The organism is Flavobacterium arcticum, from assembly GCF_003344925.1.
Taxonomy (GTDB): domain Bacteria; phylum Bacteroidota; class Bacteroidia; order Flavobacteriales; family Flavobacteriaceae; genus Flavobacterium; species Flavobacterium arcticum.
This window is the reverse complement of the sequence record NZ_CP031188.1, coordinates 2,597,058-2,654,728: the sequence shown is the minus strand read 5'-3', so window position 1 is coordinate 2,654,728 and position 57,671 is coordinate 2,597,058. Positions and strand designations below refer to the sequence as shown.

Sequence of the window (57,671 nt, the reverse complement as noted above, 5' to 3'; positions counted from 1 at the left end):
CCTTTTTCATCATAAGTATAAGTATAGGTTCTATTATCTACAGGTACTTGGCTACTGTCTATTACAGTTAGGTTTGTTAAATTACTCTTTTCGTCATAGGTGTAATTTATCTTCATATAGAGCTGATTGTTTTTTTCTATATGTCGAGATGTTTTATTACCGTTATTATCATACTGATAACGCTCAACAGTTTCAGTACTATCAAAGTTATCAACAGTTACTTTCATTTCAAGATCACCTTTTGTATTATAGCTCATTTTTTCTGAATATTCTGTTTCTCCATTTCCATTCGTAAGTTCTTTAGCTATAAGATTATCACCATCGTATTCATATTTTGTACTATAAATTATATTAGAGTCTTTATCATATCTTATTTCTGATTCTTTTTTGTTTTTGTCGTTGTATGTATATACATTTTTTATTTGGACAAATTCAGTACCCAAATAAAGATTCTCATCAGTAATGTTACCATTTTTGTCATATACATAAACTACTCTATCTATAGGGTTGTCTTGCAGGTTATATGTTATTTTCTCTACTAGTTTTCCTTTTTCATATTTCATTGTTTTACGGTCAATCTGGCTATTATCAGGGTTTTTTCGATTAATAGCTGTATTATGTTGCCCTGTTTCATCCCAAGAAAATTCTGTTTTAATTCCAGGGGCGTTATTCACATACTGTATTTGTTGTAATTTTTGTTCTTTACCATTGTAGGTAATTTGTTCATACGGACCACCTTTGTTATTTGATTTTTTTTCTAGTATCAGCATACCTTCTTCATTAAACTGAAGTTCTGTATTATGCCCAGTAGAGTTTTCATGTTTCGTCTTCCCTAATTCTAGGCTGCTATTCATTACTTCATTCGATTTTATCGAAATAGATTTAACATTGCCTTCTAGCTTATAAAAAGCCCAGTCTGTAGTAGTTCTATCGAGTGGTTTAACCTCTTTGTCATTACAAGCAGTTAGTAATAATACTATTGCTGCAAACGGATATATGTATTTCATTTTAAGTTATAGTTAAGTATTCCAAAAATCTGCTTTTTTTTTCAAACGGACAACACTATATAAAAGAAAATCCGCCTTATAAGCGGATTATTCTTTATACCAAGATATATTTTTATTTAGCTATTGCAGCATCATATTTTTTGGCAACAACATCCCAGTTTATTACATTATAAAATGCTTCAATATAATCGGGTCTTTTATTTTGATAGTTTAAGTAATAAGCATGTTCCCATACATCTAATGCAAGTACAGGCTTACCTGCAATACCTACATTTGGCATTAATGGATTATCTTGGTTAGGTGTATCGCCTATTATAAGTTTTCCTGTCTTATCGACAACAAGCCATGCCCAACCCGAACCGAATTGTTTTGCAGCGGCATCAGAAAATTGATTTTTAAAATTTTCAAATGACCCAAAATCTTTAGTTATTGCTTCTGCAAGAGTACCTTTTGGCTCGCCACCACCATTAGGACTCATAACTTCCCAAAACAGGGTATGGTTATAATAACCACCACCATTGTTTCTTACATTGGTGTTCTTCATATCAAGACCAGCTAATAGCTCTTCTATGGTTTTATTTTCTAGATCAGTACCTTTTATAGCTTTATTTAGCTTGTTAGTATAACCTAAGTAGTGTTTAGAGTAGTGTAGCTCCATGGTTTTTGCATCAACATGTGGTGTAAGCGCATCATAAGCATAACCTAATTTAGCTACTTGAAAAGGACCATCTTCAGTCTTTACGTCATCTGGGTTACCCATTACAGGAGCTTCTTCTTGCAGAGCTTCTGGTACTTCTACAACCTCTGTTAAATTATTTTTTTCTTTACATGATTGTAATGATACTATTACTACTAGTGCCGAAATGAAAATTTTTATCTTTTTCATAATTATCTTTTATTTTAGTACCGAGTTAATAATTTCGATATATAATTTCTTTGCTTCATCTGCCGATAAGTGCTTTACCTGCATCCAAGCATTCATTTTAAAACCATCTCTTAGGTCAAAAGTTTGAAATTGTCTTATCTGTTCTTTTCCTTTTGTTGCCTGCTTATAATAAGCATATATTCTTAACATAACATCGGGCGGTAATGCCTCTGTCATGTTAGATGCTTTTTCATAAGCTTCTAGAAAAAGGGTATCGAGATCCTTTTCCTGCATCTATTCTTTTATTGCGATTATTGTTTTTCCTCCTATAGCTTTATCGTTTAAATTTACTTTTATCTCTGTACCGAGAGGCAAAAATAAATCTACACGCGAACCAAATTTTATAAATCCAGCATCAGTTCCTTGTACTACTTCCATGCCTTCTTTGGCATAGTTTACAATACGTCTTGCTAATGCACCTGCTATTTGACGGTATAGTATTTCGCCAAAAAAGTGATTTTCTATTACCACTGTAGTACGCTCGTTTTCTTCACTTGCCTTTGGGTGCCAAGCTACTAGATATTTACCAGGGTGATATTTACTAAATTTTATAAGTCCACTAAGTGCATATCGTGTTACGTGTACATTAATAGGTGACATAAATATAGATACCTGTAATCTTTTATCTTTAAAGTATTCAGGCTCATAAACTTCTTCTATTACCACAACTTTACCATCTACAGGAGCTATTATATGATGGTCGGCTATTGTTACCACGCGTTTAGGATTTCTAAAAAACTGTAATACTAGTATTAGGAATACAAATGCAGCAACTTGTATGGTCTTTAAAAGCCATAGATTTTCGATATACATATCTGCCGTAATAACGGCTACTAAAGTTACTAGTAGAGTAACAATAATAATTTTGGCTCCTTCTTTATGAAACATAATTTATAATTTGATAATACAAAAATAAGAAAGGTATAGCAAATATGATGCTATCCAATCGGTCTAATATTCCGCCATGTCCAGGCATTATGTTGCCGCTATCTTTTACACCAGCAACTCTTTTAAAATGTGATTCTACTAAATCGCCCAAACTACCAAAAACAACTAGTATTACTGCAGTTCCTATCCATACCATAGGTGATAGAAATAGATAATACTGACTAATGATGTAGCTTGCAATAACGGTGAATACTAACCCACCAGCAAAGCCTTCGATGGTTTTTTTAGGCGAAATACGTTCATATAGTTTATGTTTACCTAATGATTTGCCTACAATATAAGCAAAAGTATCATTAGTCCACATTAAAATAAACATTCCTACTATTATATAAGGGTTATACTCTCCTTCGATGAAAGGTAGTTTTATAATGAGTAAAAAAGGTATAATTACATAGCCTGTAACAACTACAAGTTTACCAATTTTGTCGCGCTGTACAGGAACACCTTTTTTAAAAAGAGCAATAAGTAATGGTATTACCACAAATATAGATGCTACATTAAGTAATATATTATTTGTTGGGTTATTGTTAATAAAGTAACCGAAAATTATAAACCCTACTATAGCCATGCACATGGGTATAATAACATTTAGCTTTACTAAACGACAAAATTCTATTATAGCTATGATTAAGAAGATGCCAAATAGTATTTCAAAACTAATAGGCGAGTAAAGGGTAGCTGCTAAAAGCAGTATAATATATATAATGCCCGAAAGCGCTCTTATTATGCTTTCATTCATATTATAGGTCTTCTAGCAATAAAAGGTAAAGATTTTTTGCAGAACTGCCATAGTGTAGGAAATCTTCGTCTTTTACTTTTTCAAAATATTTAATAGTGGTAATGTTAGTAGGGTATTCTTTATTATACTTGTGTTTTATTACCCTAAGTCCATCACTTTTAGTTGTTACAATTTGACTTGTGGTTGCAAATATTACAATATTTGCGGGTAACTCATTGGGCTTGTTTTGTTTTATTTGATTGGATGATAAAAGTATCGAACCTTCATCTGCCACAAGGTTTTCACATCCTGCGAGTATAAATTTAGGATTATTAGGCTTGTTATGCACTAGTTTGTTTTCGTCTAAAAGACTGCATAACTTTGGCTCGTAACATAAAGCTTCACATTCAAACCAATCGTTTTCTTCAAGAATGTTTAAAAACTGTTCATGTACTTCTGTTAAGTTATCACAATAAAGAAATTTACCCCCGTTTTTCTTGAAGTTAGACATAAACATCTCATCAGTAGGTGTTTGCTCTTCAGGGAGAAAAGGACTTGACTCCAAATTTTTTTCTTCATTTGTTACATCACTCGCGCCGCCAAAAATTTTTTTGAAAAGACTCATATAGTATTAAATTCCCTTATTTTATATAGAAGTAACCCAAAGATAAAAAAATCTTAATTCAATTATAGAATTGAATTAAGATTTTTGTAAATATTTATATTATAGTAAGGCTTATGCTTCTGTAATTACCTCTGCTTCGGTACTATCGCTATCAAAAGGACGTTTGCCAAAAATATCTTCAAGATCATCTTTAAAGATAACTTCTTTTTCTATCAATATATCAGCAAGTTTAACAAGCTTATCTTTGTTATCTCCTAATATATCAATTGCTCTTTTGTACTGAGATTCTATAAGTATTGATATCTCTTCATCTATAGTTCTTGCTGTTTCTTCAGAGTAAGGTTTAGAGAAGTTGTACTCATTTTGTCCGCTAGAATCGTAATATGTTATATTACCTAGCTTATCATTAAGTCCATATATAGTAACCATAGCACGTGCTTGTTTGGTTACTTTCTCTAAGTCGCTTAATGCTCCTGTAGATATTTTATCAAAAATAACTTTTTCAGCAGCACGTCCGCCCATAGTGGCACACATTTCATCCAACATTTGTTCAGGGCGCACAATAAGGCGCTCTTCTGGTAAATACCATGCGGCACCAAGGCTTTGCCCACGTGGTACAATGGTTACTTTAACTAAAGGGTGAGCATGCTCTAACATCCAGCTAATAGTAGCATGACCTGCTTCGTGTATTGCAATGGCTCTTTTTTCTTCTTTAGTTATAATTTTATTTTTCTTTTCAAGACCACCCACGATTCTATCTACAGCATCAAGAAAATCTTGTTTATCTACCGATTTTTTGTCTTTTCTCGCTGCTATAAGTGCAGCTTCGTTACAAACATTTGCTATATCTGCACCCGAAAATCCTGGGGTTTGCTTTGCTAAGAAATCAGTATCAAGTTCTTCTGATTTTTTAAGCGGCTTAAGGTGTACTTCAAAAATTTCTTTTCGTTCTCTGATATCTGGTAAGTCAACATAAATTTGTCGGTCAAAACGACCTGCACGCATTAACGCTTTATCCAATACATCTGCACGGTTAGTAGCTGCTAATACTATTACGTTAGTATTAGTACCAAAACCATCCATTTCTGTAAGTAGTTGATTTAAGGTGTTTTCACGTTCATCATTAGAGCCTGAGAAGTTACTTTTACCTCTGGCACGACCTACAGCATCTATTTCATCTATAAATATGATAGCAGGCGATTTTTCTTTAGCTTGTTTAAACAAGTCACGAACTCTAGATGCTCCTACACCTACAAACATCTCTACAAAGTCAGATCCTGAAAGTGAGAAGAAAGGCACTTTAGCTTCGCCTGCTACTGCTTTAGCAAGTAGGGTTTTACCTGTTCCTGGAGGTCCTACAAGTAGTGCTCCTTTAGGTATTTTACCACCTATGTTAGTATATTTTTCAGGGTTTCTTAAAAATTCTACTATTTCTTGTATCTCTTCTTTAGCGCCTTCAAGCCCAGCTACATCTTTAAAAGTAACTTTAATATCGTTTTTCTCGTCAAACAGCTTCGCTTTCGATTTCCCGATATTAAATATCTGTCCGCCGCCGCCAGCACCACCGCCCGACATACGACGCATCATAAATATCCATAATGCTACAAGTATAAGTATAGGAAGTAGGGTTAGTAAAAGATCGCCCCACATACTCTCTGGTTCGGGGTTATATTCATTTATTTTACCTGCTTGTAAAGCTTCATCTAGCTTTTTTTGAAAAAGCTCAGAGTTACCTATTTCAAGTGTGTAATGAGGACCTGCATTAGGCTTATCAAAAATATCTTTGCTTACTTCTTCGTGCTCTTTTTTAGTTATAGCGTCTTCTTTAAGATATACTTTGGCAGTAGATTTATTAAAAACTACTTTGTTTACTTCATTGTCATCCACAAATTTATAGAATTTAGACAATGATATAGGCTTAGGATCATTCCACGTAGAATCGCCTCCAAAGAAATTTATTGCAAGAAATGCGACTAATATACCTCCATAAATTAGCCAAGGATTTATACGTGTTTTACTCGGTTTATTATCTTTTGACATGAATTATTGTATAGCTTGTTAGTAGTTGTTTCCTATAGATGTGATTTTTGCATCACCCCACAGGCTTTCTATATTGTAGTATTCTCTTATATGCTTTTGGAAAACGTGTACCACAATGTTCACATAGTCCATAAGCACCCATTCGCCATTGTCTGTACCTTCTACATGCCAAGGCTTATCTTTTAACTCTTTTGAAACTGTTTTTTGAATAGAGTGAACAATAGCATTCACTTGCGTGTTAGAAGTACCGTTACAGATTACAAAATAATCGCAAACAGTGTTGTCGATAGCTCTTAAATCTAGAATATCAATATCATTTCCTTTAACTTCTTCTATACCTTTGATGATGTTCGCTAATAAATCATCATTACTTATGTTTTTTTTCGCCATTTAAAATTTATATATATAACGCAAAGTTATCATTTTTTGTACTTACTTTTGAACCTTAATACAAGATTAACGGGTTATTCCTTATTATTTTTAATGAATATAATCAAACTCAGTGCCATTAACTCTACTAATGACTATTTAAAAGAGTTATCGTCAACAAGGCACGTAGAAAATTTTACTATTGCAGTAGCAGAACATCAAACACAGGGCAGAGGGCAAATGGGCACTCAGTGGGAAACGCAACAGGGTAAAAACTTAACGTTTAGTGTATTGGTTAAAGATTTACTACTCGAAATTAATGCTATTTTTTACCTAAACGCAGCAGTAGCTGTTAGTGTAATAGATGCTCTAGAAATGTTTAACATATCAGGGTTATCAATAAAATGGCCTAACGACATTTTGGCAGGGAATAAAAAACTTGGCGGCATACTTATAGAAAACAACATTAGGAGCAATGGCGAAATACACTCGGTGGTAGGCATAGGTATTAATGTTAATCAAACTGATTTTGAGGGTTTGCCAAAAGCAACATCGTTAGCCTTGGTTGCCGAAAGAGAATTTGATAAAAATGCTGTAATGGTAGCTATTGCCGAAAATTTGAAGCGAAACTTATCTTTATTATTACATAAAGATGCAGATGCTCTTTGGGATAAATATTTACAACAACTGTATAAAAAAAATATCCCCATGCCTTTTGAAAAAGAAGGCATGAGGTTTATGGGTATCATAAAAGGAGTATCTAAAAACGGAAGCTTAGAGGTACAACTAGAAGATGATAATATTGTTTTTTATAAAGTTAAAGAAGTACAATTGTTATATTAGTTTATAGTCTTATTCCGTTATCATCTTCTTCAAACTCATTAATAAGAAAATCAATAACAAGTTCTACAGTATCACCATTATTATTTACCCCCCAGTATGCAGGGTAGTAGCCATCGCCCCATCCAGAGGCAAACATTATAGCATTATCATCAGAATCTTTATTAGGTCGGTGGTCGTTCCAGTCGCCTAATTCTCTAGAAAATTCATTTTTGCCAGAGTATTCGCGAAACTCGTCCGAAAGCACAACATCATAATAGTTTGCTATAGGGTCTTTTTCTTGTAACGCTTCTATTTTTGTTATAAGGGCTGCATTTGTTTTTTCATCAAGAAAACACGCTAATCCCGACTCGACAGGGAAACCATAAAACTCATCTTCTCCAAGCTCTTGCATTTCTTCGCCTGTAATATCGTCAGTAAGTGCTAATATCCATTTAGTTGCTGTTTCAGGTCTAAATTTTATTTTAGCATAAGCTACCCTGTGGTGCATTGTGTCAATTTTTGACATATAAATATGCACAGGATATTTATCAGGTTCTACTGTGCGGGCAAAAGGTCGTTGTTCTACTGTAAAAAAAGGATCGGCAACAATAATTTTACCTGTAGGAAGGTTTACATCGCCTATATGTATTTCTACAAGCTCTGGATCATTTATTTCATCTTCAAGCTCATAGTTAATTTCGTAATCGTTTATGTTTTTCATAACCATTGATTTATTAGGGGAGTTTATAGTGTTTTTTATATATGCCAAGTTACAAAATGTTTAACTGGAAAATAAAATTTATGGATTATAAAAAGTATGTTTTTACTATTTATCTTTACTATAAGTAGGTTCAACACTTACGGGTATTTTCAGTAAAGGGCTTAGTGTAGGAATTATTTTGCGCATCGTTGCTATGTCATTACCTGTAGGGTCTATAAAATACCAGTTTACACCATTATCCATGGATACGGCTATAAGTACAGCATTCGCAGTAACTGTACCGCCATCTACTTTCATTTCAATCATTTGGGGTAGGGTGCATTGCAACTGTCCTTCATATTGTATTATTTCTGAAGGGACACCGTAGCTGATATCCTCAAAGCTTACTCCATCTTCTTTTATTAAATCAAAACTACGTGCAATTTCGCTTATCATTTTCTCTTCTCCCCCCATCATGGTAACAATTGTAGGATGTGTAAATTTTGCAAAAACAGCATACTCTGCGGCTACAAATGCTTTTCCCATTTTGTCTGCTTCTGTAAGTATTACAGTATCAATATTGTCATTTTCAGACTGGGCTTGTATAGTAGTTACAGAAAGTAGGAATGTAAATAATAAGAGTATTTTTTTCATAGTGTAGAGAATTTGCCTAAAAATAACAAAAAAGCCTTTAAGTATGCACTTAAAGGCTTTTAAAATATAATTAACTGCTTTTTAAAGCTTATGCATGTTTTTTGCTAAAGTTTCTATAAACTTACTTATAGGTCCTTTTACCATCATAGCCATCATAGCATTAAATTCGCCTTCAAATAATAGTTGTACTTCGCTAGATGTGTCTGACACAGTATTTATATTGCCAGTAAGTGTAAATGGCAATTTGTCACTAGCAGCTCCTAAAACTAATTTATTAGGAGGTGTTTTTTCTTTCATTTTTAGTTTTATCTCTGGCATACCTTTAAGTCCGAAAATAAAAGAATCATCACCTGTTACTTCAAATTTTGCAATGTTTTCAGGCATTAGCTTTTCAAAATTCTTTACATTAGATAATGATTCGAATATGTATTGTGCCGATTTTTCAACCGTTACTTTTGGGCTTTGTAAATTCATAATATGTTGTATTAATTATTTTGTATAAATCAGGGCTTATTTTTGTCCCCATTCTGAAGGGTTTTTACGCCATTCTTTTAGTGTTTCGTGTTCCTCTTCGGTAATATATTCTTTTGTTACGGCAAGTTGTAACAGTGTGTCATAATTGCCTAAAGTGTTTAATGTAATTCCTGCATTTTTAAAATTCTCTGTGGAAACATCAAAATCATAAGTAAATATAGCAACCATACCTTGCACGTTAGCTCCGGCAGCTTTAAGTGCTTCTACAGCTTGCAGACTGCTATTACCTGTACTTATTAAGTCTTCTACAACTACTACGTTTTGACCTTCTTGTAAATAACCTTCTATTTGGTTTTGGCGACCATGTTTTTTAGCCTCAGGACGTACATATACAAATGGTAGTCCCATAAAATCTGCAACTAGCATACCTATTCCTATAGCACCAGTAGCTACGCCTGCTATAACATCGGGTTTTCCGTATACTTGTTCTATATTACGAGAAAATTCTTCGCGAATGTAGTTTCTTACTTCTGGAAATGAAAGTGTTATCCTATTGTCGCAATAAATAGGCGATTTCCATCCGGAAGCCCATGTAAAAGGATTTTTTGGATTTAATTTAATTGCGTTTATTTGTAAAAGCAATTCGGCTGTTTTTTCGGCGGTAGTTGTGTTAAAAATCATATTGCAAATGTATAAAGTTTTTGTAAACGATAAACCGCTTTTTCTAACAAATAAAGTAGAAAAGGAAACTGATTTCCAAATTTTTTTATTGGAAAGTGTAGATATAGAACAGCTTATCGTAAAAATGTTTAATAATAAAGTAAATAAAGCTTTATTATACTATCCTGACGAAAAAGCAATACTTAAAAAACTAAAAGAGAAATTACCTGTTGCAAAAGCAGGTGGTGGTTTAGTATATAATGATAATGGCGAGGTACTTTTTATTTTTAGAAACGGTAAATGGGACTTACCCAAAGGTGGTACCGAGCGTGGCGAAGAGATGGAAGAAACGGCGATGCGCGAAGTAGAGGAGGAGACAGGGGTTAAAAACCTGAAAATTGTAAAGAAACTACAAAAAACGTATCACGTTTTTAAACGTAACGGGCAATATAAGCTAAAAATAACTTACTGGTACGAAATGAAAACTTCTTATTCTGGAAAACTACAAGGGCAGCTAGAAGAGGGTATAGAAAAAGTAGCTTGGTTAAAACCCGAAGAAATAAAAGAAGTACTTACCAACTCTTACGAAAACATAAAGCTACTTTTTAAAGAGGATACCGCTACCATAATTAAATAACTATTTTACCCTTACAGAATCAGGAACAAGGATAGTATAATCGCCACCATTACGCAATACATCGCGCACTATACTCGAGCTGATATAAGAAGTTCTTGCAGCTGTAAGTAGGAATACTGTTTCTATTTTAGATAGTTCCCTGTTGGTATGTGCTATGGCTTTTTCAAATTCAAAGTCGGCAGGATTACGCAATCCTCGTAGTATAAAATCGGCTCCTACTTTACGGCAAAGATCTATAGTAAGTCCTTTATAGGTTATAACTTCTACTTTTGGCTCGTCTTTAAAGGCTTCTTCTATAAAATGCTTTCGTTCCTTTATAGGGAACATATATTTTTTATCGGCATTAACACCAATAGCTACAATTACTTTATCAAAAAGACTTATTCCTCTATTTATAATATCGTAATGCCCAAGGGTAATAGGGTCGAATGATCCGGGAAATACAGCTATTTTCATAATGGTAATGTTTATTTGATTTTAAAGCTCTTAATGTGTGATGTGTATATAAATTATTCTTGCTTTTTTAAGGCTTGCTCTATGGCGTTACCAAAAAGCTCTGGCAATGTTATACCTCCGGCGCGTGCTTGTTGCGGTAGTATACTTTCGGTAGTAAGTCCTGGTACAGTGTTAAGCTCTAAAAGGTGAGGTTCATTATTTACTATAATAAATTCACTACGCGAAAAGCCTTCCATTTTTAGTACTTCATAAATACGTTTAGCAATATCGGCTATTTTTTTAGTCATTTTATCTGATATGCGTGCAGGCGTAATTTCTTGCGATTTACCAAGGTATTTAGCATCATAATCAAAAAACTCATTTTCCGATACAATTTCAGTCATTGGCAATACAGTAACTTTTTCTTTATAATTTATAACACCTACAGATATTTCTTTACCATCAAGAAAACTTTCTATTAATATCTCGCTGTCTTCTTTAAAAGCTTTTTCTATAGCAGGCATAAACTCATCGTTAGTTTTTACTTTAGAGATACCAAAACTAGAGCCCGATTTATTAGGTTTTACAAAACAGGGTAAGCCAACCTTATCTAGTATGGCCGCCTGATTAATATCGTCGCCTAAATTTATATAATGTGATATGGCTGTTTTTACACCATAAGGTTTTAATACTGACAGTAAGTCACGCTTGTTAAATGTTAATGCAGCCTGATAATAATCGCATGAGGTTTGAGGTATACCTAATAGATTAAAATAAGCCTGAATAAGTCCGTCTTCACCTGGTGTGCCATGTATGGCATTAAAAACGACATCAAACTTTATTATAGTCCCATCATTGTTTACCGAAAAGTCGTGTTTGTTTATGGGGTATTCATTTTCATCATCATCTACCATTACCCATTTATCTTTTAAGATATGTACCTTGTATGGATAATATTTCGACTTATCTAAGTTGTCGTACACTACATTTCCGCTTAATAAGGATATTTCGTATTCACTGGAATATCCGCCCATTATGATGGCAACATTTTTCATTGGCTGTCGTTACAATTATAATATTTAGTAACACAAAAATATCATTATTTATTCAAAGTTATAAGTTTGGTATTATTTATATCTTTGTCAAAACTGACATTACATGAGTCTTAAAAATTTTGTGACTAGCAAAACGTTTGCTATGCAGCTTGCCATAGCATTGGTTATTATTATTATAACAGTATATGTAGCCCTAAAATGGCTAGATAATACTACTAATCACGGGCAGGAAATACCTGTGCCGAATCTAACAAAAATGTCGGTAGCAAAGGCAGAACAGTCACTCGAAACAATAAATTTACAGTATGTAGTGCTTGATACTATGGATTATGATAAAGAATATCCGCCTTATAGCGTAGTACAGCAAGACCCATTACCTAATGTAAATGTAAAAGAAAATAGAAAAATATACCTTAAACTAAATGCAGGGGGGTATAATGACATCCGTTTGCCAGACTTAATACAAAAAACATATAGACAAGCTATACCTAACCTACAGGCAGCAGGCTTGCAGGAAGGTAAAAAGACATATAAACCATATCTTGCGAAAGATGTTGTACTCGAAATGTGGCAGAATGGCAAAAAGCTTAAAGCAGGCGATATGGTAAAAAAAGCCTCTAAGATAGATTTTGTACTTGGCGACGGAAAAACAGGTTATAATGAAGAGTCTGATTCCGAAGACTCTACTATTGATAAAGACGAAGAAGATACAGGCGTTAATGCAGCATACGAAGCAGGAAATAAAAAATAATAATGAGCAACCCCGATATAGAACAAGACTTACAAGAAGAAGAATTATACGAACATCATCGTTTTGAAGCAGGTAAAGGGCAATCGCCTTTGCGTGTAGATAAATTTTTGATGAACTTGGTAGAAAATGCTACCCGTAATAAAATACAACAGGCTGCCGCAGCAGGAAACATTTATGTAAATGATGTTCCTGTAAAATCTAACCACAAGGTTAGGGCTAGTGATGTAGTACGTGTATTATTATCACATCCACCATATGAGCATTTATTAGAGGGAGAGAACATTCCTATTGATATAGTGTATGAAGACGACCAGTTACTTGTTATAAACAAAGAGCCAGGTATGGTAGTACACCCAGGACATGGTAACTATTCGGGTACATTGGTTAATGCACTAGCTTATCATTTTGATAATCTTCCGCTTAATAGTAGCGAAAGACCAGGACTGGTACACCGAATTGATAAAGACACTTCGGGACTTTTGGTGGTAGCCAAAACCGAACAAGCTATGGCATACCTTACCAAACAATTTGCCAACAAAACATCTGAAAGGGAATATGTAGCACTAGTTTGGGGTGATGTTAAAGAAGAAGAGGGTACTATAGAAGGACATATAGGGCGACACCCTAAAGACAGGATGCAAAATACGGTATATGCTGATGGTAGCGAAGGTAAACCCGCTGTAACACACTATAAAGTGATAGAGCGTTTAGGCTATGTTACACTTGTTTCTTGTAAACTAGAAACAGGACGTACCCACCAGATACGAGTGCATATGAAATATATAGGACATACGCTTTTTAACGATGCACGCTATGGAGGCGACAGGATACTAAAAGGAACGACTTTTACCAAGTACAAACAGTTTATAGACAATTGCTTTAAAACATTGCCAAGACAGGCACTACATGCCAAAACACTAGGTTTTGAACATCCTGTTACCAAAGAATTTATGCGATTTGATACCGAACTACCACAAGATATGGTAGAGTGTATTGAGAAATGGAGGGTTTATTCGCAGTCAAAAGACTTGGAGGTAGAGGAGTAGTTTTAAAAAGAATATCCATATAATAAAAGCCTGCCTTACGAAAGTAAGGCAGGCTTTTAAATACATAAAATAATTTATTTATGCTTTTGCAAACTGTAATTCGATATTCAGTTTTACATCTTCGCCTACCAGTACACCACCGCTTTCTAATGCAGCATTCCAAGTAAGCCCAAACTCTTTACGGTTTATTTTTCCCGTTGCCGACATCCCTGCTTTTACATTACCCCAAGGGTCTTTTGCTGTACCACCAAACTCTACATCAAGTGTTACAGGTTTTGTTGTACCACTAATAGTAAGGTTGCCAGTAAGGGTATAATTATCCCCACTTTTTTGTGTAAAAGCTGTTGAGGTAAATATTATTTTAGGGTGTTGCTCTGCATTAAAAAAGTCACCACTTTTCAGGTGGTTGTCTCTGTCAGTGTTTCCTGTATCTACAGAGTCAATATCTGCACTAAAATCAAATTGAGCATTTTTAAAATCTTCACCTTCTGTTGTTACTGAAGCGTCAAATTTTGTGAAATTACCTGATAGGTTAGTAAACATCATGTGTTTTACTTTAAAACCAATTTCTGAATGTGTTGGGTCTACTACCCATTTTGTTGTACTCATTTTTTTGTTTATTTATGATTAATAGTTATTTAAGAATTAAGAAAGTTATTATAGCCTACTTACTTATAATTTAAAATTGTCGCAATGCCATAGGCACTTCCATCAATAGTATTTCTGCATCCTCAAAGTTGGCTTTTAGTGTTATAGTATCAGTATCCCAAATGCCAAGCCCGTCACGACGGTTTAATGCAATATCGCCAATAGTAAAGTCGCCTTCTAGTACAAAAGCATATACACCATTACCTTCTTTTTTTATTTTATATTCGGTTGCTACATCTTTATCAAATTTCCCCATATAGAACCATGCATCTTGGTGTATCCATACTCCCTCATCGTCAGGGTTAGGCGACAGTATTTGTTGCAGCTTGTTGTGTCTTTCACTTTCGTTAAGTGTTATTTGATCATAACGTGGTGCTACATTACGTTTGTTAGGGAATACCCATATTTGTAAAAACTTGGTTAGTTTGTCACTGTTACGGTTGTATTCACTATGCTGAATACCGGTACCCGCACTCATAACCTGTATATCACCTTTTTTTATTACAGTATTAGTATCCATATTATCTTTATGTTCTAAATCGCCTTCTAGCGGTATAGAGATAATTTCCATATTGTCATGCGGGTGTGTGCCAAAACCCATTCCGGCATCTACACGGTCATCATTCAATACCCTAAGTACACCAAAGTGCATTCTGTCAGGGTTATGATAGTTGGCAAAACTAAAGGTGTGATGAGAGTCTAGCCATCCGTGATTAGCATGACCTCTTGTTCCTGCTTTGTGCAAAACTGTATTTTCCATAATTAAAGATTTAGTGTTAGGTAAATGGTTATAGCCAATGGGTTCGAGAGGTTGTATCTCGTCGATATTGTTCTTGAGGGCATTGCCCACCGCCGCCGAGGTTATAAACATTCCCGTTCCCATAAGTCCTTTTTTTATAAAATCTTTTCTGTCCATGATGATGGTTGTTTAAGATTACAGTACAAATTTCGCACTTATAAAAAAGCTGTACATTGAACTAGGACAAGAAATCAGTTTGCAGATAGTAATGTTTGGTTTGAAAACACTACCAAACCGAAGGTATAATATAACTAAAAGACTATGCGTTAACCTTTTGCTAATTTTGTACGTACTTTACTTAAAAACTCAGCAGAGATGCCCAAGTAAGAGGCAATGTAGTGTTGTGCTACACGTTGTGGCAGGGTAGGGTAGTGTTCTAAAAATTCAAGGTATTTTTGGGTAGCCGATTTTGCTATGGTATTAAAAAGCCTATTTTGAGTAACTGCTAAATGGCGATGTAATAAGATGCGGAAAGCACGTTCAAAACGTGGTGCTTTTGCAAAAAGTTCTTCTTTAGTTTCGGGAGTAAAAACAAGAAACTCGCAATCTTCAAGTGTTTCTATAAAAATGGCACTAGGTTCGTTTTCATATATACTAAATGATATATCGCTCATCCAAGCATTTTCTATGGCAAATTGTAGTATTACTTCAAATCCGTTTTCATCTATATAATATTTTCTTACACAGCCTTTTATTACAAAGGCTTCAAAGTTGCATATTTCGCCTTCGTGTAGCATTATGGTTTTTTTGGGTACTGTTTTATATTCTAGTAACGCATTTAATAAATCGAGTTCTTCTTTGGTAAAAGAAACATAGCGACTTATACTCTCGTTAATTTGCGAATACATATCCATAATGGGAAGTTTTGTAACAAATATACCAAAATACAGATAATAATAAAGCACCCTATTGGGTGCTTTGTGCTAGTAACTTTCCTGTATGTTATCAGCTTTCGTTGATAGGTTCCCAAAGCTCTATTTTGTTGCCTTCAGGGTCATATATCCATGCAAATTTCCCGTACGATTCATTAATTCGTTTTTCATCGACTTTTACGCCATCTGTAATTAGTTTTTCCATTAATCCGTCAAGGTCTTCTACCCGAAAGTTTACCATAAACTGCTGATTGCTGCCAAAATAATCAGTGTCTTCTTTAAAAGGAGAGAATACTGTTGCTCCTGCTTCCTGATCCCATATATATCCGCTTTGAGAGGAGTTGATGCCTAAATGTTTTTCATACCATTGCGCCAATGCAACGTTATCTTTAGAACGGAAAAAAAATCCGCCAATACCTGTTACTTTTCCCATAATTATGCTATTTGTGGTGCTTTTGTTTTACGTTTTAATATAGCGGCTGCTATTAATGCTATTAGTATTCCTACGGGTAAAATTTCTATGTAGGTATATAAGCCTGCTAATAATGGATTGTTATCGTACAATTCTTTATATCCTTGTACAGTAACCATTTCTTGGGCTATTTCCTCTGGAGATAATCCTTTAGCTACTAAACCTGCCTGATGCATTTCGGCATATTTACCCCAAAAATTGTCTAAAATGAAATAGTATTCTATTAACCAAACTCCAACATATATAGTAGATGCAATAAGGCTAATGTATAAGCCTATCTGAAAGGCTTTACCAAAGGATACTATACCTTCATTATACTTATCTCTATAATTTTTTATTGCTACAAAGATTAGTGAAAAGGCTAATATCATAGAGGCAAACCCGTAAATCATGCCCTTCTCCATGTCTATTGCATCAGGATATATTGTACTGATGACAAAACCAATAATACTTATAAACCCTGCAATGACACCAAATGTCCATACATTTTTTTTCATACTCTTTTTTGTTTTATGTTTGTTTGGCAAAGTTGTATAAAACCTGTTTTTTATCACTCATACTTTTGGGTGATTTCTTGTTATATAAGGCTTTATAGTACTTTTGTATTAGGCTATAAGTTGTAATTGTCTTGCTTTCTCTACTGCCTGTGTACGACGTTTTACCTCTAGTTTTTCATATACTCTAGAGGAGTGTGTCTTTACGGTATTAAGCGATACAAAAAGTTTATCAGCAATTTCTGCATTACTCATGCCTTGCGCCATCAACTCTAGTACATCCATTTCGCGTTGGCTAAGGTTCGTTTCTTGTAATGCTTGTTTATTTCTAATAAATTCTTTTTGATGTTGTATGTATATTGTTTTTTCTACTACAACAACTTCTTTTTTAGGCGTAGCTATTTTAAGAGCAATCCATATACCAAGAAGTGTAAATATAAGTGCTATGGCTCCAAAATAAATATCTTGTGCATTACTAAGTATTAAAAAACGAAGTTCCAGCCAGCGCAGCAAAAAAAGCAGCAACGCAAGGCTGGAACCATATAATAATATTCGTTTGTTTTTTACAATTGCCTTTAGCATTTATATACTATTTTAAGACAAAGATAAATTATTTTTGCTCTTTGAGCCCTAATGCCTGTCGTAACAATTGCTCAAAAGTCTGTTCATTAGGAAAAGGCATCTCGGCATTTACTATGTTACCGTCGGGATCTATTAGTATAAATCTTGGTATGCTCACGGCATTATAATTTTTACTGAATTCCTTTTTGTCGTTAATATGTAATTGTAATACAGATTTGGATTTAGATTTTGCTTCTATGTACCAATCATCCATTCTATCATCTGTACTTGCTGCTACAAACTGTATATTTTCTTTTTTATACTTTAAAGCTAACTTTTCAAAGTATGGCGATTGATACCTGCATGGTCCGCACCATGTTGCCCACACATCTATAACAACAAATTTTCCTTGCAGGTCGGCAAGATTAACAGGTTCATTATCTATAGTAATAGCATCAAATAAAGGTGCTTGTTTTCCTTTTGCCAACTTCTCTATTATTTGTTTTTTATACAGTATAATATCTGTATATCGGTTGTTCGAAAAGTTATCAGCATACAATACTGCAAGGCTGTCACGTTCTTTTTTGTCCGATGCATCTTCCATACTTTGTTTAAGTTGTTTAAAAAGCATCTTATCTTTAAATGAACCTTTACCTAGTTTAGCTATTGCGCGTAGCGATTTAGTGTTTTGGCTCACATCTTCGGTGTCATCAGCAGTAATTTGAGAAGATACATAGTCAAAGTAATCTTCATTACTCAAAAGTCCTTCATCATTTAGCGGAACAACTTTTTTCATTTCGGCTATTTCAGGTGTCTCTTTTGTTTCTTCGTTAGGGTATAATGCAGTACGTTTTTTTAGAAAATCGTTCCACATATTAAGGTAGCTAATGGTAAGTAGCTTTTTGTTTTTCTGTTTAAAATCGTCATGCGGAACATAGTTGTCTACTGTTTTAAACTTGTCAGACTCTGCCATCGCTTCTTTCCATCCGCTTACCAGTTCCTTTATTATAAAATCTGGCTTATCAAGATAAATGTTTTTACTTATGTAATAGCTCACACTGCTCCAACCTGATTGGCTATCTTTTTTATAACGGTTTTCGGCAAGGCGTGTACCTGTTACGGTTATTTTAGTAGTTTGCTTACGTTTTTTAAGATCTATAAAAGTACTGTCATTAGCAGCCATAGTAATAATTATCGTACCAAGGTTACCAAGAGCAACCTGATAATCATCTAAGGGTATATCTTTAGAAATCACATAATGAAATTTATTATCTTTTACTGATATCTCGGCAATGGTATCGTTAATAAAGGCATCCATCATGTAAAGTTTATTAATTGGCATGTCAGAGTCTATTGTACCAGTTATAACTGTTCTGTTATGAAGCTTCATTACATTAGGTGCAAGAGTGTAATATAATAACCCGCCAAAAACAACAAGAACAGCAACCAACATGGCAATGCGTTTGCCTGTACCGAAAGCCAGTTTAAGCTTTTTGTGTTTATACCACTTGAAGCCTATATATAATGCAATTACAGCGCAAATACAACTTACAGCAGCCGAGTAGGTAAACCAATACCCAAGGTCGCTACCTTTTTTATAAGTCGCTATTTTGCCTAATAGCTCTATAGGGTACCAGTCAGGTACTACATTAAATGCGGTTAAGAAAAGGTATGCCAAAAGCAGAAAGAAACCCACAAGTATAGACCATATAAAGCTTGGCAATAAAACTGAAATGATGTATTGTAGTGCCGTAAAAAATAACCCTGCTATAAATAACCTTGAAGCTATAAGTAATACAGAACCTAAATCGAAAGATAGCGATGCGTTTTCGGGTACTTCAAGAATAAAACTTGCTATATATCCAAAAAGGTAGCAACCTGCTATAAGCGAAAAAATACTGATGAGGTTAGCAATAAGTGTTACTGAGAACTTTGAAAAGAATATAGACGTTTTCTTTATCGGTTGGGTTTCCATAAGTTGCCAACCGCCATTTTTATGGTCGAGCTGTGTTATCCTACTAACGGTTATAATAATCATTAGCGGGAAAAAGAAGGTAGCAAAAGGGTCAAGACAACCTTCTATATATTCGGTAAAATAGTTATAAGGTAGCTTGTTTTGGTTAGGAGTATCTTGTATTAACTTTACAATTGTCCAGATTATGGGCGAGATAACTCCTAATATACCAGCGACTACATAGAGCCCTGTACCTTTTTTCTTTATATGTTCTGCTTTTAGAGCAGTAGTAAAATTTTGCATTGCGATTTGTTTAGTTGGTAATTTATTTTTGTCGGATAAGGGTCATAAACCATTCTTCGAGCCCGTTAAGTACTTTTAGTTCATACAGTTCAGCACCTCGATTTATAAGCTCTTTAGTAAAAGCAGGAATTTTCTCGCGATCACTTAACTCTATACTAAGTTGTGCATTGCTCTCTAATGTTACCGAAGGATATTCTTCTAAAAGCTTTTCATGCCATTGCGAAGCATCTTTAAGTGTAAGCTGTATTTTACAAGTCCCTGATTGTTCTGAAAGTTCTTGTATAGTGCCTTCAAAACGTAACTTACCGTTACTGATAATGCCCACATGGGTACACATTTTTTCTATTTCTGCCAATAGGTGGCTCGACACAAAAATTGTAATACCTTGTTCCTTATTCAGTTTTACTAATAACTGCCTGATGTCGCGCATACCGTTAGGGTCAAGCCCGTTTACAGGCTCATCGAGCAGTAATAATTTAGGCTCACTTAATAACGCCATAGCAATGGCAAGCCTCTGTTTCATACCTAGTGAGTATTGTTTTACTTTACGTTTAGCATCGCGAGTAAGATCTACTAGTTCTAATACTTCGGTAATTCTGCTTTCGGGTACATTACGTAGTTCGGCAAGATATTTAAGGTTATTATATCCGCTAAGGTGCAGGTACAGCGCAGGGCTTTCTACTAGTGCACCAATATTCTCAAATACCTGTGGTAGTTGTGTTTTTAAGGGTTTACCAAAAAGAGAAATAGCCTCTTCTTGCTCGGGTAGTATGCCTGTAAGCAATCGCATGGTAGTCGATTTTCCTGCTCCGTTAGGACCTAAAAAACCATAAATAGCTCCTTTAGGTATGTTTAATGAAATACCGTCAAGTACTTTTTTATGTTTTGAAAATCGGAAGTTTAGTGATTTAGTCTGGATGATATAGTCCGTCATTGGTTATGGTTAGTTGGTTAAATTGCTAATATATGAAATTACTTATTACAGTTGTAATAGTGGTATTTGGTTAGTACTTTTGGGTATATAAACTCGAAAGAATGAAAATTGTTATATCACCTGCAAAATCGCTAGATTTTGAAACCAAGCTGCCTACTCGTAAACATACTGAGCCTGCTTTTATAGAACAATCGGAAATAATACAAGAAACCTTAAAAGAAAAATCTCCTGCTGATTTGATGAAGTTAATGAGCATATCAGACAAGTTAGCAGACCTGAACTGGAAGCGTAACCAAGAGTGGAAAACGCCTTTTACTACCAAAAATGCCCGCCCAGCTATATATGCTTTTAATGGTGATGTATATACAGGACTGGATGCTTATACTATTCCTACCAACAAATTAAATAAGTTACAAGATACACTTCGCATACTATCAGGGTTATATGGGGTATTAAAGCCGCTTGACTTGATACAGCCTTATCGTCTTGAAATGGGTACGAAGTTAGAAGTAGAAGAGGAGAAAAACTTATATCACTTTTGGAAAAAAACAATTACCGATGCGCTTAATGAGGAACTGAAAGATGATGAATTATTTATTAACCTTGCCAGTAAAGAGTATTTTGATGCTGTAGATACTAAGGCATTAAAAGTGCCTGTTATTACTCCTGAGTTTAAAGATTATAAAGATGGCAAGTTGAAAATGATAAGCTTTTTTGCCAAGAAGGCTAGGGGTATGATGGTACGGTATATTATTGATAAAAATATACGGTCTTTAAGTGGCTTGAAAGGTTTTGATTATGATGGTTATAGTTATGATGATAAACTATCAAAAGGGAATAAACTGGTGTTCACGAGATAATGAAATTTAAAATTTTTAAATAATAAATTTCAAACAAACAAGCCTGCTTTTAGCAGGCTTGTTTGTTTATTTGAGATTACCTTTTAGTTTCTTCATAAAGTCGCTAAAGGCAGGTTTCATATCTTCGAATAAAGGATTTTCTTTATTGCGAAGCATTACTTCGCTAAACATTTTTAAGCCAAGAGCAAACTCAATGGCTTGGCTTTTATCATCAAATAAATCACGTTCTTTTACCTTTTCTATGATGTTGAATAAATTATCATGATTGTCAAAAATCACTGATACTGGTTCATGCAGTTCACTATCTTTTGGGTTACTTATATGTTCTAGTGTTACTTTGTAATGGTTATATTTTGGGTTCATTATATTTTAATTTTCTAAGATAAAAAAGAGTTGTAATAGCTTATAAGTAAAATCTATAGTAGTATCTCTTTTTATTGTTTGTTAGTGTATTGAGTTACTTTTGTTAAAGTATCAGTTTATGATAAAATCCAGTTTTTAATGAGTAGTTTTCCTTGTGGTGTTAGCACTGATTCAGGGTGAAACTGCACTCCTTTTACATCAAATAATGTATGGCGTAATGACATAATGTTACCCTTCCCGTCTAGCGATGTGGCTTCTAGCACAGCGGGCAAATCGGCAAGATTTACACTCCATGAGTGGTAACGTCCCACTTCTATTTCTTTCGGCATTCCTTCAAACATAATTTCATTATCTACTACAATAGTAATCTTGGTAGCTACCCCATGATATACTTCGGGTAGGTTTATGATCGACCCGCCAAACACTTCGGCAATGGCTTGCTGTCCTAAACATATGCCTAATATACTTTTGGTTCTGGCATAAGTACCTATAACTTTTTTTAATAAACCAGCTTCATCTGGTACACCTGGTCCAGGAGAAAGGAGTATTTTATCATAGTCGGCAACCTCATCAATGTCCAGTTCATCATTGCGTATTATGGTTACTTCGCAATCTAGTTCTACTAAGTAGTGCACAAGATTATACGTGAAACTATCGTAGTTATCGATGACAAGAATTTTTTTCATAATAGATGTAGAATAGTTACAAATGTAAAAAAACATTTTACCTCTACTGAGATTTATTACTGCTTAATAAAATACCCTCTACCGATGAGGTAGAGGGTATATTGAGATGTGAGTTATATCTGAAAATTAAAACTGTAGGTTTACAGTAAGTTCAAAATCGTCATATATCACTTTGTCACCTAGACCATCAAAAATACTACCTGAGTTGTACTCTATACCATACTTAGTTCTGTCTACTTTAAATTCAGTAGTAGCAGAGTTTTTAGCTACAGTAAGGTCAAAAGTTACGGGTTTTGTAATTCCTTTTATAGTAAGGTTTGCAATAACTGCATATTTGTTACCCCCTGTTGCTTTAACTGATGTAAAAACAAGTGTAGCTTCTTTGTGTGCATCTGTACCAAAAAAGTCGGTAGCTTTAAGGTGACCTTCAAGTTTTTCTTTTCCTTCACCTGCTTTAAGATCTGTTACTTCAATAGATGTCATATCTACAGTAAAGCTACCACCTGTAAGTTTACCGCTTTTAAAGTTAAGTACACCTTCTTTAAAGCTGATAACACCACTGTGTTCACCTGTTACTTTTTTACCTACCCATTCTACTTGGCTTTTAGAAGTGTTTATCTTCTTGTCTTGAGCTTTAGTAGTAATTGTACCTAAAGTTAGTACTAGCGCAATTGCAATTGTTTTTAGATTTTTCATTTTTCTTAATTATTAAAAGTTTGGTTATATATTAAATTGTTACAAATAATTCGTTTTCAGATTTTCTCACTTTTTTCATGTGCTGGAAAATATCATCTTCATGACGGTAACCTACAGTGGCTACTACGGCTGCATTAAGCCCCATTTCGTCAAGACCTAATATTTTATTAAACTCAGCTTTATCAAAACCTTCCATTGGGGTAGCATCTATTTTTAATACTGCAGCAGCTATAATAAGCGAATTCATGGCTAAATAAGCTTGTTTTGCTGTCCAGAATTTTTTATTGGCATCATCTAAAGCTCCAATAAAATTTTCCATCGAGTTTACAAACGGAGCTATATCTTGTTTTGTAATGCCTCTTGTTGCTATAATATTGTCAGTATAAGCATCTATATGTTTTTGTCCCACATTTACTTCATTAGCAAATACAAACAGGTGAGATGCATCAGTTACACCACCTTGATTATAAGCTACAGGTTTTAGTTTTTGGCGTACTTCTGGATCGTTTATAATAAATATCTTATAAGGCTGTATCCCCATAGAAGATACACTCAGTCTTACTGCTTCTTTAAGTGTTTTAAGATCTTCATTAGATACTTTTTTTTCGGTATCATATTTTTTTGTTGCATAGCGCCAGTTAAGATTTTCTATGTAGTTATTCATTTTTTATGTTTACTTTAAATTAATTCTCCTCTGTATTTTTCTAATAAGTTATTTAGTTGTTCTAGCTCTTCATTATTCAAGTTTTTTGAATAACTTATTTCATGTTTAAGTACTTTTGGGTCTAGCTCTTTTAGTAATGCCAGTCCTTTTTCGGTAATAGTAATGTCCATTTTTCGGCGGTTTTCACTACATACCTCGCGAGTTACAAGCTCCTTGTTTAGCAGTTTATCTACAAGCCGTGTTGTGTTGCTAGTAGGGGCTATCATTCTTTCTTGTATAACACACATATTAGCTGGTTTCCCTTTTTGTCCTCTTAGTATACGCAGTACATTAAACTGCTCTGGAGAAATCTCATAAGCTTTAAGTATCTCATTAAAACTATCGGCAACCATATTTTGTGTGTACATTATATTCAATATTGTCCTTTTGCCTATAGGTAAGGGAGTTACTGATTTTATTACATCTTCTATCTTCATAATTACATCTGCAAAATTTGTAGGTACAAATGTAATATCTTTAATTATTGTATATACAAATGTTAGGTTAAAAAAGTGTTAAACTTATTAAAACCATATTTTTTACCTTATTTTTAACCTGTTCTAAATTAAAAGGTAATGAAGGTTATATATAGTAAAATAGCAGTTTTTATAGCATTATTAGTAATGGTATCGTGTAAAAATGGAAATAATACAACAGTAGAGGAAGCGCCTGCGCCAAACCCTGTAAAAGTATATTCGGCTGATGATATTAGTGTTAAAGCTTATGAATATGATGGTTTAAAGTATTTTCTTAACAGGGATAATGATACAACATATGTGGTCAATTTTTGGGCTACTTGGTGTTTGCCTTGTGTAGAGGAGTTACCGCACTTTGAAAAACTGAATGCTGAATACAAAGATGAAAAAGTAAAGGTATTACTAGTAAGTCTTGATATGCGAAAAATGATAGAAAGTAAACTAATACCTTTTTTAAAAGAAAAAGAACTTAAAAGTGATGTAATTATCATGACAGATCCTGACTCTAACTCATGGATACCTAAAATAGATTCTACATGGAGTGGTGCTATACCTGCCACCATTATATATAATAAAGATAAACGTAAGTTTTATGAGCAATCATTTACTTATGAGGAGTTAGAAACAGAATTATTGAGCATTAAATAATAATAAATAGTAGTTTAAATTTTAAATAAAAAAGCAGAATATGAAAACAATTAAATTTTTTGGACTTTTTTTAACAGCAGGTTTACTAATGCTAAATGTTGCATGTAAGTCAGATAACTCAAAGAAAGAAGAGGTTGATACTACAGCAGAATCTGCTGAAGTGATGGAAGAGCCATCAGAAGAAGCTCTTACTGGGTATAAAATAGGAGATGTAGCAACAGATTTTAGTCTTAAAAATATAGATGGGAATAATGTGGCACTTAAAGATATGACAGATGCTAAAGGGTATATAGTGATATTTACCTGTAACCATTGCCCATATGCAGTAGCTTATGAAGATAGAATTATAGCGTTAGATAAGAAATATAAAGAGAAAGGTTATCCTGTTGTAGCAATAAATCCTAATAACCCTGAAAAGGCAAAAGACGATAGCTTTGAAAAAATGCAAGAAAGAGCTAAAGATAAAGGGTTTACATTTCCTTACCTTCTTGACGATGGACAAAAAATTTACCCACAATATGGTGCTACAAAAACACCTCATGTATATATACTACAAAAAACAGATAATGGTAATGTAGTAAAATATATAGGTACTATAGATGATAATTATGAAGACGAAAGTGCTGTAACGGTTAAGTATGTAGAAAATGCAGTAGACGCTCTGTTAGAAGGTAAAGATGTTCCTGTGAAAGAAACAAAAGCTATTGGTTGTTCTATAAAAGCATAATATCTTTGGGAAAAAGAAATTAATTATGAATTTATCAGAACAAGAATGGTGGGACAAAGCTCAGAAAGACAGTAATGCTGTTATACTTGACGTGCGCACCCAAGATGAATGGAATCGTGGTATTATACCTGGAGCTATAAATATAGATATCTATAAAGGTCAAGGGTTTATATATGCAGTAGAAGAATTAGATAAGACTAAGAATTACTATGTGTATTGTGCTGCCGGAGCTCGTAGTGGGCAGGCGTGTGGTATAATGAGTCAGCTTGGTTTTGAGACTACATATAACCTTGTTGGAGGTATATCGCAATGGGGAGGTCCTGTTACAATGCCTTAATAGTAAAGATCTACTATAACAAAGCATAAAAAAACAGCCGAAAGGCTGTTTTTTTTATGCTTTGTTATCTATTATATTAAAATTACATTTTTCTTAGTTTGTCAATATCTGATATTATTATTTTTTTACCTGATAAGGTTATAAGCCCACTTTTGTTAAACTCCGAAAGTAGTCGTATGCAACTCTCTGTTGCAGTACCTATCATACCAGCCAATTCTTCGCGCGACAGTTTAACATTAAGACTTTTATCTTCTTCATTTATACCAAATGTATCATGTAAGTAAAGTAATACTTCGGCAAGGCGTTGTTTTACCGATTTTTGCGCCATGGTTACTAAATGATCATCGGCATTTTTTAGATCACCACAAATAGTGCGCATCACATTCATAGAGAACTGATTATTTTCGTTAAAAAACTTAATTACTTCAGCTTTAGGTATAAAACAAACCTGCATATCATCGAGTGCAACCGCACTCAAGTTTACAGGCTCTTCGCTAATTAACGAACGTTGTCCTAATAGTTCTCCTTTAGAAATAAGTTTTACAATTTGTTCATTGCCGTTAGCACTAAGCTTTGTCATTTTACAAACCCCATCTTTAATGCAAAAAATGCCTTGTAAGTTTTCACCCTCACTAAAAACAGGTTCACCTTTTTTAATTGTATATAATGTTTTACAACTAGAAAGGTTTATTAACTCTTCTTTGTTCAAAGCTTTTAAGGAGCTGAATTGCCTCACGATACATTGTTCACATTTACTCATACCTCTTTACTTTAGAATGCAAATTTACTTATTTAATGTTATATACGATATTTAACCGTTATAATATTGATTGGTTTTATATTGCATACCTTTCTATCAAATATACATTTACTTATGTAGATGATAATAGTGTTAAAAATTATTATAAGTGTTTTATTTTTAAAGTATTCAGGTGTTTTAAACTTAATTTACCAAAACTTAGATTAGTATTTTATTTTAATATTATAGAGTTGTAATTATTATAAAACATATGTTTTAAGGTAATTAACGATAGTAGTATTTAGTATTATAGTATATAATAGAATTAAAAAAAGGCTTCCTGAAAATTTTCAGGAAGCCTTTTTTGTGGAGTCGCCGAGAATCGAACTCGGGTCCAAACAGGCAATTCAAGAGCTTTCTACATGCTTAGTTTCCAATTAGATTTTCGATAATATGCTAGGTCGGAAACAACCACATACTACTTAGCTTCTTTAGTTTCAAAACCCCTACAAAGCAAAAGGATTTCTAGGTTTACTTTTACGGTTCCCCTTAACAAAACGCCATAAACCAAGGCTTTTTAGGAGAATCTCGCTTTCCTACCTAGTAGGAACGAGGCTAATCGTACTATAAATTCGGATTATGCAGCTAGAGCGTAGTTATTTTCGCCGTTTAAAATTGTGAAACATTATTTACAGGATATGTTCCCGTTCCTGGCGTGCTTACCATTCAATTCGACCTGCTGTCAAAACCAGTCGACCCCAGTAAATAGTAAAACGATATAGTTCAAAAATAATATCATTTTACTAATGCTGCAAAGATAATGAAATAGTTTTTATGTTTCATTCAATTTCCCGTATATTTGATGCCATTATCAAAAACAATATTACGGTATTGTCAAAAGATTATACTATCTTTTACATAACCTGTAAAAACCCACCATTTACACCATATAGATAATGAAATTCGGTATTATAAAAGAACGAAAAAGCCCACCTGACAGAAGGGTGGTTTTTACACCTGAAAAGCTAGCAGCTATTGCAGAGAATTATCCTGATACGTTAGTAAAAGCTGAAGTGTCGGATATAAGAATATTTAAGGATGAAGAGTATATAGCAGCAGGTGTAAAGGTTGATGCCGATATGACTGATTGTGATGTGCTTATTGGTGTTAAAGAAGTGCCTGTTGAGGCGCTTATACCTAATAAAAAGTATTTCTTCTTTTCGCATACTATTAAAAAACAGCCTTATAATCAAAAGTTGCTACAAGCAATACTTGATAAAAATATTGAGCTATATGACCATGAAACAATAGTTGATGCAAAAAACAAACGACTTATTGGTTTTGGGCGCTATGCTGGTAATGTAGGAGCTTATAATACATTAAGAGCTTTTGGAGTAAAGTATGAATTATACAACTTGCCTAAAGCAGAAACATTACCCGATAGAGACACGCTAATAGTTAAACTAAAGCGTATGGTTTTACCTCCTGTAAAAATAGTACTTACAGGTAAAGGTAAAGTAGCGATGGGAGCTAAGGAGATGCTAGATGGTATGAAAATGAAGCAAGTAAATGTAAATGATTACCTTACTAAGAATTATGATGAGCCTGTATATGTACAACTAGATGTTTTAGATTATAACAGGCGTAAGGATGGCGAAGTAAAAAACAACATTGACTTCTATAATAACCCTGCCGAGTATGAGTCTAACTTTGAAAGATTTACTAAGGTGTCAGATATCTTTATTACAGGACATTTCTTTGGTAATGGTTCGCCAGATATATTAACTCGCGAAATGCTAAAAGCTAGTAGTAATAAAATAAAAGTTGTTGGCGATGTATCATGTGATATAGGAGGACCAATAGCTTGTACACTTCGGGCTTCTACCATTGCAGACCCTATATATGGTTATAATCCATCTACAAATGAAGAGATTGATTTTTATAACCCGTCAGCTATAGTAGTAATGGCAGTTGATAATTTACCTTGTGAATTGCCTCGTGATGCGAGTGTTGGTTTTGCCGAGATGTTTTATGATAAGGTAATCCCTGCATTTTTTAACGGAGATAAAGATGGTATTTTAGCGCGAGCCAAAATAACAGAAAACGGAAAACTTACCGAACGTTTTAAATACCTAAAAGGGTATGTTGAAGAAAAATAAATCTAATAAATAATACCTATATAATTTATTAGATTTACGATATTAATTATGTTTTAAATGAAAGCCTCTTTTTTTAAGAGGCTTTTCTACATATAAAATTTTAATCCGAGCCTTATTAAGTTTGTTTTTTCGATATCCTCAATGCAAACGTTTGAATATTGAATGTTATTGAAGATAACACTTTAAAACACTTCTTTTTTTTGCAGATTAATGAATTGCTATAAATGCGGATATGTGTATATTTATGAAATTTTTAAATCACATGAGAATTTCTTTTACATCACTATTGCTTTTATGCATTGGGTTTACATCTGCCCAATCGGTAAAGTCACCATCACAAGACATTGTTACCGAATTTAAGCTCGATCAATCGGGCAGTCCTTATTATTCAGTAACCTACAAAAATCAACCTGTTATAGCAAAAAGCTATTTAGGGCTTGATATTAAAAACGAACCCTCCCTTAGCGATAGTTTTACTATTATGGGAGTAAAATCAGCTTCGGTAAACGATAGCTGGAAACCAGTATTAGGCGAAGTAGCCGTTATACAAAATAAGTATAATCAGATGAGTGTTATGCTTCGTCAAGAAGGTACGGGAAGATTGCTCAATATTATTTTTAAAGCCTTTGACGAAGGTGTTGCATTTCGTTATGAGTTTCCTAAACAAGATAAATTAAACTATTTTGTTATTGCTGCCGAGAATACCGAGTTTAACCTTACAGGTGATCATAAAGCTTTTTGGATTCCTGGAGATTTCGATAGTCAGGAGTATGTGTATAATGAAACACTATTATCTGAAATAGATAATGATAAACTTAACCTTAATAATGGTATTGCTGTAAAATCGATAACAGATAAATATACCATACAGTCGCCGTTAATGATGAAGTCTAAAAATGGACTTTACATTAATATTTTTGAAGCTGCGGTAGTAAACTATCCTGTAATGCATTTAAATCTTGATGCTAAAACACACAAGCTCACATCGCAATTAGTGCCTAATGCTATAGGAGATATGGCTTACTTGCAAGCACCAGCAGTAACGCCTTGGCGTACTATAATGGTTAGCGATGATGCTCGCGATATTGTAGGACAAAAAATGATATTAAACCTTAACGAACCATCTAAAATAGATGATACTTCTTGGATAAAGCCAATGAAGTATGTAGGTATTTGGTGGGAAATGCACGTGGGCGTATCAACTTGGGATTATAGCGGTACACAGGATGCCTCTCAAAACAAGTTTGCAAAAAGAAAGCCACATGGCGCCACTACCGAAAATACTAAACGATATATAGATTTTGCTGCAAAACATGGTTTTGATGGAGTACTAGTAGAAGGTTGGAACACTGGTTGGGAAGATTGGTTTGGTAACTGGAAAGAAGAAGTGTTTGACTTTACTACGCCATATCCTGATTTTGATATTAAAGAAGTTACAGAATATGCCAAGAAGAAAGGTGTAAAAATGATAATGCACCATGAAACATCAGGTTCAGTAACTAACTATGAACGCAGGCTAGACAGGGCTTATAAATTCATGAAAGATTATGGTTACGGAGCTGTTAAGACAGGTTATGTGGGCAAAATAATACCTCGTGGTGAGTTTCATGATGGGCAGGCAATGGTAAATCATTTTAATTATGTGCCACAAAGAGCAGCAGAATATAAAATACTGATTAACTCGCACGAATCATCAAGACCTACAGGTGTGCATAGAACATGGCCCAATTATATAGCAGCCGAAGCAGCACGAGGTAATGAGTTTAATGGTTGGAGTTCAGGTAACCCACCGGCTCACGAAACAATATTACCTTTTACTCGCTTACTGGGTGGACCTATGGATTATACCCCTGGTATTTTTGAAGTAAAAATGAATGTGTATGACGCTACTAAAACAGAGCAAGTGCATACTACACTAGCTAAACAGTTAGCGTTATATGTAACCATGTACAGCCCGTTACAAATGGCTGCCGACCTGCCTGAAAATTATGAGAAATATCCTGATGCTTTTCAGTTTATTAAAGATGTAGCTGCCGATTGGGATGATACAAAAGTGCTAGAGGCAGAGCCAGGCGATTATCTTACCATTGCTCGTAAGGCAAAAGGCACTGAAAACTGGTTTTTAGGAGCTATAACTGATGAAAATGCCAGAAAAACAACACTTACACTAGACTTTCTTACTCCTGATCAGAAATACAAAGCGATTATTTACCAAGACGGTAAAAATGCCGATTGGAAAAATGATCCTATTAATTATGAAATTAAAACTATAAAAGTTACAGCTAAAACAAAGCTGAAACTTAATCTTGCACCAGGAGGTGGTACAGCCATTAGTATTGTACCTATACAATAAATCACACAATTCTATTCTAAATATTTATTCATCACATTAATTATTCATCACATTATGAGTACAAACCAAACAAAAACCAATTACCCAGCACTGTATACTCTTATCACGGTATTCTTTTTCTGGGGTTTTATTGGAGCATCAAACGGTGTTTTTATCCCATTTTGTAAAGCTAAATTTGGGCTTGATCAATTTCAGAGCCAACTTATAGACTTTGCTTTTTATGGAGCTTACTATATGGGAGCATTATTGCTATTTATATTTAGTACCCTTGTAAAAAAAGACATATTAAATTCTTGGGGTTTTAAAAAAGGTATCATTAATGGATTACTTATTAGTACATTAGGTGCTATACTAATGATTTTTGCTGTAAAATCAGGAGATTATTACCTTATACTAGGTGCGCTATTTATTGTAGCACTTGGTTTTTCTTTACAACAAACTTCTGCACAACCTTTTGCAGCCTCATTAGGAGAACCGCATACAGCGAGTAACAGGCTTAATCTTGCAGGAGGGGTTAACTCTTTTGGTACTACTATAGGTCCTATTGTTGTTTCATTAGCATTGTTTGGTGTTGCATCGGGTATTAATATTGAAGAATTTGCACAACGACCAGAATCTCTTGATATGATGGAGATACTTTACATCTTTGTAGGTGCATTATTCCTTATATCTGCAGGGTTATTCTTCTTTTCTAAAAAATTACCATCGGGTAAAATAGAATCGGTTTTTGAGCCAGCTAAAAAAGCAATGAATACACTTATTGCAATTACGGTTATACTTATCGCTATTTTTGGTTATATATTTTCTCGTTATGAAGATCCTGAATTTATAACCCGTTTTATAGAAAATAAAGAAAAAGACTTTCTAGGTCTTGGATTAACAATAGCTACTTTATTGGTAATAGTATTTGGATTACTTTTTGCTAATAGTGCTGCACAAAAAAAACCAGAAGGATGGGGTGCAATGCGTTACCCTCAATTAGTATTAGGTATGCTAGGTATCTTTACTTATGTAGGGGTAGAGGTAACGATACAAAGTAACTTAGGTGAACTTTTGGGTACACCTGAATTTGGCGAACTTACAGGATCGGCTATTGCTCCTTTTATATCAATGTATTGGGGTAGCCTTATGATAGGGCGTTGGGCAGGAGCTATAACGGTATTTAACCCAAGCAACTCTATGAAAAAAGTATTACTTATAGTAGTACCTTATATTGCCTTTGGTGTAGTACTATTGGCTAATTATGTTTCAGGTCAAGATATTACACCGTTATATGCTTATGCAGCAATAGTATTAATACAAATAGTTGGTTTCTTTATGGGGCAAGATCATCCTGCAAAAACATTGATGATTTTCGGATTATTAGGTATGACAGCTATGCTTATCGGTTTATTTACAACAGGAAATGTAGCTATATATGCCTTTATGAGTGGCGGATTATTTTGTAGTATTATGTGGCCTTCTATATTTTCGTTAGCTATTGTAGGTATTGGTAAATATACTTCTCAAGGATCTGCTCTCTTAGTAATGATGATTTTAGGAGGTGGTATTATTCCTCCATTACAAGGTAAGATTTCTGATATAATTGGTATTCACAGTTCTTATTTTATACCTGTACTTTGTTTTGCATACATTGCTTTTTACGGATGGTATGTAGTTAAAGTATTAAAAAAACAAGGTATCGCTGAAGAAGTAGAAATAGGTGGCGCTCACTAAAAAATATTTAGTTTCTATAATAATAAAACCGTCTCACAATCGTGAGGCGGTTTTTTATTACTTTAAAACGTAATATCTTTGATGAAAATAGGAATCATGAAAAAAGTACTAATCACGCTAAGTATAGTAACAATATTAACTGCTTGTAATAATAAAAAGCAGGATGCCACAGAGCCTGCTGTTATAGAGTTAAACGATACTACAGCGACTAATACCACAGAAGTAACTATACCTAGCAGCTCTAAGCATGCTGATGGTGAGGTTATAACTATTGAGGGTAGAGTAACCGAAATAATTAATGGTAAAGACGGTTATACTGCAAAAATACATACCCCATCAGGAGAAGTATATTCAGCTACTGTAAGCATCGCTAATATGGATGATCCTAAACAACAATATAAAACTGTAAAAATGGGTGAAGATATTACTGTAACAGGAGAGGTTGTAAATCTTGAAAGTGATGTGCTTATAAAAGTGACTGAGCTTAAAAAAAATACCTCAGAGCATAGAGCTCTGAAGTATGAAAAACATTAATTAAGCATGACTATTGCTCCAATCAATTTTTCTGGATACATACATAACCGCACCTAATATCAGGAATAGCCCGATGCTACCTACTAATAGGGCATAATTTTCTAATTGTATTATTACATATATAAAGGTGTATAAAGCACCCAATGATGTAGTAATTAGCAATGGGAATTTCTTGTTTTTCAGTATTGATAATGAGTAAAGTCCTATCATTACTATAACTGCTACGCCTGATATAGCATAGGCAAATTTGAAAGAGCTATGTTCTGTTACGGAAATCAACAGCGTATAGAACATAATAAGAGCAAGACCTATCATACTGTATTGAAAGATATGGATGTTTATTTTGCTAATGGTTTGTATCAGGAAAAAGACCAAAAAAGTAAGTCCGATAACAAGAAAGCCATATTTAGCTGCTCGTTCGCTTTGCTGATACTGGTTTACAGGGATTACAAAATCAACATCAAAACTATACTCGCTAAGGTTAGGCAGTTTACCAAAATGCTGTTGTACAAATGGTCGGTTAAGGAATGATATTTTCCATTCGGCAGTAAAACCACTATCAGTTATGTTTTTATTTTCGGGGATAAAATCGCCCTGAAATCCTGGTGAATTCCAGTTCGAAGTCATTTTTGCAGTAGTTTGTTTACCAATAGGTACTATTTTAATGTACTCACTACCATTGTAACTAATATCAAAGTTAAAGGGTATAGACTTAGTATTAAAAACTTCTTTTACATTAATAGATTTTGTTTCTAAAGCAGCATAAGAACCTTTAGTGAAACTACTATTATCAGCAGCTGGTTCAAAAATATATTTTTGCGAACCAATAGTCATGGCTACCTCTCCCTTAATACCTTTAATATTATTGGTTTCGATTATTACCGAAGCTTTATCCCACTGTATGTCTGCATCTGCAATACTTTCAGTACTAAAATCGGGCATAGTATAAACACCTTTAAAGTTCATTTTAGAGTTAAATAAAACCGACTTGTAATTGCTTCGGTTTCTTTCTTCGGTAGTTACATTGGCTATTGCATTAAGCTCATCTGGAAAAAAATAAGCATAGTTAGTATTTGCAGTTCGGTTTATGGTTACCTGCTTTGTTTTTTCGTCAGTAACTTTTGTTTCAGTATAGGAGGTGTAAGGCACTTTTAAAACAGGACCATAAAAGTAAACGCTGCCACCCCATTTTTGATTAATATCGATTATTACCTCTTTTTGCCTGTTAGAGCGTTCTAAAATAAGGTTCTTTACATATTGTAACGGTATAAGTAGTACGAGTGTTAGTAAACCTACCATTATAATTTTTGCGGTGGCAGATTGAAAGAAATTCTTTGGATTTTGACTAGTTTCCATAATAATTTGATGTTTGTTAATTGAAAAGAATGAATATATAGGCTATTGCAATAGGGATATTAATAAGTTGTATGGAGGCGTATTTTAAAATATCGGATTGATGATTTCTATAAACAAATGATAATATTACCAATATCAAGAGTATGACTAGGTTTACTATGAAAGCAATGATTACATAAAAGAAACCGATTATTAATAAGTTATTATTTTCATTGGTTATCATTTGAAAACCGAAAAGTATTGTGCCTATAACAAAGGAAGTAATAGCTGTCCATACAGGTAATTGTAATAATTCATTATAGTATTTTGGCGTTGTATTATTATAACTCATAGTTATCGGATTAAAAATGTGTCTTTGATTCTATCTAATGGTAAGTGAAGCATCTTGTAATGGTCTAAATCATAAAAGCGCAAGGCATTTTTACCCGCTTTATATTGGTTGCAAAAGTGCTTTATATCAAAAGGGTAGGCGAGTAACCCCACCAGCATTTCAGATAGTGTGTCGAAGCTCGCATCGCCATTACCAAACAAGTAGAAGTACATACCAAATTGTTCTTTTACTGAAGTGTCTTTCGTAATCAGGAGTCGATATATATCTTCTTTTTCCAGTATTGTACAGGGGTTAAAACCTTTTTTGAATAAGTATTGCCCTAAGTGAAATCCTAAGCTGTTGCTAGGGTAATCTATAAGCTCAATGGTGTTTACAGTTGTTCTTTTTTGTCGGAATAAGTTTTTCATGAGTATAGTATAGTTTTTAGATTGTTATTTCACTTTGAAATTCAAAGTAGATGTGTAAATTTTTTTACTTGTCAGCGGTGTAATATAAATGGAAGAGTAGGAGCAGAAAGCAACCAAAACCCAAAGTTATACCCAAAGGAGTAGTACTTGTAAAGCTTTGTAAGACATCATTAGTAAGTGTTAATGGCTTACTGAGTACATCCCAACTATTGTATCTGAGAAAGCGACCTAGATAGATACCAAACCCCGAAAGAAAACAAGTAATAGCAATACTAAACCACGCTACTAAAGGATTGGTTTTTATAGTAATTATGCTAAATATATGTTTCATAGATGCCAGCCCTGCGAGTATGCCCCCTGTGGAAAATGATATAAGCAACAGTACATCATACCAAATGGGTACTGTGCTTACTTTTTTTAGGTGGATGAAGTCGGTAATTATATAAGGAGCATTAGGTAGTAGTAACAACCAGCAGAGTAGTAATGGATAATAGTATATTCTCTTTTCCATCAGCTTTACATTATTAATCATTAGTAATGATACTAATAATGGTAGGTAGGCAAGAAATAGATTCCAAATCAAAAATGAATAGAACATAGAATGGGTTAATTTTGCTCTTACCAATAATAAAGCAGTACAAAACAAGGCAAGATAGAGTAGTGCATAGTGTTGCTTGAAGGTGTTTGTAAATGTCAGTCGTAGTGTTTTCATAATTAATTTATATTTATAAAAGTACTTTGAAATTCAAAGTTTAAATTCAAAAAAATATTAGTCTTTTTTTATTAGTTTTTCGAGTGCATCAATATGATCTTTAAAGGCTTTTCTTCCCGATTTTGTGGCTATATAGCGTGTGTTTGGTTTTTTGCCTATAAATTGTTTTTCTATCATAATATATTCTTCAGCTTCTAGTGCTTTTGCATGACTTGCTAAGTTACCATCGGTAACGCCCAGCAGTTCTTTAAGCGTAGTAAAATCGGCATACTCATTTACCATAAGTATACTCATGATACCTAGGCGTATGCGATGATCAAAAGCCTTGTTAATATGTTGCAGTATGTTTTTCACTACTTATCTTTTCGGTCATATTTAAAGTACATTACAGTACCATATACTATGTGGCATACTCCAAAACCTAATGCCCAAAATTCGAGCCCATAGCCCATAAATGCGGTAGCTAATAAGCCTATAATGATTATGGTAAGCCCTAAGTAGCGCACATCTCTCAATGTATATTTACTAGCGTTTACACAAGCTAATCCGTAAAAGATTAGTGTAATGGGCGATATAAGCCCGTAATACCTGTTTTTTATTAAGAGTAGTGCAAATATACCGCCTGTTACTAAAGGTATCAAGAAATTAACTAAAAGTCTTTTAGTTGTAGTATTCCATATTGTTTCACCTCGTTTTTTGGCTTTAACGGCAGTTAGTATATAAGCTGTAAGAACTGATAAAATTAAAACTCCTATAGCTATGGCTATAATAGCTTTAAAAGACTTACTCTCTATTATAATATATTGTCCATAGTTGAGGTTATAAATATACTTCCCAGCAGCAGCGCCTAGTAAAGCATAGATACCCGCCATGATACCCGAAAGCCCGCTAAGTGATAAAAACTGTGACGACTTGTCCATCATCATCCTGATGTCCTGTATGTCTTTTAGATAATCTTTGTCTGCCTCCATAGTAAAGTACTTTGAAATGCAAAGTAAAATTATTTTTATTGACGTACCAAATATTTATGCTATTATTTTTTGAGAAATAAAAAAAGGTGCATAGCGCACCTTTTTAAATAATATATATTGTTGTTATATTCTGAAAATTCCGCCAATTACTATTATTCTTTCAAAAAACATAAAATGTTGCGATGCACTATCATTACCAGAGTAGGTAGTACGTATATCATTCATATTAATATAACCACCTTTTAATTCTCCTTGGATAAAGAAGTGTTTGAAAAAAGTAATGTTCAACCCTGCTTTTGCCGAGAATCCGTAGCCAGAGATATGAAAGTCATCATGCCTGCGTTTACCCAGTACTTTAGCATTGGTTTTCGGGTATATTACGCCACCACCAATACCTTCGGTTATATTTACCTGTATTTTATCGGTATTTGCAATATACAAGTACTTAGATATATCATCTACTCTTGCAATTTCAAGGTTTATGTAATTAAGCCCATCAGTGTGTTCAAACGTAAGGAAATCTTCTGTAAGCTCTATCGGTTCGTTATTGTAGATTCGGTTATAGGAAGCTCCCGCTTCGCTGTCGGGTAGGTTTATATAGCCGTTTATACTTGCTATTTGGTTTTGTGTCATTACATATTTCATATGGTCAATACCAAAAGAAACATTATAATGATCGTTTATAAAGTAACCCACTCTCAAGTTGGTTTGTGGTATGGTCATCCTAGCAGGATTAATATAATCTGCATGCCAACCTTTCGGCTTGTCATGTGCAGCTACATCATGTAAAGTAAAGTTATAGCCGTCACCCTTAAAGTTAATATCAGATTTAGAATACGATTCTCGGTTTCCACCCCAATAAATATAAAATTTACCTTTATTATGTTCGGTGTATTTTTCTGCATTTATTGCCTCATCTTGGGCAATGGTGTACTGAGAAAAAAGACAAAAAGATAGTACAACCAATAAAAGAGGTTGTTTCACTGTGTATGTAATGAAATATTAAAATTGATTTACTGTTTTACGTATGGCTACAAGCTTTTGCATTAAGCCTTCAAAGTGGTCTAAGTGTAGCATGTTTGCTCCATCACTCTTAGCATTAGCAGGGTCAAAATGCGTTTCTATAAATATTCCATCTACGCCTACAGCAATACCTGCTTTGGCTACGGTTTCTATCATATCTGGTCGTCCTCCTGTAACACCTACAGTTTGGTTAGGCTGTTGTAGTGAGTGGGTTACATCTAGTACTGTAGTGGCAAACTGCTGCATGGTAGGGATGCCTCTGTAATCTACAATCATGTCTTGGTAGCCAAACATAGTACCTCTATCGGTCACCATTACATTCTCATTATTACAGTCTAATACTTTTTGTACAGCATGTTTCATGCTTTCAGGACTCATAAATTGTCCTTTTTTTAGGTTTACTATTTTACCCGTTTTAGCAGCAGCAGCTACAAGGTCAGTTTGGCGTACTAAGAAAGCAGGTATTTGCAGTACATCTACGTACTGTGCCGCCATAGCAGCATCTTCATTAGTATGAATATCTGTAACCGTAGGCACACCAAATGTTTTAGATACTTTTTCGAGTATTTTTAAGGCTTTTTCATCGCCAATTCCCGTAAAGCTATCTATACGAGAACGATTAGCCTTTTTAAACGAACCTTTAAACACATAAGGTATTTGCAATTTATCGGTAACGGTAACCAGTTTTTCGGCTATGCGCATAGCCATTTCTTCCCCTTCAATAGCACAAGGACCAGCAAGTAAAAAAAAGTTACCGCTATCTGTATGCTTGATTTGTGGTATATTATGTATGTTCATTGTTATGATTTAATTTGAAGGCGCAAAGATACGCATAATAATTTTTCATTAATAGTATTCTTACAGTATCTTCTTGATACCAAAGCCTGCAGGTGCTATTATTTCGCCCCTCTCATATAGGTTGATATGCAACCGTTTAGGAACAGAAAGTCCTTCCCATGTTACTTCATATACATCAAGTAAACCGGCACCCATATTATTTTTTCCCGAAGGAAAAGGGCAGCAACTATCTACAAGTTCATAGGTTATAGGTTGCCCCTGTGGTCCTGATAATGCCCCAAAATATCGTTTTATATTAATATCGGCATTTTGTACAGGTAAAAAACCAAGATTTATAGGATAGTCAGGATCATACCCATATTTTTTATCGCTGCTTATTTCTGTAAGTTCAAATGTCTTTTCTTTTGTGAGCTTAGGCATGGGGGCTTTATCATCTATATTTTTAATAGTAAGCCGAGTGCTTATGCATGATGTTGCTAATATCAAAGTAAAGCAGGAAAGAAGCAGGTATTTTTTCATAGTAATTATTAATAGATACCAAAGTTATAAAAATATTGATTAAAGCTATAACGCAGTTATTTATGAATATATATCAAAGTGGTATTATCTGAGGGGGATATTTCCTATTTTTGTGAAAATTTATAGTTATGTATAGTTTTTATGGTACTTGGTCTTGGTATGTTTCGGGACTACTTATAGGGGTAATAATGCTCTTACTTATATATTTCGGAAAAACATTTGGAATGTCATCTAACTTGCGCACGATGTGCTCGGCTTTTGGAGCGGGAAAAAATGTATCCTTTTTCCGTTTCGATTGGAAAAACCAACGTTGGAATCTTGTTGTAGTACTGGGTGCTATGCTTGGCGGGTATATTGCTACTACTTACCTGAGTGATGGTAGCGGTGTTAACCTGAACCCGCAAACGGTAACCGAGTTGCAACAACTGCATATTGACGCTCCCGAAGGGAAATTATTACCAGATGCATTAGTAGGTACAGAAGCATTACAATCGCCTAAAATGCTTGCTATATTACTACTGGGAGGGCTATTAGTAGGCTTTGGTACACGCTATGCTGGCGGATGTACCTCTGGGCATGCCATTACAGGATTGAGTAACTTACAATTACCATCGCTTATAGCGGTAATAGGTTTTTTTATAGGAGGGCTTATTATGTCGTGGTTATTATTACCACTATTTTTTAATTAAGAAAACAAGACTATGAAATTTATAAAATATTTATTGGTAGGGTTAGTATTTGGTATTGTGCTTACAAAGTCAGAAGCCGTATCATGGTATCGCATTTACGAAATGTTTCATTTCCAGTCGTTCCATATGTTTGGTATTATCATGACGGCTATTGTAGTAGGAGTAGTGGGCATACAAATTATAAAGAGAGGAAAGGTAAAAGATATTACAGGACAGCCTATAAACATACCTGATAAAGAAAAAGGATTTACCAATTATATTATTGGCGGAATACTGTTTGGCTTAGGTTGGGGGCTTGTAGGTACTTGCCCAGGACCTATGTATATATTGATAGGCGCAGGTTTTTGGGGTATAGGTGTAGTGCTTTTAGGTGCTTTAGTAGGAACTTACCTTTATGGTGTTTTGAAAGATAAATTACCGCATTAACACTAAAGGAATGAACCCTAAACGCTTTTTAAAATACTATTTAACGATACTGTCTTCTGGTATTATTTTAATATACATACTATTTCCTTTAGTAAATACAATACGTACTCAATTTTCTAAAGAATATGAGGTCGCTTTGGATTACATTAAAGATAATAGTGATTTAGTACAGAAAATAGGACAAGTTAAAGATTTTGGAAACTTTCCACATACTGTGATTATAAAATACTCCGACGGTACAAAACAAACAAAAATAGAGACTAAAGTAATTGGAGAGAAATCAGAGATAGAAGTTGAAATCTATATGGAACAGGACTGGGAGAGAAAATGGGATGTAAAACAAATAATAATAAAAGATGAAAGTTAAATTAGTTAGGTTCTTGTATATATTAGCTTCATTAACAACTGTTTTTGCTCAAATCTGTATTAAAATTGTTCTCAATTACATTTTTAATGGAGATTATATATCTGCACTTTTTAATATTATGCCAATTTGGATTTTTGGATTTATGACTTTTCTTTTATTAAGAGGTATAGAAAAATTAGAAGGAGAAATAAAAAAGGATACTCAACAGAGCATCCTTTTTAGTAACTAACTTAAACAATAAAATAAAATTTTAATTCTCATAGACTTTTATATAGTCTATAATAAATTCCTGTGGAAATATTGTATCATCTACTTCAGGACCTCCAAAATTGCCACCTACGGCAACGTTTAGTATAAAATAGAATGGTTGGTCGTACGGCCATACTGCTTCGGTTTTACCTTTAGGCGCAAAAGTATATACAAGTTTGTCATCTACATAAAATTTAATATAGTCTTTCGTCCAATCTATAGCATAGGTATGGAAGCCTTCTTCTATATCTTCAAAACGTGTTTTTTTGGTATTAATTGTCTCACCATGACTGTCTTGTGTGTGTAATGATGTAAATACCATATCAGGTTCTTTACCTACATACTCTAAGATATCAATTTCGCCAGCCATAGGCCAACCTACTTGCTTTATATTACTGCCCAGCATCCAAAATGCAGGCCATATACCGTGTCCTGTAGGTATTTTGGCACGAGCCTCTATATAGCCATATTTAAACTCTTTTTTCTTGGCAGTAGTTATGCGAGTTGATGTATAGTTTTCACCATCTTTTTTTACGGTAATGGTAAGCAATCCGTTTGCTACCTTGTGGTTATCTTTAGTATATATTTGGCGTTCATTATTACCCCAACCGCAAATGTTAGGACAACCGTCGCCAAGTTCATACCTCCAAACCTGCTCATTTAGGGTAGTACCATCAAAGTTTTCTTCCCATAGTAGTTTACCTTTCTCTTTTTGTGCCTGCGCTGTTGCAATAACAACAATAAACAGGTGTAGTAATACTATTATTTTCTTCATATTATTTCGTATAAGTAAAATTGCTTTCTAGTGTAGCATCAGAGCTTCCGCCTACATACACTTTAAAATCGCCTGTTTCTGATTCCCATTTTTTATTAGCTGTATAAAAGGCAATAGTTTTTTCGTTTATAGTAAACGTTACTGTTTTAGTTTCTCCTGCTTTTATGGCTGTAAGTTCAAAACCTTTCAGTTCACGCACAGGACGAGTAACTGATGCATATAAGTCATGCAGGTACAGTTGTACTACCTCTTTACCATCGGTTTTACTAGTGTTTTTTACATCTACAGATATTGTTATGTTTCCATTAGTAGTCAATTTATCAGAGCTAATTTTTAAGTTAGAATATTCAAATGATGAATAGCTTAATCCATAACCAAAAGGGTAGAGGGGGCTATTATCAACATCATTATAATGCGACCAAAAAACGCTTTCGGGTGCTTCTTCAATTGGTCTACCTGTATTTTTATGATTGTAATAAATAGGTAATTGTCCCACATTACGAGGGAAACTCATAGGTAGTTTACCACTTGGGTTATAGTCGCCATAGAGTACCTGTGCAATAGCGTTACCGCTTTGTGTACCCAAGTGCCAAGCTTCTACTATAGCGGGTATATTTTCTGCTGCCCAAGGTATTGTTAACGGTCTTCCGTTGGTTAATACTAGTACAATATTAGGATTGGCTTTATATACTGTTTCTAAAAGTTCTTGTTGTACACCTGGTAGTCCTATTTCGCTACGACTTCTACCTTCACCTGTTTGTAGTCCGTGTTCGCCAAGTACCATAATAACCACATCAGCATTTTTAGCAGTATTTACCGCTTCGCTAAAACCGCTTTTATCAGTCATGTTTATTTTAGTTTCTCTTATAAACATTGGGTTACCTAGGGCTACATCGGCACCTTTAGCATATACTAGTTCATTACCATTATATTGCTTTAAACCTTCTAAAACAGAAACAGCAGTACCATCATCAGCACCGATTCTCCAACTCCCAAGCGGGCTTGTTTTATCGTTTGCCAATGCGCCTATTACGGCTATTTTTTGTCCTTGTTTTTTTAAAGGAAGTGTGTTGTTCTCGTTTTTAAGTAATACAATAGATTTTTTTGCCATATCTAGCACACCGTCATGAAATGCTTTTTTACCAATGGTTTCTTTTTCGCGGTTTTCATCGCAGTATTTATATGGATTATCGAATAACCCCAATTGAAACTTAACTTTTAGTATACGGCGTGCAGCATCGTTAACTTTTTCTTCGTCAACTTTACCTTCTCTTACCAAGTCGGCAAGGTGCCCTACATACCCGTAAGATTCCATATCCATATCAGATCCTGCATTGGCAGCATATTCAGCAGCTTGTTTTAAATCTTTAGCATAGCCATGATTTATCATTTCTGCCATAGAACCCCAGTCAGATACTATAAAGCCATCAAAGTTCCATTCGCCTTTAAGTATATTTCTTTGCAAGTAGGCGTTACCTGTTGCTGGTATACCTTCAAGCTCGTTAAAAGCATTCATAAAAGTAAGTGCTCCTGCATCGGCAGCCGCCTTAAACGGTGGGAGTATTATATTATGTAGTGTATTATCACTCACATCTACAGTATTGTAATCTCTGCCCGATTCGGCAAAGGCATATCCTGCAAAATGTTTAGCACAGGCAGCAAGGTTAAACTCGCTAAAATTACCCTGAAAACCATGTACTCTGGCAATGGCTATTTGGCTGCCCAAGAATGGGTCTTCCCCCGAACCCTCCATAACACGACCCCAGCGGGCATCGCGTGCTACATCTACCATAGGGGCAAACGTCCAGTTAAGACCCGAAGCTGCTGCTTCGGCTGCGCCTATTTCGGCTGATTTTTTTATAGCTTCCATATCCCAGCTAGCTGCTTCGGCGAGTGGTATAGGGCTTATTGTTTTATAACCATGAATAACATCGTACCCAAATAGTAGGGGTATGCCTAGTCGGGTTTCTTCTACGGCTATTTTTTGTAATACTTTTACATCTTTTACACCTCTTACATTGAGCATAGAACCTACCCATCCTTTTTTAAGATGGTCATATTTTTTTGCGGCTGCACCATCTTGTGGCGCAGGACCTGTAGCATCCCAAAAACCATTATATTGGTTCATTTGCCCTACTTTTTCTTCGAGGGTCATGAGGTTTAATACCGAATCTACTTTTCGATCTATGATTGATTGGGGTGCTGGTTTAGCTGTATTTAAAACATTTTTTTGTTTTGTTGTAGTACAGCTTAGTGTAACAAGTAAAGTTACAACTACAGCATATTTTGGGAAATTATATTTCATTATAATTTTTGAAAATATCAACGAGTAAGAAGATTGGATAAACCAACCTTCTTCTCATTGAAGTGTGAATTAGAAAAGATGCGAAAAAACTATTATTCTTGATATACTCTTACATAATCAACCTCCATACTAGATTCTGTAAACGAAGGGTCTATAGTACCACCAAAGCTACCACCCATTGCTACGTTGAATATTAGGAAGAAATCCCAATTGTATGGTACTTCGGGTGAGTTTGCAAAAGTTTTAAATTCATTACCATCTACATAGAATCGTATGAAGTTTGGACTCCAGTTAACAGTATAGATGTGAAACTCATCTGAAACGCCTTCTACAACTGTAGAGCTGGTGTTTGCATTACCAGCCGAATTGCCTGGGTAATGTAGTGTACCATGAATTGTGTTCTGGTCGTTACCTACATGTTCCATAATATCTGTCTCTCCACAAGCTGGCCAAGATATTGTTTGGTAGTTAGAACCCAACATCCATAATGCAGGCCATGTACCTCCACCTGTAGGCAGTTTTGCACGCATTTCTACTTTACCATAGGTAAAATCAAAGTTGTTGTGCGTGTTCATACGTGCAGAGGTGTAGTTAAATCCATTGAAAGCTTCCTGTTTTGCTGTAATTATAAGGTTTCCGCCTTGTACTACAGCATTTTCTGCGCGGTAGTACTGTGCTTCGTTATTACCCCAACCATTAGTACCATTACCTATTTCCATATTCCAGATAGTAGGGTCAGGAGCACCGTCAACATCAAATTCATCAGAGAATACTAAGTTATCATATACTGGTTCGTCATCAGAGTAAGGAGGTTGTGTTGTAAATATATGATACCAAGCTAAGCTAGCATCATTACCCATAACAGCTCTTACTGTCATTGTGTTTTCGGTTATTGATACTATTTCATAGGTATTTGTACCAATGTAGTACCCCATGAAGCCACCATCTGAAAAAGTCATTTGTGTACCTGTTGTTTCATATTGAGGTGTAATAGCATCTGCTGGACCTAATACGGCTATTTTTTCACCAGAAGTATCAAAAGGCTGACAAAGATCTGAAGATGAATCTTCGCCACCTACACTATTATAACTAGCATTAAAGAATGTTCTTCCTCCGTTATCAAGGGTATATTTTACAATCTCGCCATCTTGGGTAAATGTCAATACATTTTCATAAAGACAATCGCTATCTTCTGATCCTGCTTTTTCAAAAGGAGTTGCAGAATAGTAACTTGGCCATCCATTGTTTTCTGAACCATCATTAGGACCTACACCAATATGTCCAGCAGTCGCTGCTGCCCAGTACCATACTTTGCTTGCACCTCCAGTTAATAAGGCTACTGTTTCAGGATCATTAAAGTTACTTAGTACATCTTCTACCATAAAGGTTAAGCTACTAGCAACGCCACCTTTTCCGTAAGCGATAACGGTAACTTCATAAGAGTTAACACCATTGGTAGTAAACCTTTTGGTATACTCACCACTGCTTACTGTTACTGATGATTGGTCGGGGAAAATATATTTATAGCTTATTGCATTTTCTGCAGAGGCTTTTAATAGTACATTTCCTGAGCCATCTCCATTTGGGAATTCAACTGATTGCCCTATTATTTCGTAAGTTGCTTCTAAATTGGTTGGGGCATCTAAACTCCCAAATGTTTTATCGTCGTCCTGACAACTACTTACTAAAATAAGTAGCATAAGGCACTTTCCTATAATTGTTAATGTCTTTTTCATAGTTTTTAATTTGATAATTGTACATCATCAAAGTAGTATGATTCTCCTGTTCCGGAAACACCGAAGTTGAAGAAAAGTACTATTTGTTGATAGTTATTAGCATTATTTATACCTGAGAAATCAAATGTAATTTCTTCCCACTGGTTTGCAACGGTAGTTGTTGTTTGTACTTCTAAATCAAGAGCCGTATCATGCGGTTCCATATTTTCAAGTTTTATAAGTACTGGTATACCTGCTTGTGGCGACCATACTTTTACTTTTATTTGTTGCATTGTCGAAAAATCAATAGGTGCATCCATAGGTATGGCTATACCTGCCCAAGTTTCTGAACCTGCATTTTTTACAAATTCTCCTACATTAGCAGTTGTATTTATCCCTGAAGCATTAGGGTTGGCTATTTTATTACCTATTGCACCACCAAAGTTATTCCATGTAATGTCCTGAGTTGGGCTCTCAAAAGTAAGTGGAAGCTCTACAGGATCAGAACCATTAAAGAGTTCTATATCATCAAAATAATAAGTATCACCATTCCCTTCATTTCCTGCATTAAAGAAGATAACTATTCTCGAATAGGACTCAGTTAAACTAGCTCCTGAGAAGTCATATACAATCTCTTCCCATTCGTTAGCTACAGTAGTAGTAGCGATAGCAGCTTCATAAAAAATATTTGAATCATTAGCATCTTCTATTTTAATAATAACAGGTATTCCTGCCTCAGGCGACCATACTTTTATTTTAATATCATGCTCGTTGGCAGCAAAAGCTATAGGCTCATCAAGCGTTAAGAAACCACCTGTAAATACACCACTACCAGGCGTCATAGCACCTACTTTACTACTTGTATTAAAACCTGAAACATCAGGGTTATCTATTACTGCCGAAGCATTACCATTAAAATCAGTAATTGTATAGTTAAGACTTGCAACTTCGAATGTGATAGGTAATGTAAGCGGGTTATTGATAGTAACCTCTTCAGTATATACTGCAGTTGCAGCACCACCGCTATATGCTGTTACAGTAACTGTATAAGTGCCAATATCGCTATAGGTATGGTTTACTGTTTGCCCTTCATTAAACTCTACAGCTTCTTGCGCAGGATCTTCGCCATAGGTAACATCAAAGAATGTTTCATAATCAGCAGTTGCGCTCACGTTAATCTTTAATGGATTACCTAAAACAGTTACTATAGTTACATTAATGTTTTCAGGCGCAATAAAAGTCACCGTTAATGGTAATGTAACCTCAGTACTATTGCCTGTAACGCCATGTCCTACAATTGTTACATCATATTGTCCTTCGGTATAGGTATGTGTGGTTTTTTGTCCTACGTTTACAGCAGTAGGCTCTACAGTACCATCGCCATAATATACATCAAACCCAACAACTCCTTCACCATTAGGTGCAATAGTAACTAGTCCTGTATTGTCTTGCGAAATAGTGAATAGCGCTGATATGTTTTGTGGTGCCGGAGCATTATTTACAAACGATAAATCGTTTTCATCTTCACTACATCCTGCTAATATGCCAATAAACAGAATGCTGAATATTAATTTTAGTTTTTTCATATCTCTTATTTTTTAATAATTAGGGTTTTGTTCCCAGTTACCGTTAGAGAATTGTATTTCTTCTAGAGGTATAGGGAAAACTTCGTTTTTGCCTGTTGTGAAATTGTCAATTTCCTGTGCAGCTCTACCTGTTCTTACAAGGTCGAAGAAACGATGCCCTTCACCAAATAGTTCTCTTCTTCTTTCTTCTAAAATGAAGCTTAGTAATGTTTCGCCATTTGCTGTAAAATCGTGATCAGTATCGCCAAAAGCTCTTCTTCTTACTTCATTTACATATTGTCTTGCCTTAACATCATTACCAGATCTGTTAAAAGCTTCGGCTGCCATAAGTAGCACATCAGAGTAACGAATAGCTCTGTAATTGTTAGGGTTAGTAAGGTTAAGGTCACCAGCAGCCTGATCGCTTCTTTTTCTAGGGATGTATTTACGGTTAAAATAACCTGTGTTTTTATAACCAGGACCATAACTTACATTTACATCAGGGTCTATAGCCATGTTTTCGGCAATCCACTCTTCCATATTTAGTATCGTTACATCTTCTCTTAAATCGCCATCTTCAAAAATTGAAGCTCCTTCAACAGTTGGCACATTACAACTAAATCCTGATGTGAATAACGGTCCTTCATAGTTTCTAGGACCACTAAAACCTACGGCAACATTACCTTCTACACATTGTAGGCAATCAAAACTTGCACCTTCTACATCAGTATATTGTACTTCGAATACTGATTCGGGTCCGTTTTCACCTTCAAACTCAAATATTGAATTATAATCGGTTACTAAGCTGTAATTACCATCTGTAATTACCTGCTCTAAAATAGCAGCAGCTTCGCTGTATTTTCCGTCATATAAATAGGCTTTTCCTAGTAGTGCTTGTGCAGCACCTTTTGAAGCTCTTCCTATCTCTGGAGCTTGTATATCAAGATCCTCTATGGCTAATAAAAGATCTTCCTGAATACTTGCATATACTTCTTCTTTTGAAGAACGTGGTATAGAAGTTTCATCACCAAACTCGAATCTCGCATCGCCTTTAAGCGGAATACCGCCAAACCATTTTACTAGCTCAAAATGATAATATGCTCTAAGAAAACGAGCTTCGGCAATAATTTGGGCTTTACCCTCAAATTCGGTTTTATCTTTAAATTCTAATATATAGTTTGCTCTATTTACACCCGAGAACATCCAATTCCAGATATCTCTAAGATTAGCATTTACAGGTGTATGTATCATTAGGTCTACCTGTTGCCAGCCTATAACATCATTTGCACTTTCTCCTCCTGCGAGAGTGTTATCTGAAGCGATTTCGCCCATAATAACGTTAGGGTAAGAGGCATGCAAAAGATCATATGCGGCTATAAGCCCATTATAATAGTCTTCTTGTGAGTTAAAATAGTTTTCTGAAGCTATTTGGTAAACAATGTCTCTTTCTATAAAATCGTCACTACATGAAACTGTTGATGCGGTGAATATACTAAGAGCCATAACGGCTGTGATTATCTTTCTTTTCATTTCTTTTTAATTAAAAGTTAACATTTAATCCAAATAAGTATGTTTTCGGTACAGGATAAAAACCATAATCTATTCCTGATGATAATGGCTCTCCGCTTGATGCTCCAGGATCGTAACCTCTGTATTTAGTAAATGTATATAGGTTATTTACACCCGCATAAAGTCTTAGTTTAGAGATACCTGCTTTTTTAGTAAAATCAGGATTTATAGTATATCCTAGTTGTATGTTTTGTATTCTTAAATAAGAGGCATCTTCTACATAATAGCTAGAGAATACATTATTTGTAGTTGCAGATGTTGTAACTCTTGGTACGCTGTTACTTGTACCTTCTCCTGTCCATCTGTCTAATGTATAGTTAAGCCTATTTACATCGTTTAAAGTTCTTTCGTAATTTCTTACCATGTCATTACCTAAAGAAGCAAAAGCATAGCCAGTAAAATCGAACCCTTTATAGTTAAGTTGTATATTAAAACCCATGGTAGCATCTGGTATTGGGTCGCCAATGTTAGTTCTGTCATCTGGAGTAATTACCCCATCACCATTTACATCTACAAACCTAATATCTCCTGGTTGTGCAGGTGCACCAAGCTCTGTTTGCGAAGGGTGTGCGTCTACTTCTGCTTGATTTTGGAAAATACCATCCATTTGATAGCCATAGAAATAACCTATTGGCTGTCCTGCTTCCATACGAGTAGCAGTACTACTTAAACCAAAATTTCCGCCATCTACAAATCCAGTACCGTTGTTAACTTCGGTAACCTCATTGTGTAAGAAGGTTACATTATATCCTAATTTATACGTAAAGTCTTCACCAATCTGGTCTTTATAATTTAGACCAAGTTCAAAACCTTTATTTTCTACCGATCCTGCATTAGCTGTAGGATTTTTACCACCAGGACCATATGTTCCTAGTATTCCTGATACAGGTATATCTGTTATTAATAGATCTTTCTTTTTATCGATAAAATAATCGGCAACAATACCTATTTTATTATTTAATAACTGTATATCAAGACCTACATCAAATTTTTGAGATTTCTCCCAAACTAAATCAGGGTTTGGGAGCCTACCTATTGCAAGACCGTTAACAAGATTTCCGTTAAGTACATATGTTGCTTCGCCATCTAGCAAGCCTACATATTGGTTATCTCCATAACGATCATTACCTAGTATACCGTAACTGGCTCTTAATTTTAAGAAGTTAACTACTGTATTGGCTTTATAAAAACTTTCGTCTGATATTATCCAACCTCCAGTTACAGAAGGGAAGTAGGCAACACGATTATTAGGACCAAAACGTGTAGATGAATCTCTCCTTAACATTCCAGATAATAAATATTTACCTTTATAATCATATTGTACTCTGGCAAAATAAGAAAGTCTTCTTTCGTCATATTTATATGAATTGGCAGTTTTAGCTTCAGAGTAACCTGTAGTAAGCCCTATATCGGCAAATTGCCAAGAGTTATTAGGAACATCAAAACCAGTTGCAAATACTGCTTCGCCAAAGGTTTTATATATAGTAGTACCTAATGTAGCTTCAAAATTATGAGTATCGTTAAATGATTTCTTGTAGTTTATGAATGCATCAAAGGTATAGTCGTTATCATTTATACTTTTTTGCTCTACACTACTCCTTACATTGTCAAACACTTTACCTCCATAGGAAACTTCTTTATTGAATATTCTTTCGTTTGAGTTTAGTGTATTAAAACCTATACGAGCTGTAGCGGTTAAATTTGATATTATTTCGTAATCTAAACCGAAAGTACCGCTAAACTTTCTATAGTCATAGTCATTAAAAGTATTATCTATTTGTGCCAATGGGTTAATTATCTCATTACCAAGATTACTACCTGGCATTGTAGCGTCTCCTGTAGGTAATACTGTAAAATCGCCATTTTCATCATAAGGAGAGTAAATAGCAGGGGTATTAATAGCGTTAAATAATACAGACCCCAATGCATTTTCATTAAACGACTGTCTATTTACATCAGTATAAATTACGTTAGTATTTAGTTTTAGGTCTTCTAATAAGTCTGCTGTCATACCTATACGAAATGTATTACGATCAAAGTGCGACTTGCTGCCTCCTACAATACCATCTTGATCGAGATTAGAGGCACTAATACTGTAAGTTACTTTATCGCCACCACCTGTTGCATTGATGTCATGACTTATAATAGGTGCACCAGTATCAAATACTTCATCTTGCCAGTTGGTTCCCACTCCTAAATTCGAAACGTTAGGGAAGGGTAGAGGCTGTCCGCCATTTGCATAACTTTCATTTAAAAGTAAAGCGTACTCTGTAGCATTTAACAACGGTAATTTTCTAGATGTTTCTTGTAAACCTATATAACTGTTATAGCTAAGACTAAGTTTAGTGTTTTTCTTTCCTCTTTTTGTAGTAACAAGTACTACACCATTAGCCCCAGCAGTACCATATATAGCAGCTTGTGCATCTTTAAGTACAGTAATGTTTTCTACATCATTAAAATTAATATCGCTAAGTTGCCCTATATAACCATCTATTAATACTAATGGAGATGAGTCATTATTAGAAGATATACCTCTTATTCTTATATCTAACCCAGCACCAGGTGCTCCAGATTGTGTAGTAACATTAACACCACTAACAGTACCTTGTAGTGCCTGTTCTATTTTTATAGGTTTTAAGTCCTTAATAGTTTCAGAGCTTACTACACCTACAGCTCCGGTAATATCTCTTCTTTTTTGGCTACCATAACCAATAACAACCACTTCATCAAGTGTTTGAATGTTTTCGGTCATAATTATTGTGATGGATTCGCTAGAGGTGATGACCTTTTCAGCATTGTTAAAACCTATAAAATTAAACACTAGTGTAGAACCTGATGGTACTGATAGAGTAAAATTACCATCAATATCTGTTACTGTGTTTAACGCGGCATTTTTAACCGTTACGTTTACTCCGGGCATAGGCAACCCGGTTGCCGCTTCATTTACCGTACCACTCACCTCGATGCTCTGGGCAAAGCAAAAAGATGAGATTAGCATAAAGGCAATTAAGAATAGTTTTGACTTCATATGAAATTGTTTTTTGTGATTATATAAAAATATGACACAATATTTTAAACAGATGAAAAAGAACCTTTACAAAAAATATACAATCCGTAATTTTTTGAAAGTTTTTTTAAAATAGCAAGACTACATCACTATTAACAGTCTTTTAGGGGACTTTATAAGTTACATAAAATAATTACGAAAACCTTGTAAATAGAGGTTTTGTTGTGGTGTTGTATAGGTATATACAACACTTGTTGAGTGTAATTATAAGGACAAAATGTACTCAACAAGGCTCACTTCGTGAATGAGCTCCATTTTTTTGCGCAAACGATATCGTTTTATCTCTACACTTCTTACAGAGATGTTAAGTAACGGTGCTATTTCTTTAGATGATAAGTTAAGTCTTAGGTAAGCACACAGCCTTAAATCATTTGGTGTAAGTGCAGGATGTTTGGCTTTAACCTTTTTCAGGAAGTCTTTATCAGCATTATTAAATGCTTCTTTAAACATATCCCAAGTGTCATCTTCGTTAATATTTTTGTTTATAGTACTAATTACCGATTTGATATTCTTGTCACCATCAGTAGTTTTTTTCAGGTCATCTTTAATCATCGAGAGTAGCTCGTTTTTCTTTATAAGATTCATAGTAGAAACCGCTAATTCTCTATTTTTATTTTCGAACTCTTGTTGTAGCTGTTCATTTTTAATTTTCATTACTTCCTGATCGGTTTCTAATTCTTTAATTTCTAGTAACCTTTCATTTTCTTCAATGAGTTTCTCTTTTTGTCTATGGTAATAATTTTGATAGGATTTGTTTATAAAATAAGCAGCAATAAGTGCAATTATTAAATATATAACAAGAGCTATAGTGGTAGCATACCAAGGTTTTAATACTGTAAAACTGTATTGTGCAGTATTGGATATAGATTTACCTGTGCGTGCCCTAACTTTAAAGGTATAACTACCAGGTGTAAGGTTTTTAAAGTTTGTAAATGATTTAATATTCCATTCACTCCACTCTTCTTGAACTCCTTCTAAAAGATACTGAAATTCGGCATTTATATATTTATTATACTCTGGAACAGCATACGAAAAAGTAAAATTATTTTCAGAGTATTTAAAGCTCCCTTCCGTATCTATAGGGTTATATACTAGATTTTTATTCATAATGTTACTCGATACATTTGTAATCGACACATTATATTTTTCAAACTTTAAATTATTAAGGTTTATAGTATAATAACCATCTGTAGTACCTATAAGATATGTGTTAGATGTTATTTGAGTAATGTTTTCGTACCCTACCATAGAATTGGTAAGTGTAGAGGGAATGGGAATTACATTGTGTTTTAAATCGGTGTTTAATTTACCTGATGTGAAATAGTTAATATAATTTTTTGAAAAAAACCAAAGTCTATTAGTATTATCGGCCGTTAGCTTGCCCGATGTATATTCGTCTTTCAGGAATATTTCACTAATGCCTTTATCTTTATTAAACTTTTTAGTGGTTAAATCTAATTTAAAAACGCCATCTTTAGAGGCATAATATATTGCATTATTATACTTACAAAGACTTGCATTTTTACCCTTTATGGGGGTTTTGTAAGTGAAAAAATCATCTACTTTAGTGTAGTCAACGTCTACAGTTATTCTAAAAACACCTTTATATTCGTGACTTATATAAATATCATTGTTTTTACTTACTTCAAAATATCGACTAGAGTAGTCAAAGCCCTTTATCCAGTTTTTAAAAGTCCACTTGCCATTTACTTTTTCTAAAATAGAAATACCATGATAATTGCCCTGTAGTAATAGATTTGGGTTTTTAGGATGTTTTTCAAACTTCCATGTTCCTGAAGTAGAGAATATTTGAGTAGCTATACCGTTACTGATAGTGTAGGTGCCAGAATCGTGACAGCAAAACAATGTTCCGTCATAATTATATAATGACCATACTTGACCTTTAGTACCAGGTATAAACTTGAAGCTTTCTGTAGTTCCGAAGGTTTTATAAAACAATCCTTGATTTGTACCTACATAAAGCATATCATTATGATGGATAGAAGTATATACTGTACCTAAAAAACCAGTGTCATCTACAAAGCTTCGTACTGCCGATTTTAAATTAATACAGTTGATACCATTATCTAAACCTATCCATAAATTTTTATCATAATCTTCATAAAGTGATAGCGCAGTATTATTGCTAAGTCCTTTATTTTGAGTTATATGGTATATTATCTTGCCTGCTTTATCTAATATAAATATACCGTTTGATACTGACCCTAGTGCAAAGCTACCGTCAGTAAGCATTTTACTACTATATATACTGCTCGACTTTAGTTCATCATCAGCCTCTGTAGCCCAAGGTGTAATTTTACCATTATCATATTCATAAAAACCATTGTATTGCGTTTGTAGTAATAAGTGTTCATTTTTAGGAAAGATATTTACAATTTTATTACTCTTAATTATGGTATTATCACTAATTAGCTTGCTTTTACCGTTTTCAATTTCATATAACCCTGTGCCAAATGTTTGATATAAAATAGTATTGTTTACAATAAATACTTTGTTTATACCTGCATTTGATTTTATTACTTTAAATGTTTTTTCTTTTGTATTGTATATAAATATTTGGTCTAGCGATTGAAATATAACCCAATGGTCATATTGTGTAATATTCCAGAATTGTTCATCATCTAGTATTTTGTTTTTTACAGCATCGCTTAGCGAAAAATAATGTAGTTTTCCATTAGGTTTACGCTCCCAATAACCAAACTCCATATAGCAACCTGTATAAATGCGATTTTCTATACATTTTACAGATCGCATTATTGTTTCATTAGGGGTGTGGTATAATGTCCAGTCATTACCATTGTACTCCATTAACCCTTCGTTATTGGCAAAATACATGAAATGATTGCTGTCTTGGCTTATCATCCAGTTTTGATTCCCTGCACTATAGGTACTAGTACTGTATTTAAGTATAGGAGGTAAATCTTGCGATTGTACACATAGATTAATTGTAAGTAATAATATGAGGATGATTTTTTTTAGCAAAATCTATAGAATTAGTTAGCGATTGTTTTACGAATATACCTAAAAAGAGAGTAATTGTATTTTAGGAAATACACTTTTTTTAAAGTACAGGTAGTATATTATATAAAAAACCGCCTTGTTTTAATTAGGCGGTTTTTTCCATCATGAAAATAACAAATACTTATTTTTTTACAAAACGTGTTGTGTTTTCTTTTCCATCAACAGTAGCTTTTATTATATACATACCATTAGTAAGTGTAGATACATCTATAGTAGCACTTGACTGTGCGGTAGATACTTCTATTACTTTTTGTCCTAAAAAGTTGTATATTTTTACATTCTCTATATTACCATTATCAGTAGCGATGTTTAGTGAACTTGTAGCAGGGTTAGGATAAATAACCATTTTTGAAGCTTTAATAACTTCATTTAAACTTAGAGTTCCTGAACTAACTACTGCATTGCCAAGAGCAGCCTCTTGAGTAGGGTTTGCATTTACACCTGTTACAGAGTAGCCATATTGAAAAATAGTAGCACCTGCAACAGTACCCGTTTGAGAAGTAAGACTGAAACTTTCACCACCAACTAATGGAGAGCTAAGGAATTGTAATAATTGATAATCTGCACTCAATATTTTAATAAAAGCTATACCATCATAACCATCAGCAAGTGTATTACTTATAGTGCTTCCTGTAAATGTAACTGTTTCGCCTATAAGCGCATTATTTTCTACATAGGTATTTCCTTCAAACACTTTTGCACCATTTTCACCGTTAGCCCAGTAAGGGTCAGTTCCGTCTCCATAAGCACTAAAGTTAGGGTGAAGTATAAGGGTATTATCATCTGCATTTACTACCGTTTTAAGATCTGCAACACCCCATTCAGAACCACCAACATAGGTTGTCCCATCAAGTTCAAACCAGTTTGCATAGGCAACCAGTTCAGATGTAGCATCTACTGTTATATTCGTTTCTTCAGGATTTGTACCAGAAGTTTCGGCAGTTACAATAGCATTACCAAGAGCAGTCTCTTGAGAAGGGTTAGCATTTACACCTGTAACCGAGTAACCATATTGAAAAATAGCAGCCCCATCAATGCTCGCTGTCTCAGAAACAAGGCTAAAATTTTCGCCTGTCACTAATGGAGAGCTAAGGAATTGTAGTAATTGATAATCTGCACTTAGTATTTTAATAAAAGCAATACCATCATAACCATCGGCAAGTGTATTGGTTATTGTGCTTCCTTCAAAAGTTACAGTTTCTCCTAATAAAGAGTTGTTCTCTATATATGTGTTTCCTTCAAATACTTTTGCACCATTTTCACCGTTAGCCCAGTAAGGGTCAGTTCCGTCGCCATAAGCACTAAAGTTAGGATGAAGTGCTATTGTGTTCTCGGTAGTATTTACTACCGTTTTAAGATCTGCAACACCCCATTCAGAGCCACCAACATAAGTAGTTCCATCAAGTTCAAACCAGTTTACATAAGCAACTAAAGGAGCATCAGCTGCTATAGATACTGTCGTTTGTGCTTTAGCAGCACCAATCGTTAGTAAAGACATACCTAGTATGGTAAACGCCTTAACAAAGTTTCTTTTAAATTGTAATTTTAGATTCATAAAGACTTTAGATTTAGTTTTTATAAATGTAAGCAAACAACGAAAACGTTGTAAATTATATACCTATATAGAAACTCTACAAACCATAAATTTTAAGCCTAAATAATGTGTTATGTGTTATGTTTTATGTGTTTTTTTATAAAATTAATAATTATACTTTCTGTAAAAAAGCACTTTGATTATCATGATGTTGTGGTAATGTATAGGTGATTTTGATGTGTTCATTAGTGTGTTGTAGTCTGTAAATTTTACTTTAGCTACCATACAAAAGAGATATCACTATTATTCGATATCATATAACGATATAAAATACTTAGTCGTATTATTAGT

Annotated in this window: 60 protein-coding genes and 1 other RNA gene (1 of these 61 only partly in view); 15 read left to right on the top strand and 46 right to left on the bottom strand. The window is 34.3% G+C overall.

Going from position 1 to position 57,671, the window contains the following annotated elements; all coding sequences use genetic code 11:
- The 8 genes from DVK85_RS12015 to rsfS all read right to left on the bottom strand — a co-directional run.
- A protein-coding gene (locus DVK85_RS12015) for an RHS repeat domain-containing protein (protein ID WP_114678671.1) crosses the window boundary here: on the bottom strand, positions 1–1,007 show its 5' portion. Its footprint begins 79 nt before the window's first position; 1,007 of the gene's 1,086 nt are visible here — the first part of the coding sequence; the start codon lies at positions 1,005–1,007; its stop codon lies off the left edge, out of view.
- Between the two features lie 112 nt (positions 1,008–1,119).
- A complete protein-coding gene (locus DVK85_RS12010; RefSeq protein ID WP_240339597.1) occupies positions 1,120–1,767 on the bottom strand; it encodes a superoxide dismutase in 648 nt (215 codons plus the stop codon).
- A gap of 135 nt (positions 1,768–1,902) precedes the next feature.
- A complete protein-coding gene (locus tag DVK85_RS12005; protein ID WP_114678669.1) occupies positions 1,903–2,166 on the bottom strand; it encodes an acyl-CoA-binding protein in 264 nt (87 codons plus the stop codon).
- Positions 2,167–2,820 (bottom strand): phosphatidylserine decarboxylase family protein, encoded by a 654-nt coding sequence (locus tag DVK85_RS12000; RefSeq protein ID WP_114678668.1) that lies wholly within the window; start codon positions 2,818–2,820, stop codon positions 2,167–2,169.
- Positions 2,810–3,619, bottom strand: a complete 810-nt coding sequence (locus tag DVK85_RS11995; protein WP_114678667.1) for a phosphatidate cytidylyltransferase — start codon at positions 3,617–3,619, stop codon at positions 2,810–2,812. Before DVK85_RS11995 ends, DVK85_RS12000 begins: the two co-directional genes overlap by 11 nt.
- Position 3,620: 1 nt before the next feature.
- The gene (locus tag DVK85_RS11990) at positions 3,621–4,223 is read right to left on the bottom strand and encodes an LUD domain-containing protein (protein WP_114678666.1); all 603 of its coding nucleotides are present in this window, start codon (positions 4,221–4,223) and stop codon (positions 3,621–3,623) included.
- Between the two features lie 111 nt (positions 4,224–4,334).
- Entirely contained in the window at positions 4,335–6,263 is a 1,929-nt protein-coding gene (gene ftsH, locus DVK85_RS11985) for an ATP-dependent zinc metalloprotease FtsH (protein ID WP_114678665.1), read from the bottom strand.
- A gap of 18 nt (positions 6,264–6,281) precedes the next feature.
- Positions 6,282–6,653: a ribosome silencing factor gene (rsfS, locus tag DVK85_RS11980; RefSeq protein WP_114678664.1), complete on the bottom strand. Its 372-nt coding sequence runs from the start codon at positions 6,651–6,653 to the stop codon at positions 6,282–6,284.
- 93 nt (positions 6,654–6,746) lie between these two features.
- Here rsfS and DVK85_RS11975 point away from each other — a divergent pair, with 93 nt between their 5' ends.
- Positions 6,747–7,475 (top strand): biotin--[acetyl-CoA-carboxylase] ligase, encoded by a 729-nt coding sequence (locus DVK85_RS11975; protein ID WP_114678663.1) that lies wholly within the window; start codon positions 6,747–6,749, stop codon positions 7,473–7,475.
- Between the two features lies 1 nt (position 7,476).
- Here DVK85_RS11975 and DVK85_RS11970 read toward each other — a convergent pair whose 3' ends face one another.
- From DVK85_RS11970 to pyrE, 4 genes are all read right to left on the bottom strand, one after another.
- Complete coding sequence (locus DVK85_RS11970; protein ID WP_162845324.1) at positions 7,477–8,175, bottom strand: DUF4241 domain-containing protein; 699 nt, start codon at positions 8,173–8,175, stop codon at positions 7,477–7,479.
- Positions 8,176–8,280: 105 nt separating this feature from the next.
- The gene (locus tag DVK85_RS11965) at positions 8,281–8,808 is read right to left on the bottom strand and encodes a hypothetical protein (RefSeq protein ID WP_114678661.1); all 528 of its coding nucleotides are present in this window, start codon (positions 8,806–8,808) and stop codon (positions 8,281–8,283) included.
- A gap of 81 nt (positions 8,809–8,889) precedes the next feature.
- On the bottom strand, positions 8,890–9,282 hold the full coding sequence (locus DVK85_RS11960; protein WP_114678660.1) for an SRPBCC family protein: 393 nt from the start codon (positions 9,280–9,282) through the stop codon (positions 8,890–8,892).
- Between the two features lie 36 nt (positions 9,283–9,318).
- Complete coding sequence (pyrE, locus tag DVK85_RS11955; protein ID WP_114678659.1) at positions 9,319–9,963, bottom strand: orotate phosphoribosyltransferase; 645 nt, start codon at positions 9,961–9,963, stop codon at positions 9,319–9,321.
- Between the two features lie 7 nt (positions 9,964–9,970).
- On the opposite strand from pyrE, the gene DVK85_RS11950 reads away from it, so the two are divergent.
- Positions 9,971–10,579, top strand: a complete 609-nt coding sequence (locus DVK85_RS11950) for an NUDIX hydrolase (RefSeq protein ID WP_114678658.1) — start codon at positions 9,971–9,973, stop codon at positions 10,577–10,579.
- Here DVK85_RS11950 and coaD read toward each other — a convergent pair whose 3' ends face one another.
- Both coaD and DVK85_RS11940 read right to left on the bottom strand, forming a co-directional pair.
- Positions 10,580–11,035 (bottom strand): pantetheine-phosphate adenylyltransferase, encoded by a 456-nt coding sequence (gene coaD, locus DVK85_RS11945; RefSeq protein WP_114678657.1) that lies wholly within the window; start codon positions 11,033–11,035, stop codon positions 10,580–10,582. It lies immediately after the preceding gene.
- 53 nt (positions 11,036–11,088) lie between these two features.
- Positions 11,089–12,069 carry a D-alanine--D-alanine ligase gene (locus DVK85_RS11940; RefSeq protein ID WP_114678656.1) on the bottom strand — a complete coding sequence of 327 codons (981 nt, stop codon included), beginning with the start codon at positions 12,067–12,069 and terminating at the stop codon, positions 11,089–11,091.
- 103 nt (positions 12,070–12,172) lie between these two features.
- Between DVK85_RS11940 and DVK85_RS11935 the strand changes: the two genes are divergently transcribed.
- Together DVK85_RS11935 and DVK85_RS11930 are read left to right on the top strand one after the other, a co-directional pair.
- On the top strand, positions 12,173–12,820 hold the full coding sequence (locus tag DVK85_RS11935; RefSeq protein WP_114678655.1) for a PASTA domain-containing protein: 648 nt from the start codon (positions 12,173–12,175) through the stop codon (positions 12,818–12,820).
- 2 nt (positions 12,821–12,822) lie between these two features.
- Positions 12,823–13,866, top strand: a complete 1,044-nt coding sequence (locus DVK85_RS11930) for an RluA family pseudouridine synthase (RefSeq protein ID WP_114678654.1) — start codon at positions 12,823–12,825, stop codon at positions 13,864–13,866.
- 78 nt (positions 13,867–13,944) lie between these two features.
- Here DVK85_RS11930 and DVK85_RS11925 read toward each other — a convergent pair whose 3' ends face one another.
- The 8 genes from DVK85_RS11925 to DVK85_RS11890 form a co-directional block, all read right to left on the bottom strand.
- Entirely contained in the window at positions 13,945–14,475 is a 531-nt protein-coding gene (locus tag DVK85_RS11925) for a YceI family protein (RefSeq protein ID WP_114678653.1), read from the bottom strand.
- Positions 14,476–14,545: 70 nt separating this feature from the next.
- Positions 14,546–15,274 (bottom strand): pirin family protein, encoded by a 729-nt coding sequence (locus DVK85_RS11920; RefSeq protein ID WP_205431362.1) that lies wholly within the window; start codon positions 15,272–15,274, stop codon positions 14,546–14,548.
- A gap of 305 nt (positions 15,275–15,579) precedes the next feature.
- Positions 15,580–16,167: a Crp/Fnr family transcriptional regulator gene (locus DVK85_RS11915; RefSeq protein WP_205431345.1), complete on the bottom strand. Its 588-nt coding sequence runs from the start codon at positions 16,165–16,167 to the stop codon at positions 15,580–15,582.
- A 91-nt stretch (positions 16,168–16,258) separates the two neighbouring features.
- Entirely contained in the window at positions 16,259–16,618 is a 360-nt protein-coding gene (locus tag DVK85_RS11910; RefSeq protein ID WP_114678651.1) for a VOC family protein, read from the bottom strand.
- Positions 16,619–16,620: 2 nt separating this feature from the next.
- Positions 16,621–17,154: a DUF4199 domain-containing protein gene (locus tag DVK85_RS11905; protein ID WP_114678650.1), complete on the bottom strand. Its 534-nt coding sequence runs from the start codon at positions 17,152–17,154 to the stop codon at positions 16,621–16,623.
- A 108-nt stretch (positions 17,155–17,262) separates the two neighbouring features.
- Positions 17,263–17,733, bottom strand: coding sequence for a response regulator transcription factor (locus tag DVK85_RS11900; RefSeq protein WP_114678649.1), 471 nt, complete (start codon positions 17,731–17,733; stop codon positions 17,263–17,265).
- 28 nt (positions 17,734–17,761) lie between these two features.
- Entirely contained in the window at positions 17,762–19,969 is a 2,208-nt protein-coding gene (locus tag DVK85_RS11895) for a redoxin family protein (RefSeq protein WP_114678648.1), read from the bottom strand.
- A gap of 22 nt (positions 19,970–19,991) precedes the next feature.
- Complete coding sequence (locus DVK85_RS11890) at positions 19,992–20,903, bottom strand: ABC transporter ATP-binding protein (RefSeq protein ID WP_114678647.1); 912 nt, start codon at positions 20,901–20,903, stop codon at positions 19,992–19,994.
- A gap of 101 nt (positions 20,904–21,004) precedes the next feature.
- On the opposite strand from DVK85_RS11890, the gene yaaA reads away from it, so the two are divergent.
- Positions 21,005–21,763 carry a peroxide stress protein YaaA gene (gene yaaA, locus DVK85_RS11885; protein ID WP_114678646.1) on the top strand — a complete coding sequence of 253 codons (759 nt, stop codon included), beginning with the start codon at positions 21,005–21,007 and terminating at the stop codon, positions 21,761–21,763.
- A 66-nt stretch (positions 21,764–21,829) separates the two neighbouring features.
- Here the strand turns inward: yaaA and DVK85_RS11880 are convergent, their stop codons facing one another.
- The 5 genes from DVK85_RS11880 to DVK85_RS11860 form a co-directional block, all read right to left on the bottom strand.
- The gene (locus DVK85_RS11880) at positions 21,830–22,126 is read right to left on the bottom strand and encodes a DUF3861 domain-containing protein (protein WP_114678645.1); all 297 of its coding nucleotides are present in this window, start codon (positions 22,124–22,126) and stop codon (positions 21,830–21,832) included.
- Positions 22,127–22,242: 116 nt separating this feature from the next.
- A complete protein-coding gene (locus DVK85_RS11875) occupies positions 22,243–22,812 on the bottom strand; it encodes an anthranilate synthase component II (protein ID WP_114678644.1) in 570 nt (189 codons plus the stop codon).
- 126 nt (positions 22,813–22,938) lie between these two features.
- Complete coding sequence (locus DVK85_RS11870; RefSeq protein WP_114678643.1) at positions 22,939–23,508, bottom strand: YceI family protein; 570 nt, start codon at positions 23,506–23,508, stop codon at positions 22,939–22,941.
- A gap of 31 nt (positions 23,509–23,539) precedes the next feature.
- Entirely contained in the window at positions 23,540–24,172 is a 633-nt protein-coding gene (locus tag DVK85_RS11865; protein WP_114678642.1) for an NAD(P)H-dependent oxidoreductase, read from the bottom strand.
- A 14-nt stretch (positions 24,173–24,186) separates the two neighbouring features.
- Complete coding sequence (locus DVK85_RS11860) at positions 24,187–24,648, bottom strand: MarR family winged helix-turn-helix transcriptional regulator (RefSeq protein WP_114678641.1); 462 nt, start codon at positions 24,646–24,648, stop codon at positions 24,187–24,189.
- Positions 24,649–24,786: 138 nt separating this feature from the next.
- Between DVK85_RS11860 and DVK85_RS11855 the strand changes: the two genes are divergently transcribed.
- The 3 genes from DVK85_RS11855 to DVK85_RS11845 are packed head-to-tail and all read left to right on the top strand — an operon-like array spanning position 24,787 to position 26,399.
- Entirely contained in the window at positions 24,787–25,335 is a 549-nt protein-coding gene (locus tag DVK85_RS11855) for a TlpA family protein disulfide reductase (protein WP_114678640.1), read from the top strand.
- Positions 25,336–25,375: 40 nt separating this feature from the next.
- Positions 25,376–26,062, top strand: a complete 687-nt coding sequence (locus tag DVK85_RS11850) for a thioredoxin family protein (RefSeq protein ID WP_394338155.1) — start codon at positions 25,376–25,378, stop codon at positions 26,060–26,062.
- A 25-nt stretch (positions 26,063–26,087) separates the two neighbouring features.
- Positions 26,088–26,399 carry a rhodanese-like domain-containing protein gene (locus tag DVK85_RS11845; RefSeq protein WP_114678639.1) on the top strand — a complete coding sequence of 104 codons (312 nt, stop codon included), beginning with the start codon at positions 26,088–26,090 and terminating at the stop codon, positions 26,397–26,399.
- 82 nt (positions 26,400–26,481) lie between these two features.
- Here the strand turns inward: DVK85_RS11845 and DVK85_RS11840 are convergent, their stop codons facing one another.
- Together DVK85_RS11840 and ssrA are read right to left on the bottom strand one after the other, a co-directional pair.
- Positions 26,482–27,159: a Crp/Fnr family transcriptional regulator gene (locus DVK85_RS11840; RefSeq protein ID WP_114678638.1), complete on the bottom strand. Its 678-nt coding sequence runs from the start codon at positions 27,157–27,159 to the stop codon at positions 26,482–26,484.
- A 343-nt stretch (positions 27,160–27,502) separates the two neighbouring features.
- Positions 27,503–27,898: a transfer-messenger RNA gene (gene ssrA, locus DVK85_RS11830) on the bottom strand.
- 196 nt (positions 27,899–28,094) lie between these two features.
- Between ssrA and DVK85_RS11825 the strand changes: the two genes are divergently transcribed.
- The 4 genes from DVK85_RS11825 (at position 28,095) to DVK85_RS11810 (ending at position 33,900) form a co-directional block, all read left to right on the top strand.
- Positions 28,095–29,297: an NAD(P)-dependent oxidoreductase gene (locus tag DVK85_RS11825; RefSeq protein ID WP_114678636.1), complete on the top strand. Its 1,203-nt coding sequence runs from the start codon at positions 28,095–28,097 to the stop codon at positions 29,295–29,297.
- Positions 29,298–29,559: 262 nt separating this feature from the next.
- Complete coding sequence (locus tag DVK85_RS11820) at positions 29,560–31,650, top strand: glycoside hydrolase family 97 protein (RefSeq protein WP_114679060.1); 2,091 nt, start codon at positions 29,560–29,562, stop codon at positions 31,648–31,650.
- 54 nt (positions 31,651–31,704) lie between these two features.
- On the top strand, positions 31,705–33,366 hold the full coding sequence (locus tag DVK85_RS11815; protein ID WP_114678635.1) for an MFS transporter: 1,662 nt from the start codon (positions 31,705–31,707) through the stop codon (positions 33,364–33,366).
- Between the two features lie 96 nt (positions 33,367–33,462).
- Positions 33,463–33,900 (top strand): lipoprotein, encoded by a 438-nt coding sequence (locus DVK85_RS11810; protein WP_127960589.1) that lies wholly within the window; start codon positions 33,463–33,465, stop codon positions 33,898–33,900.
- Here the strand turns inward: DVK85_RS11810 and creD are convergent, their stop codons facing one another.
- From creD to DVK85_RS11765, 9 genes are all read right to left on the bottom strand, one after another.
- Entirely contained in the window at positions 33,901–35,256 is a 1,356-nt protein-coding gene (gene creD, locus DVK85_RS11805) for a cell envelope integrity protein CreD (RefSeq protein WP_114678633.1), read from the bottom strand.
- A gap of 16 nt (positions 35,257–35,272) precedes the next feature.
- Positions 35,273–35,587, bottom strand: a complete 315-nt coding sequence (locus DVK85_RS11800; RefSeq protein WP_114678632.1) for a hypothetical protein — start codon at positions 35,585–35,587, stop codon at positions 35,273–35,275.
- Between the two features lie 2 nt (positions 35,588–35,589).
- The gene (locus tag DVK85_RS11795) at positions 35,590–35,994 is read right to left on the bottom strand and encodes a hypothetical protein (protein WP_114678631.1); all 405 of its coding nucleotides are present in this window, start codon (positions 35,992–35,994) and stop codon (positions 35,590–35,592) included.
- A 64-nt stretch (positions 35,995–36,058) separates the two neighbouring features.
- Positions 36,059–36,706, bottom strand: a complete 648-nt coding sequence (locus DVK85_RS11790; protein WP_114678630.1) for a DUF1361 domain-containing protein — start codon at positions 36,704–36,706, stop codon at positions 36,059–36,061.
- Positions 36,707–36,763: 57 nt separating this feature from the next.
- A complete protein-coding gene (locus tag DVK85_RS11785; protein WP_114678629.1) occupies positions 36,764–37,060 on the bottom strand; it encodes a winged helix-turn-helix domain-containing protein in 297 nt (98 codons plus the stop codon).
- Positions 37,060–37,677: a hypothetical protein gene (locus tag DVK85_RS11780; RefSeq protein ID WP_114678628.1), complete on the bottom strand. Its 618-nt coding sequence runs from the start codon at positions 37,675–37,677 to the stop codon at positions 37,060–37,062. The genes DVK85_RS11785 and DVK85_RS11780 overlap by 1 nt, the downstream gene beginning before the upstream one ends.
- Positions 37,678–37,800: 123 nt before the next feature.
- Complete coding sequence (locus DVK85_RS11775) at positions 37,801–38,661, bottom strand: hypothetical protein (RefSeq protein ID WP_114678627.1); 861 nt, start codon at positions 38,659–38,661, stop codon at positions 37,801–37,803.
- A gap of 18 nt (positions 38,662–38,679) precedes the next feature.
- On the bottom strand, positions 38,680–39,498 hold the full coding sequence (kdsA, locus tag DVK85_RS11770; protein WP_114678626.1) for a 3-deoxy-8-phosphooctulonate synthase: 819 nt from the start codon (positions 39,496–39,498) through the stop codon (positions 38,680–38,682).
- A gap of 60 nt (positions 39,499–39,558) precedes the next feature.
- Entirely contained in the window at positions 39,559–40,017 is a 459-nt protein-coding gene (locus tag DVK85_RS11765; protein ID WP_114678625.1) for a 2-dehydro-3-deoxyphosphooctonate aldolase, read from the bottom strand.
- Positions 40,018–40,145: 128 nt separating this feature from the next.
- On the opposite strand from DVK85_RS11765, the gene DVK85_RS11760 reads away from it, so the two are divergent.
- The 3 genes from DVK85_RS11760 to DVK85_RS11750 are packed head-to-tail and all read left to right on the top strand — an operon-like array spanning position 40,146 to position 41,499.
- Positions 40,146–40,706, top strand: coding sequence for a YeeE/YedE family protein (locus DVK85_RS11760; protein WP_114678624.1), 561 nt, complete (start codon positions 40,146–40,148; stop codon positions 40,704–40,706).
- A gap of 12 nt (positions 40,707–40,718) precedes the next feature.
- Positions 40,719–41,132: a DUF6691 family protein gene (locus DVK85_RS11755; RefSeq protein WP_114678623.1), complete on the top strand. Its 414-nt coding sequence runs from the start codon at positions 40,719–40,721 to the stop codon at positions 41,130–41,132.
- Positions 41,133–41,142: 10 nt separating this feature from the next.
- Positions 41,143–41,499 carry a hypothetical protein gene (locus DVK85_RS11750; protein WP_114678622.1) on the top strand — a complete coding sequence of 119 codons (357 nt, stop codon included), beginning with the start codon at positions 41,143–41,145 and terminating at the stop codon, positions 41,497–41,499.
- A 250-nt stretch (positions 41,500–41,749) separates the two neighbouring features.
- Here DVK85_RS11750 and DVK85_RS11740 read toward each other — a convergent pair whose 3' ends face one another.
- The 8 genes from DVK85_RS11740 to DVK85_RS11705 form a co-directional block, all read right to left on the bottom strand.
- A complete protein-coding gene (locus DVK85_RS11740) occupies positions 41,750–42,523 on the bottom strand; it encodes a glycoside hydrolase family 16 protein (RefSeq protein WP_114678620.1) in 774 nt (257 codons plus the stop codon).
- A gap of 1 nt (position 42,524) precedes the next feature.
- The gene (gene bglX, locus DVK85_RS11735) at positions 42,525–44,828 is read right to left on the bottom strand and encodes a beta-glucosidase BglX (RefSeq protein WP_114678619.1); all 2,304 of its coding nucleotides are present in this window, start codon (positions 44,826–44,828) and stop codon (positions 42,525–42,527) included.
- A 92-nt stretch (positions 44,829–44,920) separates the two neighbouring features.
- Complete coding sequence (locus DVK85_RS11730; protein WP_114678618.1) at positions 44,921–46,564, bottom strand: glycoside hydrolase family 16 protein; 1,644 nt, start codon at positions 46,562–46,564, stop codon at positions 44,921–44,923.
- Between the two features lie 5 nt (positions 46,565–46,569).
- Positions 46,570–48,129, bottom strand: a complete 1,560-nt coding sequence (locus tag DVK85_RS11725; protein WP_114678617.1) for a hypothetical protein — start codon at positions 48,127–48,129, stop codon at positions 46,570–46,572.
- A 12-nt stretch (positions 48,130–48,141) separates the two neighbouring features.
- Complete coding sequence (locus tag DVK85_RS11720) at positions 48,142–49,638, bottom strand: RagB/SusD family nutrient uptake outer membrane protein (protein ID WP_114678616.1); 1,497 nt, start codon at positions 49,636–49,638, stop codon at positions 48,142–48,144.
- A gap of 10 nt (positions 49,639–49,648) precedes the next feature.
- Complete coding sequence (locus DVK85_RS11715; RefSeq protein WP_114678615.1) at positions 49,649–52,705, bottom strand: SusC/RagA family TonB-linked outer membrane protein; 3,057 nt, start codon at positions 52,703–52,705, stop codon at positions 49,649–49,651.
- A 243-nt stretch (positions 52,706–52,948) separates the two neighbouring features.
- Positions 52,949–55,747: a triple tyrosine motif-containing protein gene (locus DVK85_RS11710; protein WP_317048215.1), complete on the bottom strand. Its 2,799-nt coding sequence runs from the start codon at positions 55,745–55,747 to the stop codon at positions 52,949–52,951.
- A 160-nt stretch (positions 55,748–55,907) separates the two neighbouring features.
- Complete coding sequence (locus DVK85_RS11705; RefSeq protein ID WP_114678614.1) at positions 55,908–57,341, bottom strand: T9SS type A sorting domain-containing protein; 1,434 nt, start codon at positions 57,339–57,341, stop codon at positions 55,908–55,910.
- Between the last annotated feature and the right edge of the window lie 330 nt (positions 57,342–57,671).

Bases quoted from the DNA above. Each gene is read 5' to 3' on its own strand.
- DVK85_RS12010 (WP_240339597.1), bottom strand. From the start codon at position 1,767: ATGGGTAACCCAGATGACGTAAAGACTGAAGATGGTCCTTTTCAAGTA.
- DVK85_RS12005 (WP_114678669.1), bottom strand. From the start codon at position 2,166: ATGCAGGAAAAGGATCTCGATACCCTTTTTCTAGAAGCTTATGAAAAA.
- DVK85_RS12000 (WP_114678668.1), bottom strand. From the start codon at position 2,820: ATGTTTCATAAAGAAGGAGCCAAAATTATTATTGTTACTCTACTAGTA.
- DVK85_RS11995 (WP_114678667.1), bottom strand. From the start codon at position 3,619: ATGAATGAAAGCATAATAAGAGCGCTTTCGGGCATTATATATATTATA.
- DVK85_RS11990 (WP_114678666.1), bottom strand. From the start codon at position 4,223: ATGAGTCTTTTCAAAAAAATTTTTGGCGGCGCGAGTGATGTAACAAAT.
- ftsH (WP_114678665.1), bottom strand. From the start codon at position 6,263: ATGTCAAAAGATAATAAACCGAGTAAAACACGTATAAATCCTTGGCTA.
- rsfS (WP_114678664.1), bottom strand. From the start codon at position 6,653: ATGGCGAAAAAAAACATAAGTAATGATGATTTATTAGCGAACATCATC.
- DVK85_RS11975 (WP_114678663.1), top strand. From the start codon at position 6,747: ATGAATATAATCAAACTCAGTGCCATTAACTCTACTAATGACTATTTA.
- DVK85_RS11970 (WP_162845324.1), bottom strand. From the start codon at position 8,175: ATGAAAAACATAAACGATTACGAAATTAACTATGAGCTTGAAGATGAA.
- DVK85_RS11965 (WP_114678661.1), bottom strand. From the start codon at position 8,808: ATGAAAAAAATACTCTTATTATTTACATTCCTACTTTCTGTAACTACT.
- DVK85_RS11960 (WP_114678660.1), bottom strand. From the start codon at position 9,282: ATGAATTTACAAAGCCCAAAAGTAACGGTTGAAAAATCGGCACAATAC.
- pyrE (WP_114678659.1), bottom strand. From the start codon at position 9,963: ATGATTTTTAACACAACTACCGCCGAAAAAACAGCCGAATTGCTTTTA.
- DVK85_RS11950 (WP_114678658.1), top strand. From the start codon at position 9,971: ATGTATAAAGTTTTTGTAAACGATAAACCGCTTTTTCTAACAAATAAA.
- coaD (WP_114678657.1), bottom strand. From the start codon at position 11,035: ATGAAAATAGCTGTATTTCCCGGATCATTCGACCCTATTACCCTTGGG.
- DVK85_RS11940 (WP_114678656.1), bottom strand. From the start codon at position 12,069: ATGAAAAATGTTGCCATCATAATGGGCGGATATTCCAGTGAATACGAA.
- DVK85_RS11935 (WP_114678655.1), top strand. From the start codon at position 12,173: ATGAGTCTTAAAAATTTTGTGACTAGCAAAACGTTTGCTATGCAGCTT.
- DVK85_RS11930 (WP_114678654.1), top strand. From the start codon at position 12,823: ATGAGCAACCCCGATATAGAACAAGACTTACAAGAAGAAGAATTATAC.
- DVK85_RS11925 (WP_114678653.1), bottom strand. From the start codon at position 14,475: ATGAGTACAACAAAATGGGTAGTAGACCCAACACATTCAGAAATTGGT.
- DVK85_RS11920 (WP_205431362.1), bottom strand. From the start codon at position 15,274: ATGGAAAATACAGTTTTGCACAAAGCAGGAACAAGAGGTCATGCTAAT.
- DVK85_RS11915 (WP_205431345.1), bottom strand. From the start codon at position 16,167: ATGGATATGTATTCGCAAATTAACGAGAGTATAAGTCGCTATGTTTCT.
- DVK85_RS11910 (WP_114678651.1), bottom strand. From the start codon at position 16,618: ATGGGAAAAGTAACAGGTATTGGCGGATTTTTTTTCCGTTCTAAAGAT.
- DVK85_RS11905 (WP_114678650.1), bottom strand. From the start codon at position 17,154: ATGAAAAAAAATGTATGGACATTTGGTGTCATTGCAGGGTTTATAAGT.
- DVK85_RS11900 (WP_114678649.1), bottom strand. From the start codon at position 17,733: ATGCTAAAGGCAATTGTAAAAAACAAACGAATATTATTATATGGTTCC.
- DVK85_RS11895 (WP_114678648.1), bottom strand. From the start codon at position 19,969: ATGCAAAATTTTACTACTGCTCTAAAAGCAGAACATATAAAGAAAAAA.
- DVK85_RS11890 (WP_114678647.1), bottom strand. From the start codon at position 20,903: ATGACGGACTATATCATCCAGACTAAATCACTAAACTTCCGATTTTCA.
- yaaA (WP_114678646.1), top strand. From the start codon at position 21,005: ATGAAAATTGTTATATCACCTGCAAAATCGCTAGATTTTGAAACCAAG.
- DVK85_RS11880 (WP_114678645.1), bottom strand. From the start codon at position 22,126: ATGAACCCAAAATATAACCATTACAAAGTAACACTAGAACATATAAGT.
- DVK85_RS11875 (WP_114678644.1), bottom strand. From the start codon at position 22,812: ATGAAAAAAATTCTTGTCATCGATAACTACGATAGTTTCACGTATAAT.
- DVK85_RS11870 (WP_114678643.1), bottom strand. From the start codon at position 23,508: ATGAAAAATCTAAAAACAATTGCAATTGCGCTAGTACTAACTTTAGGT.
- DVK85_RS11865 (WP_114678642.1), bottom strand. From the start codon at position 24,172: ATGAATAACTACATAGAAAATCTTAACTGGCGCTATGCAACAAAAAAA.
- DVK85_RS11860 (WP_114678641.1), bottom strand. From the start codon at position 24,648: ATGAAGATAGAAGATGTAATAAAATCAGTAACTCCCTTACCTATAGGC.
- DVK85_RS11855 (WP_114678640.1), top strand. From the start codon at position 24,787: ATGAAGGTTATATATAGTAAAATAGCAGTTTTTATAGCATTATTAGTA.
- DVK85_RS11850 (WP_394338155.1), top strand. From the start codon at position 25,376: ATGAAAACAATTAAATTTTTTGGACTTTTTTTAACAGCAGGTTTACTA.
- DVK85_RS11845 (WP_114678639.1), top strand. From the start codon at position 26,088: ATGAATTTATCAGAACAAGAATGGTGGGACAAAGCTCAGAAAGACAGT.
- DVK85_RS11840 (WP_114678638.1), bottom strand. From the start codon at position 27,159: ATGAGTAAATGTGAACAATGTATCGTGAGGCAATTCAGCTCCTTAAAA.
- DVK85_RS11825 (WP_114678636.1), top strand. From the start codon at position 28,095: ATGAAATTCGGTATTATAAAAGAACGAAAAAGCCCACCTGACAGAAGG.
- DVK85_RS11820 (WP_114679060.1), top strand. From the start codon at position 29,560: ATGAGAATTTCTTTTACATCACTATTGCTTTTATGCATTGGGTTTACA.
- DVK85_RS11815 (WP_114678635.1), top strand. From the start codon at position 31,705: ATGAGTACAAACCAAACAAAAACCAATTACCCAGCACTGTATACTCTT.
- DVK85_RS11810 (WP_127960589.1), top strand. From the start codon at position 33,463: ATGAAAAAAGTACTAATCACGCTAAGTATAGTAACAATATTAACTGCT.
- creD (WP_114678633.1), bottom strand. From the start codon at position 35,256: ATGGAAACTAGTCAAAATCCAAAGAATTTCTTTCAATCTGCCACCGCA.
- DVK85_RS11800 (WP_114678632.1), bottom strand. From the start codon at position 35,587: ATGAGTTATAATAATACAACGCCAAAATACTATAATGAATTATTACAA.
- DVK85_RS11795 (WP_114678631.1), bottom strand. From the start codon at position 35,994: ATGAAAAACTTATTCCGACAAAAAAGAACAACTGTAAACACCATTGAG.
- DVK85_RS11790 (WP_114678630.1), bottom strand. From the start codon at position 36,706: ATGAAAACACTACGACTGACATTTACAAACACCTTCAAGCAACACTAT.
- DVK85_RS11780 (WP_114678628.1), bottom strand. From the start codon at position 37,677: ATGGAGGCAGACAAAGATTATCTAAAAGACATACAGGACATCAGGATG.
- kdsA (WP_114678626.1), bottom strand. From the start codon at position 39,498: ATGAACATACATAATATACCACAAATCAAGCATACAGATAGCGGTAAC.
- DVK85_RS11765 (WP_114678625.1), bottom strand. From the start codon at position 40,017: ATGAAAAAATACCTGCTTCTTTCCTGCTTTACTTTGATATTAGCAACA.
- DVK85_RS11760 (WP_114678624.1), top strand. From the start codon at position 40,146: ATGTATAGTTTTTATGGTACTTGGTCTTGGTATGTTTCGGGACTACTT.
- DVK85_RS11755 (WP_114678623.1), top strand. From the start codon at position 40,719: ATGAAATTTATAAAATATTTATTGGTAGGGTTAGTATTTGGTATTGTG.
- DVK85_RS11750 (WP_114678622.1), top strand. From the start codon at position 41,143: ATGAACCCTAAACGCTTTTTAAAATACTATTTAACGATACTGTCTTCT.
- DVK85_RS11740 (WP_114678620.1), bottom strand. From the start codon at position 42,523: ATGAAGAAAATAATAGTATTACTACACCTGTTTATTGTTGTTATTGCA.
- bglX (WP_114678619.1), bottom strand. From the start codon at position 44,828: ATGAAATATAATTTCCCAAAATATGCTGTAGTTGTAACTTTACTTGTT.
- DVK85_RS11730 (WP_114678618.1), bottom strand. From the start codon at position 46,564: ATGAAAAAGACATTAACAATTATAGGAAAGTGCCTTATGCTACTTATT.
- DVK85_RS11725 (WP_114678617.1), bottom strand. From the start codon at position 48,129: ATGAAAAAACTAAAATTAATATTCAGCATTCTGTTTATTGGCATATTA.
- DVK85_RS11720 (WP_114678616.1), bottom strand. From the start codon at position 49,638: ATGAAAAGAAAGATAATCACAGCCGTTATGGCTCTTAGTATATTCACC.
- DVK85_RS11715 (WP_114678615.1), bottom strand. From the start codon at position 52,705: ATGAAGTCAAAACTATTCTTAATTGCCTTTATGCTAATCTCATCTTTT.
- DVK85_RS11705 (WP_114678614.1), bottom strand. From the start codon at position 57,341: ATGAATCTAAAATTACAATTTAAAAGAAACTTTGTTAAGGCGTTTACC.